This window comes from Pseudomonas sp. MAFF 730105, from assembly GCF_055380705.1.
In genome coordinates, this window is the sequence record NZ_AP018438.1 from 5,296,248 (window position 1) to 5,353,918 (window position 57,671).

Here is a 57,671-nt window from a genome sequence, read left to right on the forward strand (position 1 = left end):
GGACCAACGCCAGCAGGCCTTGGCGCAGGTGAGAAGGAAGCGGCTCCTGACGGGTCAGTTGATCTTCGATGAAGCTGCGCAGCACCCACGTTGCCAAGCCGTTGAGGCGTAAGGTGAGCGCCTGGGCATCTTCGGGGTCCAGCCCGTACTCGTTTGCCAGCCCGGATGCCCCTTTGCGTGCCAGGGCACACACCGAGCCGCCCGCCGCGAAATACTGCCCAAGGTCGGACAGAGGCTCGGACTGTCGTCCCGCCAAGAGCTGTTCGCAAAAACGACTGGCGATTTGCGCCGGAGAATCTTTCATCGCAGTGCTCCGTTTCAAGTATTGAAGACGAAGTGGCTACAGCTCCTGGGCCACGTCAAAACGCGGGCTTTCTCCCCAGTCCGACCCGGCTTGCCGCGCCTTCACCCAGTGCGGGCCAGGCGTCAATGGCTCCCGGGGCGAGCCCGCCCAAGTGCCGTCGGCCACCGCAAGGTCCGGGGCGATCACCTGCCGGGCATCGAACCAGTGCGACACCTCAACGCGCTTGCCGCTCTCACCGGTACCTTCGAAGAACGCCGTACCCGCGAACCACTGCCCCGCTTCCGGCGTCGTGAACGTCGGTGCCCGGGACAGCAACAGCACCTCATGGGGCGCACTCCACCCGGAGCTGTACCCGTCGCACTCCTGCTGCACGATCAATGAATGAGGACCGGCTGGACGCTCGATAGCCAGGGGCATCGACCAGGTCCGGTTCGCCTGCACCTGCACCCTTCCCAGCACCGTGTCGGGTGCATCGCTCCAGGCCACTTCGACCCAGTCGCCGGTGTAGCCATGCCCGGAAATCGTCACCGTTGCGCCGAGGTGCTGCTGCAGTGCCGGCGACTCGATGACCGGGATGGCCGGCACGGCGGTGAAGGCATGGTCGGGGCTGAAATCGGAGTCCTTGTCCTTGAAGAACTGCTTGGCCCGCAGCGTATAGGTGCCCACCGGCAGGTGCGCGTCATAGAACCAGTAGCCATCGTTGCCTCTGGCCCGGACCGTCGCCAACGGCTCGTCCGCCCCGTCGAGCCACAACTCGACGGTGGCCGTGTCCAGCCCGGACACTTTGCGGGCATAGCCATCAATGACCGAAACCCGGGCAATGGCATCGCCCGGCTGGGGATGGTCGATGGTGGGCGGAAACAGGATCACCTTGAAGCTGACGGGTTCGCTTTTCTCGGAAGGAAACTCGCCGTACTGCTGGACCGCGTAAACCTTGTGATCGTCAAACACAAGGTCCTCGGTAATGGGCACCGACCATGCGTTGCCGGTGACCTCGGCTTCGCCGAGAAGGGTTTCTGATACAAAATCAAACACGCGCATCAAAGCCCCAGGGATACCACCCGTGCCCTGGATGATCGGGTTGTGATCCACCTCTTCATCATTCACCGGTGAGGTGATGACCGGTCGCAACACGACAACCTCGAACGGTTGGGACACCTCATCCGAGGTCTGGCCGCCGAAGGACTGGGTCACCCTGGCGGTATAAATGCCGGGCATGAAAGGCTCCGTCCGGGTAAAACTCCAGGTGGCGCCGCTCACTTGCGCAGCATAGGGCGAATTTGGATCCCCATCGAACTGAAGCTGCACCTGCGCACCATTCAGGCAGGTGCCGGAGAAGCGTGGGGTCAGGCCGTCCTGGCGAACCTCCACGGTGGGGACCGGGGCGCGGATGACGAATTGCTTTGAAGTGGGCTCGGAGGAGAGGTTATTGAACAACTGCCGAGCTTCGACGGAGTAAGTCCCCGGATTCCAGGCTTCGGTCGCAGCGCTTGACCACCTGTTGTTGGCAACCTCGACAGTCGGCACGGCAGGCGTCGATTCGCCCACCCGCAGCACCTCGATCTGCGCCGCAGGTTGTCCCGTCCAACTGTGACCGATACCGGAAAACACCGGTTTGCGGTCCCCGCCAACCTGAACCTCCAAGGTCGGCGTCGGCACAGGTATCGTGACCGTGAGCCTGTCGCTCCAATCCGAATGAATCCAGGCGGAACCGTCGGGGAGTTTTTGTCGGATATCCACCGAGTAGCTTCCCGGCGGCTGATCGGACCATTCCACCGCCCACTGGCCGCCACTGACGCCAGTGCTGACCTGCGGGTCGTTAACGCCGGTTTTATGAACATCCACCGTGGCGCCGGCGTGGCCGGCGCCGGAAAATTTCGCCGTGCCGGGCCTGGGGTAGGTGACTTGGATATCAAACAATTTCGGCGGTTTTATCTTGAACGCTCTAGGAGAACTACGACCCGAGTCCTTCCCGTTCAATGTTTGCAAGGCAGCCAGCGAGGTAGGCCCCGCCGCCACGGTCACGTCTGCACTCCAACTACCATTATCCTGCGTGACCAGCGTGTGACCCACACTGGTTTCCGACGGATCGCGATAGACTGTCACCGTTGCACCTTTGAGTGCGTTGTTACCGCTGAGGTTAAAGGTTTGTGCCTGAATACTATTGGCGGCAGGACCTGTGATGGCCGGCGGGCGCAATACGGTATAGGTCACGGGTTCGGAAATAACGCTGGGGAAACCCGCCAACTCAAAGATTGCCACTACCGCGATAGAGCCTTCGGGGAGTACTGCATCAATAGCCGCTTCCCAAGTGTCGTTCGCAGTCACCGTCACTTCGGGCGTCAATTGAAAACCCTGATTGTCGCTCATGACCACTTTGACTTTACTTCCAGGGGCGCCAAAGCCCTTGAACTTGTCCCCAATACCTAGAACAGCATTGGCGGCGGGTGCGGTGATGTAAGCCAGATAGATGTCTTGACTGGCTGCACGTTCGGACTCTTTGAGGCTGCCGGCCATCTTCTGATAGGCGTCCAGCGTCATGTGCCGCCCGTCTGCCGAAAGGCTGACCAGAGCTTGCCAGGTTCCGTTTACCGTCGTTATCTGTGCAACGTGATGGACAGGGTCGATACTGGTTCGTACAAACACCGTCCCCCCGTTAAATATGCCCCCCGCCCCATAAACATAAAACCTTCGGGCGCTGACATTTCTGATTGGGGTTATAGAGGGCTTGGGAATGATATACTCTACTTCGGCTTGCGCCGTCATATTTTTGTCGGTCGTGTCAGCTCTGTCATATATAAAGTTGAAATGTATGATTGCATGATCGACATTCCCAGCCACGGAGCGACTATGCACAAAACTGTGCCATTGTCCGTTTTGGGTCGCCCTTTTTTCTAACTCATCCCAACCAGTGTCATCTGCTGAAACCAGCCCTAGTTTAATGTTCCCTGAAGTCCGACCGTTGTCAGCGGCTCTAAATCGTATGGTTTCTACAGTGAACGTTTTGCCATTCCCAGACCATATGGCGTTAAGTTCCAGTTCAGCCCAATAAGCCGCACCACTACTGGCCCTTAAGGTTCTCACTGCACGGGTTTCACCAGCGTCGGTGAGCCCGTCGGCAACGTTATCGTCGGGCTTCCCCGTGGACTCGCTCTGCTCGACACCGTCATCACTTTGCATGACTACTCGCTCAACTATAAGAAAGTTTCGGTTGGCAACATCGCCTAGGCGCTTGAGCCAGTAGATGACAGGCGTGCTCACGCCAGCGAGCTGTGCTCCCACAGAGATATCAGCCCCTCGCAGGCCGCATTGGATACCGCTCCTGGGCTACTTCAAAACGCGCCCCCAATCCGACTCTGCTGGCTTGCCATTTTCGACACAGCTATCACTGTGCATGACTGCTCCTCAGCAGACCCAGCGCGGTTGAATGCAATTCAAACCCTTAGGGAAAAGTCACACTCGCCTGTCCCGTCATATTAGGATCGGGGTACCCCTTGAGGTCATATATCCAATTAAAATGAATAATTGCGGACCTGGCGTTCCCCGACACAGTCTTTTGTTTGACAAAATCATGCCACTGACCGTCTTGCACCCCATCATCATTATTTAACTCTTCCCATCCAGTCTCCCCATTTGAAACGAGCTTCAATTTAATATTGCCCCCTGAGCGCCCGTTATTGTCTGCCTTGTAACGCTTGGTATTTACGTAAAACGTCTTGCCATCCGAACTCCACCCATACTCCACTTCTAGTTGTGCTGAATAACCATTTCTAGAGGCAGTTATTGTGACCAGTTTGCCACTCGTTTCAGCGCTCATGACCCACACCTCCATCCTGATGGGCGTTCCGGTTGGTGACGCCCCTAAGAGACTTCTCGAGTGCAGTAAACGATGAAGCCATCGACCCTAACACCTGTCGAACCTGACAGCTCCGACAGACGGCAGCACCTCTTGCGCAGGACGACCGGCTGACTACAGCACCTTGCGCAACGGACTACAGATCCGCCAGAATCCGCCGGCTTGTGCGCCTTGGCCTTGCCCCGTAACTTGATTCGCGTCGCTGATATCCAGCGGTCGGGTTTAGTCGCCCGGTGGTGTAGAACGATGTGCACAAGCTTCATCCAGTCGGGTTCCCCTATCCCCGCACTTGATGGTGGCTGTTCGCAGGGCGCCCTCGGGCGCGCCGGGCTTCGTTTTTCCACCGGTCGACTAACCTGCGTCCAGCCGCCACCCCCTCGTTTAGTCGCGAACAGGGGTGGCAGCCCCAATCATGGAAAAACGATTGTGATCAAACCAACACCCAATCCCCCACACACCGACCCACTGTCCCCCCACGAAACCCTCGACCCCGCCAGGCTCGACCAGGCCGCTCAACGAGCCCTGGACTACTACCTCAAGCCCGACAACGGCCAGCCCGACCCGAAAGCCGCCAAGCACCTGGATTACTTCATCGTCGCCCCCGACGCCGATCCCGAGGGCATGCTCGCGCACACCTACGAAACCTTCTGCTCGGTCAGCACGCTGATTCTGGATTTATCGGAAGATCTGGAAGGTGCCCCGCGCAACCTGGCCCTGGCGATTCACCAGATGGGCGAGATGGGGGTGTTGTTGCTGGAGAGGCTGCTGGACGGCGAAGAGAAGATCCAGCGCTGAAGAGACCGTGAGGTCGCGACGCTCGAATGCCCTGTGAAGCACAGGGTTGATGCAGAACCTGTGGGAGCGAGCCTGCTCGCGAAGACGACGGCATATTCAATATTAATGTGACTGGCCGACCGCTATCGCGAGCAGGCTCGCTCCCACAGCGGATCGGGCTCAGCCTGATCTTGTCCCTCTCCCGTCACTGGCTTGAAGTAAACCTGCAAAAAAAGTCAGGCGTCCTCAAGCCGAAGCCGGCAGTGAGTGGAAACTGAAATATTGCTGCAGCGCGCTGACCAGTTGTCCGTACTCCGGCGGCGCCCCATGGAGGCTGAAGCCAGCGTCGAAATGCTGTGGCGTCACGTCTTCATGGCACCACAGGCAGGTGGCCTTCAACTTGATATCCCTCTGCGGCCCTTCATCGGCGGGGATTTTCAGGTGCAGCTCAAAGTCTGCGCCGACCATCAACGGCAGCGTGCTGATCAGCATCAGACCATGTTCAGAAACGTTTCCCAGATAACCAATAAGCCTGTCGTTGACGCCGTTGAACACTTTCAAGAAGCACGGCAAATCCTGCCGATCAATTCGACGTTTTTTGTACATGTTTTGTATCGCTTTTCCCAGCCCTCAACGAGGACCTACCCAATGCTTCGGAACGAGCCCAAGCGAGCCCGCTCTCCCCGATCCCGGTGCCAGACGCTTGCAAGCGTCTTGAGCCTGTTCCTGCCGGTCACAGGTGTTGCCTCGACATTAGAGATCTTGCTCTAGCCACGAGTTGTACAAATATAGCTCAAGCTTGGACAGAAGCCAGTCCGCAACGATGCCGGCCATCCGCCGGGGAATATCCCTCGGCGGCTGTGCCGCGGTGGTGATCAGAATGCAGTCGGGCGGATCGCCGAGGCACTGCGGGTCGGGTAGTGCCCCAGGCTTTCGAGGGTTTCGAGCCGGGCACGGGCGCGGAAGGCATATTCGCTGGTGGGGTATTGCGCGATGATGAACTGGTAGGTCTGCGCTGCGTCGACGAACAGCTTCTGCCGCTCCAGGCACTGGCCCCGCAGCATCGAGACTTCCGGCTGCATATAGCGACGGGCCCGGCTGGCGCGGTCGACCTGGGACAGTTCGAGCATCACCTGGTCGCAATTGCCACGGTCATAGGCCTTGTAGGCCAGGTTCATGTGGTGGTTCATCGACCACCGGGTGCAGCCCGTGATGCTCAGGGCCAGGGCAATAAAAAGCACGAATCGCATGGGAAGGTTCTCCTGTCTTGAGCGCTGTATCGGCCTGCCCTTAGAAATCTTCAACCCTATATGACGCCGGGCTCGCTCTTGTGGCGAGGGGATTTATCCCCGCTGGGCTGCGAAGCAGACTCAACACCGGCGACTCAATCCGCCTGAGACACCGAGTAACAGGGCTTTGGGGCCGCTTCGCAGCCCAGCGGGGATAAATCCCCTCGCCACAGATGAATTCTCATGGCCACAAGAGTGATCCAGGCCAAAGAGGCGTGAAAATCTTCGGGAATGTTCACTTCGAAAAAGAAACGAATAAGTAGTGCATATGAACAATGACTACACCCAAAGACCATAGTAGCCTTCGCTGGCGCTTGAACTTGAGGAGTCTTGCATGTCCGTCCGTCGCACCAAAATCGTCGCTACCCTTGGCCCGGCCAGTAATTCGCCGGAAGTTCTCGAACAGCTGATTCTGGCTGGCCTGGACGTTGCCCGCCTGAACTTTTCCCACGGTACTCCCGATGAGCACAAGGCTCGTGCGAAGCTGGTGCGCGACCTCGCCGCCAAGCACGGCCGCTTCGTTGCCCTGTTGGGTGACCTGCAAGGCCCCAAGATCCGGATCGCCAAATTCGCCAACAAGCGCATCGAGTTGAAGATCGGTGACACCTTCACCTTCTCCACCAGCCATCCGCTGACCGAAGGCAACCAGCAGGTGGTCGGCATCGACTACCCGGACCTGGTCAAGGACTGCGGCGTGGGCGACGAGCTGCTGCTCGATGATGGTCGCGTGGTGATGCGCGTCGACACCGCCACCGCCACCGAACTGGTCTGCACCGTGACCATTGGCGGTCCGCTGTCGGACCATAAAGGCATCAACCGTCGCGGCGGCGGCCTGACGGCACCGGCCCTGACTGAAAAAGACAAGGCCGACATCAAGCTGGCCGCGGAAATGGAAGTCGACTACCTGGCCGTGTCCTTCCCCCGTGACGCCGCCGACATGGAATACGCCCGTCAACTGCGCGACGAAGCCGGCGGCACCGCCTGGCTGGTGGCGAAGATCGAACGCGCCGAAGCCGTGGCCGACGACGAAACCCTTGACGGCCTGATCAAGGCCTCCGACGCCGTGATGGTGGCCCGTGGCGACCTCGGTGTGGAAATCGGCGACGCTGAGCTGGTGGGCATCCAGAAGAAGATCATCCTGCACGCACGCCGTCACAACAAGGCAGTGATCGTGGCGACCCAGATGATGGAGTCGATGATCCAGAACCCGATGCCAACCCGCGCCGAAGTGTCCGACGTAGCCAACGCCGTGCTCGACTACACGGACGCCGTGATGCTTTCGGCCGAAAGCGCCGCCGGCCAATACCCCCTCGAAGCGGTGCAGGCCATGGCCCGTATCTGCCTGGGCGCCGAGAAGCACCCGACCGGCAAGACCTCCAGCCACCGCATCGGCAAGACCTTCGAACGCTGTGACGAGAGCATCGCCCTGGCGACGATGTACACCGCCAACCACTTCCCGGGCGTGAAGGCGATCATCGCCCTGACCGAAAGTGGCTACACACCGCTGATCATGTCGCGCATCCGTTCTTCGGTGCCGATCTACGCGTTCTCCCCGCACCGCGAAACCCAGGCCCGTGCCGCCATGTTCCGTGGCGTCTACACCGTGCCGTTCGACCCGGCCGCCCTGCAACCGGGCGAAGTCAGCCAGGCGGCGGTGGACGAGTTGGTCAAGCGCGGCGTGGTGCAGACCGGTGACTGGGTCATCCTGACCAAGGGCGACAGCTACCACACCATCGGCGGCACCAACGGGATGAAAATCCTGCACGTCGGCGACCCGATGGTCTGAGTGCCCTCGCTGAAAGACAAAAGCCCTGCCATATGAATGGCGGGGCTTTTTTTGCTTTGCCTGGACGGACGCCATCGCGAGCAGGCTCGCTCCCACAGTGGATCAGCGGTGTACGCAGCATTGGCATACACCACCAGACCCTGTGGGAGCGAGCCTGCTCGCGATGGCGGTGGCTCAGCCCCCGCCGCCCTCACGGGTAAGGAAGACATCCGCCAGCAACTGATTGCGCGGCAAGCCGGCCAGGTAGAGGCGTTTGGCGAAGGCTTCGACCCGCTCGGGGTGGCCGCAGGCCAGGGCCTGTGTGTGTCGGGAGGGCAGCCGCAGTTGCGCCAGCGCTGAAGGCGCCTCGACCGAGGTCAGCAGTTGGACGCTGAGTTGTGGGTACTTGGCGGCCAGCGCCGCCAGGGGTTTGCCCAGGTAATGCCCGCTGGCGTCATGGGCGACATGCACAAGATGAATCGGCCCTCGATGTTGCTGGCGCAGGGCTTCGCGCAGGATGCCGAACAACGGCCCCAGCCCGGTACCGGCGGCCAGCAGCCACAACGGTCTGTCGTGCCAGGCGGGATCGTAATGCAGCGCACCGCCGCGCAATTCACCCAGGCGGATGGGGTCCCCCACGTTCAGGGATCGAGCCCGGTCGATAAATTGCCCGGGCTGGCGGCAATCGAGGTGAAACTCCAGGAAGCGGTCTTCCTCCGGCAGGCTCGCCAGAGAATAGGGTCGGGCGACGTCGCCGAGCCACAGCACCAGGTGTTGCCCGGCCTGGTAACGCAGCCTCCGTTCAGGGGCGACGCGCAAACGCAGCACGTCGGGCCCCAACCAGTCCGCCGCCACGACCTGGGCCGCCTGACCGTCGCGTTGCGGATCGAACGTGTGGACCTGCACATCCTCGACCACCTGGCATTGGCAGGCCAGCCGCCAGCCCTGGTCGCGCTGTGTCGGGCTCAAGGCATCAGGCCGAGCATCGCGCACATCGCCACCGATGCATTGCACCAGGCAGGCATGGCAACTGCCGGCGCGGCAACTGTAGGGCACCGGCACCCCGGACTGATTCAGCGCGTCCAGCAGGTTACTGCCGGGCGCGACGGTCCATTGCCGGCCGGCGACCGTCAGTTCAGGCATCGACATTCTCCCAGGCGGCGGCACACCGATTACGGCCGTCTCGCTTGGCACGGTACAAGGCCTGGTCGGCACGTTGCAATGCGTTGTCCAGGTCGTCGTCCATTTCCAGCAGTGTCATGCCCGCCGACAGGCTCAGAGGCCCCACCCGCAGACCAGTCAACTCGACGGCGGCAAACGCCAGGCGCAGCCGTTCGCAACAAGCGGTCAGGCGCGCGGGGTCGCAGGCGGGCAGGAGCATGACGAACTCTTCGCCGCCATAGCGCGCCAGCACGTCGCCTTCGCGCAGGCAGGCCGTGGCAACGCTGGCGAAGGCCTGGAGCACCTGGTCGCCGGCAGCATGGCCGTGCAGGTCGTTGATGCGCTTGAAATGGTCAAGATCGATCAAGGCCAAGCCATGGGCCATGTCCGGCTTGAGGGTATTGAGTTCACGGGATGCCAGGCGCAGGAAATGCCGGCGATTGAACAGGCCGGTCAGTTCATCGGTGGCCACCAGATCTTCGAGCTGGCGCATCATGCCGCGCAGGGTGTCCTGGTGTGCCTGCAAGGCAAATCGCCGCTGACGCATGCGCTGGCGCGACGTCTGGACATAGCGGGCGTACAGCACCAGCCACACCAGCACGATAAACAGCACGCACACCTGCAAGCCGGCCAACGTCGGGTCGGAAAGCCGGAAGAACCAGGCGTCCCAGAGGGTAAGGCCGGTGAAGCTGAAGAACACCAGCATCGCGCAACGCACAAAAGCCCGACGGGACAGATGAAACAGTCCGAACAGCAGGATCAGTACGTAGAAGACCAGGAACAGGCCCCGGGCCTGGTCCAGGTGCCCCATCATCCAAGTCTGCCAACCCAGGCCGATCAGTACCTGCACTTCGGTGAGGCTGGGGTCGGCGAACCGCAGGTTGCGACCACTGAGGAACACTGCGAACAGCGCACCTTGGCACAGCACCACCAAGGCGCTGCCGATGATGACGCCGCGTAACGAGTCGAGGTAATGCCCACTGAAAAATGCCAGCCACAGCAACACCAGCGCCAGCGCGTAAGTCGCGGCCGCCAGGGCGAAGCGTTTGAGCAGGAGACGTTGAATGGCGTTATGGGTCAATCGTTGACTCACCATGGGAAAAGAAACTGACAGGAGGCGTCCTACGCTACAGGCCAGCCGCCACTTTAGTGGCGTGTAGGACAAATGACCATTCAATTCTGGAGCAGAAAAATGGCGTCAAAGCAATGGCCCATTTTGACGCAGTGTTCCTTGCTCGACGCACACCCACTTGTGCTGTGGGATTTACCTGTGGCGAGGGGATTTATCCCCGCTGGGCTGCGAAGCAGACCTAAAAGCTGCCGCTGCGGTGTGTCAGGTTAATGTGTACCTATCATTTAGGGCCGCTTCGCGCCCCAGCGGGGATAAATCTCCTCGCCACAGATGAATCCCCTAGCCACAGATAAAATCCCCTCAGCACAGATAAATCCTACTGCCACAGGGGCGGCTTGCTCCCACAGGATGCCCGCCTGCGATATACTGCCGCGCCTTTTTAGCGTCGCGCCAGCATGCCCGGCGTGTCTTAAGAGGTGCCGCCCGTCGACCGATCCACCCAAACGGGCGGTACCTTATTGAATGTTCCCGTCTTAGAGAGGAGCGCGACTCATGACCGTGATCAAGCAAGACGACCTGATTCAGAGCGTTGCCGACGCCCTGCAGTTCATTTCCTACTACCACCCCGTGGACTTCATCCAGGCGATGCACGAAGCCTACCTGCGCGAAGAATCGCCAGCGGCCCGTGACTCCATGGCGCAGATCCTGATCAACTCGCGCATGTGCGCCACCGGCCATCGGCCGATCTGCCAGGACACCGGCATCGTGACCGTGTTCGTACGGGTGGGCATGGACGTGCGCTGGGACGGCGCGACCATGAGCCTGGACGACATGATCAACGAGGGCGTGCGTCGCGCCTACAACCTGCCGGAAAACGTCCTGCGCGCCTCCATCCTCGCCGACCCGGCGGGTGCGCGCAAAAACACCAAGGACAACACCCCGGCGGTCATCCACTACTCCATCGTCCCGGGCAACACCGTGGAAGTGGACGTGGCGGCCAAGGGCGGCGGCTCCGAGAACAAGTCGAAAATGGCCATGCTCAACCCGTCCGACTCCATCGTCGACTGGGTGCTCAAGACCGTTCCGACCATGGGTGCCGGCTGGTGCCCACCGGGCATGCTCGGCATCGGCATCGGCGGCACCGCCGAGAAGGCCGCGGTCATGGCCAAGGAAGTGTTGATGGAATCCATCGACATCCACGAGCTGAAGGCCCGCGGTCCGCAGAACCGTATCGAAGAGATGCGCCTGGAGCTGTTCGAGAAGGTCAACCAACTGGGCATCGGTGCCCAGGGCCTGGGTGGCCTGACCACCGTGCTCGACGTGAAGATCATGGATTACCCGACCCACGCCGCCTCCCTGCCGGTGTGCATGATCCCCAACTGCGCCGCCACCCGTCACGCCCACTTCGTGCTGGACGGCACAGGCCCCGCAGAGCTGGAAGCGCCACCGCTGGATGCCTACCCGGAAATCGTCTGGGAAGCAGGCCCGTCGGCTCGTCGCGTAAACCTCGACACCCTGACCCCGGAAGAAGTGCAGAGCTGGAAGCCGGGCGAAACCGTGCTGCTCAACGGCAAGATGCTCACCGGTCGCGACGCGGCGCACAAGCGCATGGTCGAGATGCTGAACAAAGGTGAAACCCTGCCGGTGGACCTCAAGGGTCGCTTCATCTATTACGTCGGCCCGGTCGACCCGGTAGGCGACGAAGTGGTTGGCCCGGCCGGTCCGACCACCGCCACGCGGATGGACAAGTTCACCCGCCAGATCCTCGAACAGACTGGCCTGCTGGGCATGATCGGCAAATCCGAGCGTGGCCCGACCGCGATCGAAGCGATCAAGGACAACAAAGCCGTCTACCTGATGGCCGTTGGCGGCGCCGCGTACCTGGTGGCTCAAGCGATCCGCAAATCCAAGGTCCTGGCATTCGCCGAACTGGGCATGGAAGCGATCTACGAGTTCGAGGTCAAGGACATGCCGGTGACCGTTGCGGTCGACAGCCAGGGCGAGTCGGTGCACATCACCGGCCCGGCCATCTGGCAGAAAAAAATCAGTGACAGCCTGGCGGTAGAAGTGCAGTAACCCGCACCTTCGCACCGTAAAAAGGCCGGTGGGCGACAAGCCCACCGGCCTTTTTTGTTGCGTGCAGGAATGCCTACCACTTATCGGCCTGCTCGCGCACCTGTCGGATCTGACAGGTTACCCATCGTTCATCTCTTGGCATCCTCATGTTCAGCCGGGTATCCCCTGACATGGCCTAACAAGAAGATTCCCTCGATGGCAGAACAAACGCCCCTGCAGATTGTGACCCCCACCATCGCCAACAGCGCATCCATTGCCACGATGGGCAGCCGGATCGGCCCAGTCGGCACGCGAGGGGCGGCCTCTTTCGAATTGCCCCTGCCTCTTTCCAGCGCTCGCCACCTGACACCGGCGCTGGCACTGCACTACAACAGCCAGAGTGGCAACGGCACCTTCGGCATCGGCATGCAGTTGTCCCTCGCCAGCATCGCCCGCCGCACCAGCGAAGGCGTCCCGCACTACGGCGATGACGACGTGATGATCGATGCCGACGGGGTTGAGCGCTGGCCCGAGTTCAACGAAGGCATGCCAGTCATTCGCACATTGGCCGGGCCCGGTAGCCGGGCCTGTTCGGTGGTGCGCTATTACCCCAGGATCGAAAGTGCATTCGACGTTTATGAACTCTGGAGTCCCGACGATGGCCAGGCGCCGTTCTGGAGAGTCCAGGGCAGCAACGGCCATTTGTATTGCTACGGCAACAGCGAAGCGTCGCGCATCGCCGCCCCCGTTGCCGACACCGATCCACAGAGCCCGGTCCGCATCGCCGAATGGTTGTTGCTCGAAGAACTCGGCCCGTCGGGCGAGCACATCTTTTATGAATACGAAGCCGATCCCGGCCCGTTCGACGGTCCCCATGACTATCGCGCCCAGCGCTACCTGCGACGTGTGTGTTATGGCAACGCCACGGCCAGCGATAGTTTCTATTGCTTCGAAGAGACCGACCCAGCCAGCAGGCACTGGCATTTCCATCTGCTGTTCGACTATGGCCAGCGCGCCCTCGATCTTGTGCGCAAACCGGCTTGGTACGTCCCCAAAGGGGTACCATGGCAATTGCGCAGCGACCCGATCCATGCCTACCGGTACGGTTTCGAAGTCGGCACGCGCCACCTCTGCCAACAGGTACTGATGTTCCACCACTTCCCCGCCGAAGCGGGCAGCGAACCTGCGCTGGTTGCGCGGCTGCTGCTGGAATACAGCGCCACCGCACTGGGCTACAACCTGCTGACCGCCGCCCATTATCAGGACTGGGACGCCGAGGGCCGCGTCGATTACCGTCCCCCCGTCGAACTGCACTACAACGATTTCGAGCTCAACCTGGCACCCGAACCGTTCGTTGAGCTGCAGACGATGCCTGCCCTTGAAGATGGCAAGCGCTACCACTGCGTCGACCTGTACGGCGAGGGCGTTCCGGGGTTTCTGTGCCGCTATACCCATGGCTGGTATTACCGTGAACCGGAACGCGGCGAGAACGACGACACCATCGCCTATGGTCCGTGGTCGCGCCTTTCGAGCATGCCGGTGGCCACCGACAACCCGACGGTGTTGCAGGTGCTGACCGACCTGACGGGCAGGGGTCGCCTCAACTGGCTCATCGTCCAGCCCGGCATGAGCGGGTTCTACACCCTCAACCCGGACCGCAGTTGGTCCACCTTCACGGACTTCAAGCGCTTCCCGACAGAGTTACTGCACCCGTCCGCACAACTGGGCGACCTCAACGGTGACGGTTTGCGCTCCCTGGCCATGATCGGCCCCAAGAGCGTGCGGTTGTACGCCAACCGCCGCGAGGAAGGGTTTGCCCCCGGCGTGAATGTGCCCCATGAACCGGACAGCGCCCTGCCCTTGTTCAGTGACCTGCGCAATGAACTGGTGATGTTCGGCAACTTGCTGGGCAGCGACAGTACCGAGCTGTGCCGCATCCGCTGCAACGAGATCAAATGCTGGCCGAACCTGGGCCGTGGGCGTTTCGGCGAAGGCTTTGTCATGAGTGCCCTGCCCTTCAGCTACAGCCAGTTCGATGCCGATCGGGTCCGCATCGCCGACCTGGACGGGTCCGGGGCACCAGCACTGATCTACCTCAAGAGCGAGTGCTTCGAGATCTACCTCAACCGCGGCGGCAATGGTCTTGAACAAACGCCTGTGCAGGTGCCATGGCCCGAAGGCGTGCGGTACGACAATCTGTGCCAGGTCACCCTGGCCGACCTGCAAGGCCTGGGATGTGCCAGCCTGATCCTGAGCAAACCGCACGCGACGCCCGATATGAAGCCCGGACACTGGCGCTATGACTTTGTCGCGACCCGCCCTTATCTGCTCAACGCCATGAACAACAACATGGGTTGCAGCAGCACCCTGACCTATCGCAGCAGTGCGCAGTATTGGCTGGATGAAAAACAGCAACGCACGGCCAGCCGCGAACCACTGACCTGTTACCTGCCCCTGGCCCTGCCGCTGGTGGCGCGCCAACAACAACGGGACGAGATCACCGGTAATTGCCTGACCCAACGCTTCACTTACTTCGAAGGCGACTATGACAGCCACCATCGCGAGTTCCGAGGCTTCGGCCGGCTGTACCAGGTCGACAGCGAAGTGTCCGAAGGCGAGACGCCAACCGGTTTCACCGCGCCGGCACTGGTCAAGACCTGGTTCCACACCGGCCGCGCCGTCGACCAACCCCTCAAGGACTGCTTCGCTGGCGACACCGATGCAGTGCCGTTGGGCCCGACACTGCTGACCCGCTTTCATGAAAGCGACGAGGCCAACGAAATCATCAGTCCCGACCCGGACACCGCGCGGGAGATGGCCTACGCCCTGGGCGGTCGTGTGCTGCGCACCGAAACCCATCCCGCCGAACCGGCCGGCACGGCCGGGCCTTACACCGTGACTCAACAGCGCTATCTGTTGCGCCATCCTCATGTCCACCACAAGAGCCTGCTGGTGCTGGACCTGGAGGCGATCACCTATCAATACGACGGATTCATCGACGACCCGCAGATCCAGCATGGGCTCAACCTGAAGTGGAACCAGTTCGGCCAGCTTATCCACGGCTTCCTCGTCCACTACGCCCGGCGCCTCACCGCCCTCGACCCGCCGCCCTTCGAAGACGAGGTCGAGAATGGCTGGTGGCGTGACGCCCATGACGACCAGCAACAGGTGTTCCACATCGTCGAGAAACGCGCCGAGCACCTGCACCTGATCGATGACGACGGACTGCGCCAGCGGTTGAGCCTGCCGTGGCGCTCCAGGGCCAACGGGTTGCAACGTCCGAAAGGTGAACTGCCGCTGGGGCTCAACCCTCGGCAAGTCAGCTATGAAACCTTCATCGACCATCAGGACTCCCCGCAATGGGATGCCGCCCGGCATTTGATCGCGCTTCAGGAACAGAACTACCTGCTGGACGAGCACGATGACATTGCCTTCCAGGCCCTGCATGGCCCGCTGGAGATGGCCGAATTCGACAAGCATGCGCTGCAAGCCTACGACGAGTTGCCGCCGCCCTTCGACATCCGTGAGCAATTGGAAAGCATCGGCTTCGAGCCCATGAAGCTGTTCCTACCAGACGACCCGGATGAGGACGACCGCGAAAACCTCTGGTCCAGGAAAGTCGGGTTTGCGACCTATGCGCCCCTTGAGGGCTTTTTCCAGTTGACGACCCTGCAGGAGACCCAAAGCCACGGAGTGACTACCGTCGAGCACGATGCCTACCGCTTGATGACCACCGCCGTGACCCTGCCGGACGGCTGCACGACCCGGGTCGAGTACGATTACCACGCGTTGCTGCCGCGCAAGATCATCGATGCCAATGACAATATCCAGCAGGCACTCTATGGCCCGGGGGGCGCTCCGCTGGGCGTGACCTTTCATGGCACCGAGAACGGCGCTCCGGCAGGCTTCGACGATATCGCCACCTACCAACCGCCCGAAGACCTGACACCCGGCCATGCGATCGACCACCCGGAAGCCACCCTGGGCCGGATCGCCAGTGCCGTGCGCACCGACGCGCTCAGTTGGATGGGATCGCTCGATCTCACCCTGGTACTCCCCGCACAGCGCGACGCGTGGATCAGCGAGCGCTACCTGCTGCCCGACGGCCACATCCGCGCCTCGGCGCGCACGCGCTTGGCACAACTGAGCGAACGCAGCGCCGCCCAGGAACTCTTGCGGGTACTGATACACGCCGCGCCCCGGGAGCCGGTCCACAGCGTCGTGCTGAACGCCGATCGTTACCCGGACGATCCCTTGCAACAGATCCGCATCACTATCAATGCCGTCGACGGATTCGGCCGTGCCCTGCAAAGCAAACAGCGGGTGGAACCCGGGCAAGCCTATGCGGTGGCCGAAGACGGTTCGCTGGTGTTGCAGGACGGGCAGCCGCTCCAGCACCTGGCCGAACAGCGCTGGCGCGTGAGCGAACGGGTCGAGTACGAGAACAAAGGGCTGGTCACCCGGGTCTATCGGCCCTATTTCGCGGATGCCTGGCGCTACATCAACGACGCTTCGCTGCGCGTGCACGGTTATCACGACCAGCAGTTCTACGATCCGCCAGGACGCCTGGTCAAGGTCATCAACGCCAAGGGGCACGAAGCCTGGCATGTCTATCATCCCTGGTACCAATGCGACTTCGATTACAACGATACGGATCCTGGGGACTGAAACAGGGTCATCGGCCGACTAAGACAGACACAAACAGCGCTCCGATAGCCCGGGACGAGGCGCATTACGACATGCGGGCGGCATGCTATGGTGCCAGTCCCGTCGCCCCTTGAAGCGCTCACATGCTCGCAATGCCCCGCCCCTTGCGCCTGTCCCTTGCCATTGTGCTGATCCTCGCCGGCGCCGTTGGCGCCGCTGCCCTGGCCATACGCCACGCCGAACGCCAGGCGCTGGAGGAAGACGCCAGCCGTGCGAACCAGCAACTGGCGCTGTACGCCAACTCCTTGCATACCCTGATCGACCGCTACCGCGCCCTGCCCGCCGTGCTGGCGCTGGACCCGGAGTTGCGCTCGGCCCTGATGGGACCGGTCAGTGCGGCACAACAGGACGCGTTGAATCGCAAGCTGGAGAAAATCAACGACACCGCGCAGTCCTCGACCCTGGAGTTGCTCGACCGCACCGGCCTGGCCGTGGCGGCCAGCAACTGGCGCCTGCCCAGCAGTTACGTCGGCCACAACTATGGCTTCCGCCCCTATTTCCTCCAGACCCGTACCCAAGGCACCGGACGCTTCTACGCGGTGGGCGTGACCAGCGGCATTCCGGGTTACTTCCTGTCCAGCGCAGTAACCGGCGACAGAGGCGAGTTCCTCGGAGCGATGGTGGTGAAGCTCGAATTTCCGGAGCTTGAACGTGAATGGCGCCAGGGCAGCGACACCCTGCTGGTCAGCGACGCCCGGGGCATCGTGTTCATCGCCAACCGGCCGGGCTGGCGTTATCGCCATCTGCAGCCTCTGACCGACAGCGACCGTGCCGAGCTCAAGGCCACCCGCCAATACGACAAGCAACCCCTGCAACCATTGAACTACGAAGGGTTGCGGCGTTTTGACGACAACAGTCGGCTGACCCGGGTCGATGCTCCCGACGGCACGGCGGACTACCTGTGGGAATCCCTGCCGCTGACGGCCGAGGGGTGGACGCTGCATTTGCTGCGTCGCCCGCAGATCGCTTTCGAAGACCGCCGCAACGCCGGGCTCGCTGCCGCCGGATCGTGGTTGGCGTTGGTCTTTCTGCTGCTGTTTCTCAACCAACGCTGGCGCCTGGCGAAGCTGCGTCAACGCAGCCGAGCCGAGCTCGAACGCCTGGTGGAAGAGCGGACCCAGGAGTTGCGTACCGCCCAGGAAGGGCTGGTGCAGTCGGCCAAACTGGCGGCGCTGGGGCAGATGTCGGCGGCCCTGGCCCATGAAATCAACCAACCGCTGACGGCCCAGCGCATGCAATTGGCGACCCTGCGCCTGCTGCTGGATCACGGCCGGGTCGACGATGCCTACAAGGCACTCAAACCGGTGGATGACATGCTGACCCGCATGGCCGCCCTCACCGGTCACCTGAAAACGTTTGCCCGCAAGAGCCCCAGCGGCCTGCGCGAACGCCTGGACCTGGCGGCAGTGGTGGATCAGGCCCTGCAACTGCTCGATACCCGCCTGCGGGACGAACAGGTCAGCACCGTGCTGCATCTGACCCGTCCGGCGTGGGTGCGTGGCGATGCGATCCGCCTCGAACAGGTACTGATCAATCTGTTGCGCAACGCCCTCGACGCCATGGCCGACCAACCCTTGAAACGCCTGGAAGTGCGCCTGGAAGCCGATGAGCAACTGTGGCGCCTGACGGTCAGTGACAGCGGCACCGGGATTGCCGAGGAACACCTGGGCCAGGTCTTCGATCCGTTCTTTACCACCAAGGCGGTGGGTGATGGCCTGGGCCTGGGGCTAGCGGTATCGTTTGCCATCATCCATGAGTCCGGCGGGCGGCTGACGGCGGACAACCATGAAGGCGGCGCCGTATTCTGCGTGACGTTACCCATCGATCAGGAGGCCCGGTTACATGCTTGACTCTGTCATGGTCGTCGATGACGAAGGCAGTATCCGCAGCGCTGTCGAACAATGGCTGAGCCTGTCGGGTTTCCAGGTGCAGTTGTTCAGCCGCGCCGAGGAATGCCTCGCAACGCTGCCGGCGCATTTTCCGGGGGTGATCCTCAGCGACGTGCGCATGCCTGGGCTCAGCGGCCTGGATCTGCTGGCCGAAGTGCGCCGGCGCGACGCGGATCTGCCGGTTATCCTGCTGACCGGCCACGGCGACGTGCCGATGGCCGTGGAGGCCATGCGCGATGGGGCCTACGACTTCCTGGAGAAACCCTTCAGCCCCGAAGCCCTGCTGGGCAGCTTGCGCCGTGCCCTGGACAAGCGCTCCCTGGTGCTGGAGAACCGCCGCCTGCATGAGCAGGCTGACGCCAGGGCCCGACTCGACGGAACCTTGTTGGGGGTTTCCCGGGCGCTGCAAAACCTGCGACGCCAGGTGCTGGACCTGGCGACCCTGCCGGTCAATGTGTTGATCCGCGGCGAGACCGGCAGCGGCAAGGAGCTGGTTGCCCGCTGCTTGCACGACTTCGGCCCCCGGGCGGACAAACCGTTCGTGGCATTGAATTGCGCGGCCATCCCCGAATCGCTGTTCGAGGCGGAACTGTTCGGCCATGAAAGCGGGGCCTTCACCGGCGCCCAGGGCAAGCGCATCGGCAAGCTCGAGTACGCCCACGGCGGTACGCTGTTTCTCGATGAAATCGAGAGCATGCCCCTGGCCCAGCAGGTCAAGCTACTGCGGGTCTTGCAGGAACAGAAACTCGAACGCCTGGGCTCCAACCAGAGCATCGCCGTGGACCTGCGCATCATCGCCGCCACCAAACCCGACCTGCTGGATGAAGCCCGGGCCGGGCGCTTTCGCGAAGACCTGGCGTATCGCCTGAACATCGCCGAACTACGCCTGCCGCCGTTGCGTGAACGGCGCGAGGACATCCCCTTGCTGTTCGAGCACTTCACCCACAACGCCGCCGAACGCCTGGGCCGCCCGGCCGCCCCGTTGAGCGGCCCGCAGTTGAGTCATCTGCTGAGCCACGACTGGCCGGGCAACGTGCGCGAACTGGCGAACGTCGCCGAGCGCCAGTTGCTGGGGCTGGATCATTCCCATGCGCTGGAGACGGACCCCGGCCAATCCCTCGCCGCCCAGCAGGAAGCCTTCGAAGCCCAATGCCTGCGTGCCGCCCTGATGCGGCACAAAGGCGATGTGAAAGCCGTGCTCGAAGAACTGCAACTGCCACGCCGCACCTTCAACGAAAAGATGCAGCGGCATGGGTTGAGTCGGGAGATGTTTTTGCAGGGAGGCTGAGTGCTGTGCTGGCAGTACAGGCCCCATCGCGAGCAGGCTCGCTCCCACAGGAGATTGGGGCCGACCGCAGCCTGAGCTTCCACTGAAGACCCAGTGTGGGAGCGAGCCTGCTCGCGATGGCGGCTTCGCATTCACCATCACTCAAACTGACCCACCGCTTTCGCGAGCAAGCCCGCTCCCACAGGGGATTGGGGCCGACCGCAGCCTGAGCGTCCACTGAAGATCCAGTGTGGGAGCGAGCCTGCTCGCGATGGCGGCTTCGCATTCACCATCACTCAAACTGACCCACCGCCTTCGCGAACAAGCCCGCTCCCACAGGGGATTGGGGCCGACCGCAGCCTGAGCGTCCACTGAAGATCCCGTGTGGGAGCGAGCCTGCTCGCGATGGCGGCTTCGCATTCACCATCACTCAAACTGACCCACCGCCTTCGCGAACAAGCCCGCTCCCACAGGAGATTGGGGCCGACCGCAGCCTGAGCGTCCACTGAAGATCCAGTGTGGGAGCGAGCCTGCTCGCGATGGCGGCTTCGCACTCACCATCACTCAAACTGACCCACCGCCTTCGCGAACAAGCCCGCTCCCACAGGAGATTGGGGCCGACCGCAGCCTGAGCGTCCACTGAAGATCCCGTGTGGGAGCCGGGCTTGCCCGCGAAGAGGCCTGTCCAGGCACTGCCGAATCAGCGGATTCTCGCTCACCCTGCGTCCAGGATAGGCGGATTTCCGCTCACCCCATGAGCCAAACCCCTCTGGATCGGCCTTCCGCCATATGGCACAGCTCCTGCTATAGCCCTGTCAGGCTGCGTTCCTACGCGCTCCACAAAAACAATTAAACGAAGGATCCTTCAATGGATAACTCCAACACCCTGCCCCTCGGGTCGGCGGCCGTGCCCGCTCGTGAAAGAACCACCGCCAGCCGGATCAAATCGATCTTCAGCGGTTCGGTCGGCAACATGGTCGAGTGGTATGACTGGTATGTCTACGCCGCTTTCTCGTTGTACTTCGCCAAAGTCTTCTTCCCCAAGGGCGACACCACTGCCCAGTTGCTCAACACCGCCGCGATTTTCGCCGTGGGCTTCCTGATGCGTCCGATCGGCGGATGGTTGATGGGCCTCTACGCCGACCGCGCCGGTCGCAAGCGGGCGCTGATGGCCTCGGTCTACTTGATGTGCTTCGGCTCGCTGATCATCGCCCTGAGCCCCGGTTATGAAACCATCGGCGTCGGCGCTCCGATCCTGCTGGTCTTTGCCCGTTTGCTCCAGGGCTTGTCGGTGGGTGGCGAATACGGCACGTCGGCAACCTACCTGAGCGAAATGGCGACCAAGGAACGTCGCGGCTTTTTCTCCAGCTTCCAGTACGTGACCCTGATCTCCGGCCAGCTCATCGCCCTCGGCGTGCTGATCGTGTTGCAGCAGTTCCTCACCAGCGATCAGCTGTACGCCTGGGGCTGGCGCATTCCGTTCGCCATCGGTGCCTTGTGTGCGATCGTGGCGCTGTACCTGCGTCGTGGCATGGAAGAAACCGAGTCCTTCACCAAGAAGGAAAAGGCCAAGGAAAGCGCCATGCGCACCTTGCTGCGTCATCCGAAGGAATTGATGACCGTGGTCGGCCTGACCATGGGCGGCACCCTGGCGTTCTACACCTACACCACCTACATGCAGAAATACCTGGTGAACACCGTCGGCATGAACATCTCCGACTCCACCACGATTTCCGCCGCCACGCTGTTCCTGTTCATGTGCCTCCAACCGGTGATCGGCGGACTGTCGGACAAGATCGGGCGTCGGCCGATCCTGATTGCCTTCGGCATCCTGGGGACGCTGTGCACCGTGCCGATCCTTACCACCCTGCACACCATCCAGACCTGGTGGGGCGCGTTTTTCCTGATCATGGCTGCGCTGATCATCGTCAGCGGCTACACCTCGATCAACGCCGTGGTGAAAGCCGAGTTGTTTCCCACCGAAATCCGCGCCTTGGGTGTCGGCCTGCCGTATGCGCTGACCGTGTCGATCTTCGGCGGCACGGCTGAATACATCGCACTGTGGTTCAAGAGCATTGGCATGGAGACGGGCTACTACTGGTACGTGACGGCGTGCATCGCGGTCTCGTTGCTGGTGTACATCACCATGAAAGACACCCGCAAACACTCGCGGATCGTGACGGACTGATGGGGGTTCGGCAGTCACTGCTTGGGTGACTGTCATGGCCCTTTCGCGAGCAAGCCCGCTCCCACAGGATCTGCGCTGCACCTGTGGGAGCGAGCCTGCTCGCGATAGGGACAACTCGGTATCAACCCAACTCGGCAGCGCCCTGCTTGCCATAACGATTCTGCGCATACGCCGCCCCGGCGATCATTACCACCAGAATCCCCGCCAGCACCGCCGACGAACCGATGGTGCCGAAGTCCAGGCCGCCCTTTTCATGGGACTTGGTCATCAGGTCACCCAGGGTCGCTCCCAGGGGACGCGTCAGCACGAATGCAATCCAGAACAACACCACTGTCGAGATCCTGGTGAAGTACTTGAGCAGCACGACCAGGGCAATGGTCGATCCGATCAGCAACGCACCGCCACCAAACCCCAGGCCCGAATCATCCGCCAGGTAGTCGCCAAGGGCGGTGCCCAGGGTGTTGGAAAACAGGATCGCCATCCAATAGAACATCTCGCCACGGAAAGTCTGCACCTTGGTGACGTTGAGCGAATCGCCGCTCAGGCGCCAGGCCGCGAAGATCGCCAGCAGAATCGCAATCAGGATCATCGACCCGGTGGCGTAACCCAGTTCGAGGGTGCGATCCATGAAGTCGGACATGGTGGTGCCCGCGGTGCTGGTGGACAGAATCACGATCCAGTACAGCAGCGGCTTGTAGGTCTTGGCCATCAACTGCGTCACCAGCGTCAGGACGAACACGCTGATCAGGATCAGCGAGCTGAGGGCATAGCCGACATTGAGGGTCATCGACAGCAGGTCCCCTGCGGTTTCGCCCAGGGTCGTCGCGCAGATTTTCATGACCCAGAAGGCCAGGGTGATTTGAGGCAGTTTATTCATCGCAGGGAAAGCTCCAGTGTGAGGCGACCGGCCTTGATTACAGGCCCGGGGAAGACTGGCGTTGCGGCGGTGAAAAACAGGTCGGGAATACCTGAAAAATCTGTCACATCCCGTCCGACACGGAATTAATCGCCGATTAATGTTGGCCGGGCATCCTCATCTCACTTGAATCGATACGTTCACGCCCTGCTGCCAAGGTTTGTAAAGCCGTGGAATGCACAGGCCTTAGTATCGATTTAATCGATTATTTTTAGCATTATTTTGCGCTTTTTAATCAAATTTGCATGCGTAGAATTAAACCCATGCAAGACACCTCCTCTCAACGATTTTGGAGCTACGACGATGAAAACCAAACTGATCCTTGCCTTGACCCTGTCCGTACTGGCTGCCAACACCTTCGCCGCCGACGGTTTCGACCGTACCGGTTCAGCTATTGCCGCTGATGGTTACGATCGCACCGGCGCTGCCACCGTTGCTGCAGATGGCTTCGACCGTACCAACGGCGCCACTGTCGCTGAAGATGGCTTCGACCGTACCAACGGCGCCACCGTTGCTGCAGATGGCTTCGACCGTACCAACGGCGCCACTGTCGCTGAAGATGGCTTCGACCGTACCAACGGCGCCACTGTCGCTGAAGATGGCTTCGACCGTACCAACGGCGCCACTGTCGCTGAAGATGGCTTCGACCGTACCAACGGCGCCACCGTTGCTGAAGATGGCTTCGACCGTACCAATGGCGCCACTGTCGCTGAAGATGGCTTCGACCGTACCAACGGCGCCACTGTTGCTGAAGATGGCTTCGACCGTACCAACGGCGCCACTGTTGCTGAAGATGGCTTCGATCGTACCGGTGGTGCCTTCATCGGCTGATCCCCAAAGGCATCCTCACAGCCCGGCTTCGGCCGGGCTTAGTCATTAAAGCCCCCTGGCAATCGCCATCTCTGTGCAAAAGACCTCCTTCTAAGCCCTGCGGTACTGACAAAACCGATACAGCTCGGCACTATTCTTCGAGTCCCACCCAAACTCAGGATTTGAGCACTTCCATGCCCGACGATATCTACTATTACGAACCCGCCAACGGCCATGGCCTGCCTCACGATCCATTCAACGCCATTGTCGGCCCACGTCCTATCGGCTGGATCTCTTCCCAGGACGCCGAAGGCCGCCTGAACCTGGCACCCTACAGTTTCTTCAATGCTTTCAATTACATCCCGCCGATCATCGGTTTTTCCAGTGTCGGGCGCAAAGACAGCCTGAACAACATCGAACAGACTGGCGAATTTGCCTGGAACCTGGCCACACGCCCGCTGGCCGAACAGATGAACCAGAGCTGCGCGATGGTCGCGCCCGAGGTCAACGAATTCGAACTGGCGGGCTTGACGCCAGCGCCGTCACAGGTGATCCAGGTACCACGGGTGGCCGAAAGCCCAGTGTCCTTCGAATGCAAGGTCACCCAGATCATTCAGTTGCAACGAGCGGACAAGGGGTTGGTGCCGAGCTGGCTGATCCTCGGCGAAGTGGTTGCGGTGCATATTGCCAAGTGGCTATTGAAGGACGGGGTCTACGACACAGCCGCCGCCGAACCGATCTTGCGCGGTGGCGGACCGGCGGATTACTTCCAGTTGGGGCCTGAGGCACTGTTCAAGATGCATCGCCCAAAGTAAGCATGTGCACAAGCTCCTGTGGTGAGGGGATTTATCCCCTCGCCACAGAAAAGCTCTATTGGTTGAGGGTCACCAGAGCAACCCACCCTCCTCGTCGACGCCCTTGAGATGGGTCAGCTGCACAGCGGCAGCTTCATCCGCCTTGGTAGCCGTCTCGAAACGCTGCTTCTCAAGTACCTTGTTGAAACGCGGCGCACCCGAGCCGCCGATGGCTTTAGTGGCGATAGCCGCATGATAACCGCCACCCTCCCGGGGCATGACGGCGGAAACAGCTTCAAAGGGTCCAAAGACTTTACGTGCCATATTGCGCATCCTGGCAATGAGAAATGGCAGCCATTAAACCTTCATCCGGCCAGTTTGTGTACCGTTGCCAGAGTCGCCTGGGGGGCGGACACATCCCTGAAGGTATGAAAATCCAGGCTGCTCACCACCAGATCCTGCACCAGCTCAGCGAAAATCCCCATGGCCGGGGAGTTGAAGTACGCATCCATCGCCTGCTGATCGACCCAGAGCCCGGACATCAACCACAAGTCGGCATCGCATTGCGATTGCTGCAGCGCGAAGTGCACGCAGCCGGGGGCTTGGCGCGAAGGCGCGATGAGTTTACTCAGGCGCGCGCCCAATGATTTGGAGCTTCCGGCGCGGGCCCGCACAAAAGCCATGTGACTGACGGGGATCTGTGTAGACATGTTCAACCCTCCCAGGTCATCCATTGTGCAGCCGGGGACAGCTGCGACAGGGTTGAAGGTTAAGCGCCGCGACGCCAGGTCCGTTAGTCGATTTCTGCCGACGCCTTGCACAATCCTGCGTAAAAGAGGGTGGCAACACTGCGACGCCCCGGCAGGAACCGGCTAATTTGAGACGAAAGATTTCAAGCAAGTTTCGACGGCATTGCAACGTTCTGGCGCGGCAGCCATGCAGGATCAGGCAAGCTTTCAACAGGATGTGACTACCACCGTGCCTTGCACAAACATAAGCTTTGTCCATCGCTCCTATTTCCGAGGATCCTGGCATGTCGCCGCTCGACCACGCCCACGTCCCCCTGGACCCACATCTGGAACAACAACGCGCCGAACTGGCGTCGATCATCGACCGTAATACCCGCGAAGACGGCAGTTACGTCACGGCCATCGGCTCATTGAATCTATCTCGCCACAGCAAGCCCCATAAATTTGCCCCGGTGCTGGCGCAACCGGCGCTGTGCATCATGGCCCAGGGCAGCAAACAGGTGCGGCTGGCGGACGAACTGTTCAACTACGACCCACTCCATTACCTGGTGGTCTCGGTGTCGATGCCGTTGAGCGGGTGCATCGCCAACGTTTCGCCCGAACACCCGATCCTGGCCCTGCGCCTGGACATCGACCCTGCGGAAATCACCGCGCTGATCGCCGATGCCGGCCCGCTGGGCGTGCCGACACGCCCCGCCGGTCGTGGCCTGTATGTCGAACGCCTGGACACGTCGATGCTCGACGCGGTGCTGCGCCTGGTGCGCCTGCTGGACCACCCCAAGGACATCGCCATGCTCGCGCCCCTGGTGCGACGGGAGATTCTGTACCGCCTGCTGCGCAGTCCCCAGGGCTACCGGCTATACGAAATCGCCGTCGCCAACAGCCAGAGCCATCGCATCGGCCAGGCGATCAAATGGCTCAACTGTCATTTCGAACAGCCCTTGCGCATCGACGACCTGGCCCGGGAAGTGAACCTCAGCGTCTCGACCCTGCATCACCGTTTCAAAGCCATGACCGCCATGAGCCCGCTGCAATATCAGAAACAATTGCGCTTGCAGGAAGCCCGGCGGCTGATGCTGGCCGAAGGGCTGGAAGCTTCGGCGGCGGGGTATCGGGTGGGTTATGAAAGCCCTTCGCAGTTCAGCCGCGAGTACAGCCGGCTGTTTGGCGCACCGCCGTTGCGGGATCTGGCGCGGTTGCGGCTGACGGTTTGATTGGCCTTTTGCGTTGGCTGTGCCGGCCTCATCGCGAGCAGGCTCGCTCCCACAGGGTGGACGCATTCCAATGTGGGAGCGAGCCTGCTCGCGATGGGGCCAGACCAAGCCCCCACTTTTCCAGATCAAGCCCCCAGCAACCGACACGCCTCCGCCGGCAGGGTCACCGACACCGCGTGCCCGATGCCCAGGTCCATTCCCTGGCAAGGCGTACTCAGCGCAGTGAATGAAACCCCGGAACACTCCACCGTGGTCTCGATGGTCGCGCCAATGTCACGCACGAATGTCACCTTGCCCAGCAAGCGGTTACCCGCCGTGGCCTGGGGGGTAGACAGCTGCACGTCTTCCGGGCGCACCAGCAACTTGATCTTCTCGCCAACAATCGGGCTACGGCTGGCCGGTACGTCCAGCACATCCCCGCCCGGCAGACCGACACGCCCGCTGCCCAGCGTGGTCGCAGGGAAAATATTACCCGAGCCGATGAAGTCGGCGACGAACTCATTGGCTGGATGCCGATAGATCTCGATCGGCGTCCCCACCTGCTGCACCCGGTGCTCGCCCAGCACCACCACGATATCGGCCATGGTCATGGCCTCGCGCTGGTCGTGGGTCACCAGGATGGTGGTGATGTTCAGCCGCTGTTGCAGCTGGCGGATTTCCACCTGCATCGACTCACGCAGCTTGGCGTCGAGGGCAGACAGCGGTTCGTCCAACAGCAGGATTTTTGGCCGTGCGGCAATCGCCCGGGCAATTGCCACGCGCTGACGCTGGCCGCCAGACAGTTTCGCCACGGGCCGGTCGATCATGGCCTGGAGCTGAATCAGCTCCAGCAACTCCACCACCCGCGCCTGCTGCTCGGCCTTGCCCACGCCGCGCAGTTTCAGTGGATAGGCAATGTTCTCGCCGACGGTCATGTGGGGAAACAACGCCAGCGATTGAAAGACCATGCCGAAGTTGCGCAGGTGCGCCGGGGTATGACCGATGTCATCGCCATCCAGGCGGATCTCACCGCCGCTAAGGCTTTCCAGGCCGGCGATCATCCGCAGCAGCGTGGTCTTGCCGCAGCCCGAAGGCCCGAGAAAACAGACCAGCTTGCCTTCCGGCAAATGCAGGTTCACATCCTTTACCGCGCAAGCCGAGCCGTAATGTTTCTCGACGTTTTCCAGTATCAGTCCAGTCATGTCTTCACCTCGAAATCAAAAGGAAACGCCGCCCTCGCCCACCAGCTTCTCCAACGCCCAGATCAGCACGAAGTCGATCAGCACGATGAGCACGGCAAACGAAAAAACGGTGGGGTCAAGCGACGACACGGTGCGGCTGTACATCCAGATCGGCACGGTCATGACGTCGACGGTGTAGAGAAAATAGGTCACGGTGAATTCGTTGAACGAGACAATGAATGCCAGAAGCATTCCGGCGAGGATGCCCGACTTCATCAACGGCACCACCACATCGACGATGGCCCGCTGCGGTGAGGCCCCGAGCATCCGCGCGGCTTCCTCGACTTCGCTGCCGATGCCGAGCATGGCGGCGGTGCAGTTCTTCACCACGAACGGCAAGGCAAGGATGACGTGGGCAATGACCAGCCTTGAGGTGGTCATCTGAAACGGCAGGCTGTCGAACACCAACAGCAAAGCCAGACCCAGCACCACCATGGGGAACACCAACGGCAGCGACATCAATTGCAGCGCCACGGCCTTGCCCCGGAACTCACAACGGGTCAGTGCATAGGCCGCCGGCACCGCGATCAGCGTGGCGAAGATCATGGTCAGGCACGCCACCAGCAAGCTGGTGCCCATGGCCTGGCCCAGGCTCAGTACATCGCTGGTATCCGGGGAGACGAAGGTCTGCCAGGCGGCCCGATACCATTGCAGGCTGTAGCTGCTTGGCGGGAAGTCCAGGTTCGCCGCGCCGCTGAAGGACATGACGATCATGGTCAGGATCGGCAATACCGCCAGCAACAGAATGAGACCCGACAGCAGCCCCGCGATCCGACCGGTTTCACCGGGCAACAGCGACTGGCGTTTTTTACTCAACGCGCTCATTGAGAAGCCTCCAGCATCCGCCGACGGCGGCCGGTGAAATATTCGGACAGGGTCATGATCAGCAGCGTGGTGACGATCAACACCACCCCCGCGGCGGACGCGGCCGGCCAGTTCATCAACGGGGCAATCTGGTCATGGACCATCACTGCCAGCATCGGCACTCGTCTCCCGCCCAACAACAGCGGTACGACGAAGCTGCTGGCGTTGTAGGCGAACACCAGGGTCGCGCCGGTGATGATGCCGGGCAGGCTCATGGGCAACACCACTTGGCGAAACACCTGGAAGCGGCTGGCGCCGAGGGTGGCGGCCGCCTCCTCATAGCTGCGGGCCACCCCGCGCATGGCGCTGGCGATGGGCAACACGGCCAGGGGGAATGCGGTCTGGACCAAGCCCATCAGCACGCCGTTCTGGTTGTACAGCAACATGATCGGTCGCTTGATCAGGCCCAGGCCCATGAGCGCCTGGTTGAGCATGCCGGCCGGGCCGAGGATCACCAGCCAGCCGTAGCTTTGCAGCAGCAGGTTGACCAGCAGCGGCAACAGCACCGCCGCCAGGAACACCCGCCGCAGCAATGGCGAGGTCAGGCGCGACATGGTGTAAGCCACAGGGATCGCCAACAGCACGGCGATCACCGCGCTGATCAGTGCCAGGCGTAAGGTCAGCAACAGGGACTTGAGGTAATAGGGCTCCAGCAATTGCCCATAACTGGCAAGGCTGAACCCACTCCACTCCGCGCCCTTGGTGCCGACGCTCATGCGCAGTACCAACAGACTGGCGGCAATCAACACGCCCAGAAACAGCATCGACGGCGACAGGAAAAACCACGCCCGCGTCGTGGGCGAAATACTCCGGCTGGAATGCATTGGCGCAACGCTCTGCGGATGAGTTAACGGTTGGTGTTCCATGGCAAGGTCTCGTCAGTGGAAAACGACAGCACAAACACAACTTTTCGGTGGGAGCGGGCCTGCTCGCGAAGATGCTTGCACAGCGAGCATCTCCTTCAACTGACCCACCGCTATCGCGAGCAGGCTCGCTCCCACACTGGATCGCGGGTAGCCCACAGATCCCCGCATCACCCCTATTCCTCTGTGGGAGCGAGCCTGCTCGCGATGACGCCGGCACAGCCCACATCTCCCTCAACTGACCCTCCGCTATCGCGAGCAGGCTCGCTCCCACACTGGATCGCGGGTAGCCCACAGATCCCCGCACCCCCCTATTCCCCTGTGGGAGCGAGCCTGCTCGCGATGACGCCGGCACAGCCCACATCTCCCTCAACTGACCCTCCGCTATCGCGAGCAGGCTCGCTCCCACACTTGGATATCGAGCGGGCCCGGCATCCAGTTCAGGAAGAGAAAATTTCCGTGTACCGGCGGATCCACTGGTCGTGCACCGTCGCCAGGAAGGCGTTGTCGTGCATGATCGCTTTGTCGGCGATTTGCTCCGGGGTGAGGATGTACGGGCTCTTGCGCGCTTCGGCGGAGATGATGGTCTTGGCGTTGACCGGGCCGTTGAAGATGTCTTCGGCCATCTTGCCCTGCACCAGCGGGTCGAGGGAGTGGTCGATGAAGGCGTAGGCCAGGTCGGTGTCGCCCGGGCGGTTCTTGGGCATGACCGAGAGCATCAGGTCGGTGTAGAAGCCTTCCTTCATACCGAACGTTGCTCCCAGACCATAGGCCGGGTCGCGGATCTGCTTGGGGAAAAACGCCGGCGCATACAAACCGCCCATGTCCAGGGAACCGGTACGGAACAGTTCGGCGATCTGGTTCGGGTTTTCGCCCAGGGTCACCACCCGTTCCTTGAGCTCGGCGAGTTTCTTGAAGCCCGGTTCGATGTTGTGTTCGTCACCGCCGGCCAGCTTGGCGGCGATGATGATCAGGTCCATGGCCTCGGTCCAGTTCGGCGGCGGCAAGAAGATATTCGGCGCCAGGTCCGCGTCCCAAAGCGCGGCGTAACTGTCCGGTGCCTGTTGCAAGGTGCGGGTGCTGTAGACCAGGCTGTTGCACCACAACAGATAGCCGATGCCATGACCACCGGCACCGGTGCGGTAATGCTCCGGCACGTCCACCAGGTTGGGGATGCGGTTCAGGTCCGGCTTTTCCAACAGGCCCGCCGCAGCCAGTCCCTCGGCGCCGACGCCGGCCAGGGTGATGATGTCGTACTGCGGCCGGTCGCCACCGGCCTTGAGCTTGGCGACCATTTCCGAGGTGCTGCCGGTGCGGTCGGCGATGACCTTGGCCCCGGTCTTGGCCTCGAAGGTCGCGGCGATGTTACGCAGCGCCGCCAGCCCGGTGTCGTCGGACCAGGTCAGCAGACGCAGGGTCTTGCCGACGAACCGCGTATCGCTGGCCCGGGCGCTGATGAAGGGCACGCTCATGGCGGCGGCCGCGACCGACACTACGCTGGCGGTCTTGATGAATTGACGTCTGTTCAGATCATGCTTGCCCATGGAGGACTCCCTTTGTTCTTCTAGGTATGAGGTGGCTGTAACCATTGCGCCCTAGCCGTTCGAGATCGACCAAAGCCCCGTGCCGCAAGGACTTTGTCGTCGTCGAAGGCCATCCTGGGGTTGCACAAAATCCCTGACTATCGAAAAAAACTCATTGAAGCCATGTCCCTGGCGCATGCCTTTTTTCGAGGCATGCGCGACCCGATAACGTGCTGTCAGACCGCCCGGATCACATGCTTGATTTCCTGGAATGCCGCCAATCCCCAGGGTCCCAACTCGCGGCCCAGACTGCTCTGCTTGTAGCCACCCCACGCCGCCTGGGGAAAGATCACCTGGGGCGCGTTGATCCACACCAGGCCCGCCTGCAAAGCGTTGGCGACCTGCTCGGCAGCGTCGAGATCACGGCTGACCACGCTGGCCACCAGGCCGAAACGGCTGTCATTGGCAAGCGCAATCGCCTGTTCCACGCCGCTGAAGCGGCGCACGCACAACACCGGTCCAAAAATCTCCTCGCACCACAGCGCACTGTCTGGGGGCACGTCGGTGAAGATCGTCGGCTGAAGAAAAAAGCCTCGCGACAGATGCGTCGGGCGCTGGCCGCCGCACACCAGCGTCGCACCCGCGCTCACGCCCCGGTCGATATGCCCCAGCACCCGTTGGTATTGCGCCTGATTGACCAACGCGCCCATTTCCACGTCCGGATCGAACGGATCGGCCACGCGAATCGCCTCGGCGCGGATCCTGAGCCGCTGCAGGAATTCATCGGCCAGCTCATCAGCGACCAGCACCCGGCTGGTGGCCGAGCACATCTGTCCTGCATTGAAGAAGCCGCCACCACAGGCCAACTCCACGGCCAGTTCCAGATCAGCATCGGCCAACACCAGCAGAGACGATTTGCCGCCCAGCTCCAGGCTCACGCCCTTCACCGTTTCCGCCGCCCGTTGCATCACCTGCACACCCACCGCGTTGCTGCCGGTGAAGGAAATCTTCGCCACCCGCGGATCGGCGGCCAACGGCGCCCCCACGGCCAGGCCAGTCCCACAGATCAGGTTGAAGACCCCATCGGGCAAGCCGCAGTCAGCGATGATCGAGGCCAGCTCCAGCTCCGGCAACGGCGTGACCTCAGAGGGTTTGAGCACCACGCAGCAGCCGGCGGCCAGGGCCGGTGCGAGTTTCCAGGCGGTGGTGACCATCGGGAAATTCCACGGCACGATCAAGCCGACCACACCGCAAGGTTCGCGACGCAGGCGCGCGCTGAAATCATCGCTGGGCAAGGCCAGCGAACTGTCCTGCCGGATGTCCAAGCCTTCGGCCAGCTCGGCGTAATATTCGAAGGTCGCCACCACATCATCGACATCGATGGCTGCCTCGAACAGCGGCTTGCCGTTGTTGCGCGATTGCAATTGCATCAACTGCGCGCGACCGGCCTGCACGCCAGCGGCGATACGACGCAGGATCGCGCCGCGCTCGGCCCCCGTGGTTTTCGACCATGGGCCAAAGGCCTGGGTCGCGGCGTCCAGGGCTTGATCGACCGCGCGTTCATCACCGCCATGAACAGTGGTCAGCAATGCCTCGGTCGCCGGGTTGATCACTCGTAAATACTGCTCACCGCGAAACCACTGGCCGTTGATGTACAGCCCTTCCAATGCTGTGGGAAGAGTCATTGCGCCACCCCGCTCATCCAACGCGCCTGATCGATTTCGATCAGCGTCGGACCTTGTCGGTCGCTGGCCGCGAGCAGTGCGGTATGCAGTTGCGCCACATCATCGACGGCTTCGGCAGCGCAGCCCAAGGCCTTGGCGACACCGATGAAGTCCGGGGTATAGATGTCCACCCCCACCGGTTCGATGGCGCGGTTGACCATGTATTTCTTGATCTCTTCGTAGCCTTGGTTATTCCACAGCAGCACAATCACCGGCACCCGCGCTTCCACGGCGCTGGCCAGCTCCGGCAGGGTGAATTGCAGGCCACCGTCACCGATCAGGCACACCACCGGGGGGCGACCATGGCCCTGGTTCTTGCCGCCAAGCCAGGCGCCAATCGCCGCCGGCAACGCATAGCCGAGGGTGCCGTAGCCGGTGGACGAGTTGAACCAGCGCCGCGGACGCTCCGGGTTGAACGTCAGGTTGCCGGTGTACACCGGTTGGGTGGAGTCGCCGACGAAGACCGCCTCAGGCAGCGTTTGCAGAACGCTGTCGATAAAAGCGCTCTGGGCGCGGACCGCAGCGTCCCAACTGCCTTCCAGCTCCGCACGCAACCGGGTAGCACGAACAGCGCCCCAATCGTTGCTGCGCTCGGCCAAAGGTTGCCGGTTCAACTCGTCGAGCAAGGCCCGGGCGGCGGTGCGGGCATCGGCCACCAGCGCCAGGCGCGGCGGATAGTTGCGCACGGTCTGGTCCGGGTCGATGTCGATGCGCAGCAGCGCACCAGGGAGCTCGAAGCCCCCGGCAAAAGTGATGTCGTAGTCGGTTTCGGCCAGTTCGGTGCCGATGGCCAGCACCACATCCGCTTCGGCCACCAATGTGCGGGTGGCCACCAGGCTCTGGGTAGAGCCGATCAACAAGGGATGACGGGACGGCAGCAAGCCCTTGGCATTGATGGTCAACGCCACCGGTGCGCCCAGGCGTTCGGCCAGTTCGGTCAATTCGGCGGCGGCGTCGATGGCGCCACCGCCGGCCAGGATCAGTGGCCGTCTGGCCGAGGCCAGCATCGCCGTCATCTGTTTCACCGCGCCCGGCGCGGCGCCGGCGCGATCGACGCTCACGGGCATACTGGCGAGCAAGGCATCGGCGTCTTCGACCAGCACGTCCAAGGGGATTTCGATGTGCACCGGCCGCGGCCGCCCGGCCTGGAACACGGCGAAGGCCCGGGCCAATACGCTGGGCAATTCAGCCGCGGACATCAGCGTGTGGGAAAACGCCGCGACCCCGCCCACCAGCGCAGCCTGATTCGGCAACTCATGCAACTTGCCGCGCCCGCCACCCAGCTGGCTGCGCGACTGGACGCTGGAGATCACCAGCATCGGGATCGAATCGGCGTAGGCCTGGCCCATGGCAGTGGTGATATTGGTCATGCCAGGGCCGGTGATGATGAAACACACGCCGGGTTTGCCGCTGACGCGGGCGTAACCGTCGGCCATGAAGCCTGCGCCCTGTTCATGGCGCGGCGTCACGTGGCGAATGCTTGACCGGGCCAGCCCGCGATACAGCTCGACGGTGTGCACGCCGGGAATGCCGAACACCTGCTCCACGCCATAGCCTTCGAGTAACTTGACCAATACTTCGCCGCACGTTGCCATTGCCACTGCCCTTCTTTCTTGTCTTGGAATGGGCTCATTGAACGGTCAGGCCATAGCGGCAACAATGGATAAAAAGTCATACTAGCCATGTCCTCACGTCATGGCTTGGATCCAAATGAAACGACTCCCTCCGCTTCCAGCGCTGCACACGTTTCTGATCACGGCCCAATGCTGCAACTTCACCCGGGCCGCCGAACAGTTGCACATTACCCAGGGCGCGGTGAGTCGGCAGATCGCTGGACTGGAGGATCATCTGGGCTACGCGCTGTTCCAGCGCCAGGCCCGCGGCCTGACCCTCACACCTGAAGGGACGGCGTGGTTGCCCCGGGTGCAGCAGGTGTTCCGCTTGATCGGCGATGCGGTGGAGCAGATTGGCGAGAAGCGCCAGACCCTGCAACTCAAGGCGCCGACCTGTGTGATGCGCTGGCTGCTGCCACGCTTATTGCAATGGCAGAAGGAACGGCCGGATGTGCCGGTGGAGCTGACGACCACCGTCAGGCACGGTGTGGACTTCCAGCGCGAGGGCTTCGACGCGGCCGTGGTCTATGGCCCGCCACCCGACACCTCACTGGCGTGCCTGCATCTGTTCGATGAGCAACTGACGCCCGTCTGCTCCCGCCCGGTGCTGGACGGCCCCGTGCCGCTGCGTGAACCTGCCGACCTGCAGCAACACCTGCTGTTGCACCCGACCCGCGACGAGCGCGATTGGACGGCCTGGCTGGATGCCGCCGATGTGCACTTGAGCAATGTCAGCAAGGGCCAGCATTTCGAAACCCTGGATCTGGCGATGTCCATGGCCTCACAGGGCACGGGCGTGGCGATAGGTGACTGGTCGCTGATCGGCGATGACCTGAGCGCCGGGCGGCTGGTGATGCCGTTCGAACTGAAGGTCAGAACCGGGTTGGGTTATCACCTGGTGTTCCCGCGCAAGACCCAGGCGTCGGGGCCGTTGCAGGAGTTGATGGGGTGGTTGGTGGAGCAGGCCCGGGCCCGGTGAAGTCCTGCAGATACTCCTTTGTGGCGAGGGGATTTATCCCCGCTGGGGCGCGAAGCGGCCCCAAGGCAGTCGACTCAATCTATCTGATGCACCGAGTCGCTTGGCTTTAGGGCTGCTTCGCAGCCCAGCGGAGATAAATCCCCTCGCCACAGGGATCTCTACAACCTTCGACCTCTATCAGAGCAGATTCGGCGCCTGCGTCGGTTCGACCTGCGCCCAATGCGAGGTGTCTTCGCGATGCTGTTGCAAATAGGGCAGCACCGCCCCCAGCAACGGCTCCTTGAACGCCTCCTGGAAACGATGGGCCAGGCCCGGGATCAATTTCAACTGGCTGCCGCGGATATGCGCCGCCAGATGGACGCCGTGCATCACTGGCAATAACGGGTCGGCGGTGCCATGGACCACCAGGGTCGGCACTTGCAATTGATTGAGCAGTTCGACCCGGCTCGGCTCGGCCATGATCGCCATGATCTGGCGTTTCACACCTTCGGGGTTGAACGCCCGATCATAGGCGACAGCAGCCTGATGCAGCAGCGCCTGGCGATCATCGATCACCAGGGGACTGCCCAGGGCAGCCAGCAGGTCAGCCTGCTGTTCCAGCGCCACCTCGCGATTCGGCGCACTGCGGCGTGACAGCAATCGCACCAGCGTTTCGCTGGGCGCCGGCAAGCCGGCCGCACTGGAGCTGGTCATGATCAGGGTCAGGCTTTCGACCCGCTGCGGCGCCATGGCGGCCATGTGCTGGGCAATCATGCCCCCATGCTCGCTCCCAGCAGGTGAAAGTGCTGCACGCGCAACGCATCCATCAGTCCCAGCCCGTCATTGGCCATGTCAGTGAGGGTATAGGGCGCGTCGACCGTCAAGCCCAGTTTGTAGCGAAGCGCTTCAAAAGTCAGGTTGGCGCTACCCGGTGCCTGCCGCCAGGTGGATAAGCCCACGTCCCGGTTGTCGTAGCGGATCACCCGAAAGCCTTGCTCGCACAGGGCAACCACCACTTCATCCGGCCAATGGATCAATTGCCCGCCCAGCCCCATCACCAGCAACAAGGCCGGATCGGAGGCACGGCCAATGCTCTGGTACGCCAGGCTTACCTGATCCAGATCGACCCGTTGGGTCGGGACGTTGACATCACAACGAGACGCCGCAATCGACGGCAGGCCGAACAACAGGACGGCCAGGAAAATGAACACACGCATGAAGAAACACCAAAACGCAGAACCCCAGTAGAGCGCGAGTCTGATGAAATTCGTTCAAGCGCGCTGCCACAGTTGCGTGACAGTTTGATGAAGATTGCCGAGTGGTTGTCCGAAAGGCGAACACTCCGCCTGTGGCGAGGGGATTCATCCCCGCTGGGCTGCGCAGCAGCCCCAAGGCAGTCGACTCAATCTGCCTGATGCACCGAGTGGCCTGGCTTTAGGGCCGCTTCGCAGCCCAGCGGGGATGAATCCCCTCGCCACAAAGGTGTTCACCTACAAGTATTTTGTCACGCCAACTGCCCACGCAACTGTCGCGCCGCCGCCACCATGTTCACCAGCGCCGCTTCGGTTTCCGGCCATGCCCGGGTCTTCAGGCCGCAGTCGGGGTTGATCCACAGGTGCCCGGCGGGAATCCGCTTCAGGGCCTTGCTCATCAACCCGACGATCTCGGCCGTGTCCGGCACCCGCGGCGAGTGGATGTCGTAGACGCCCGGGCCGATGTCGTTCGGGTAGTCGAACGCTTCGAAAGCCTCCAGCAGTTCCATGTCCGAGCGTGAGGTTTCAACGGTGATGACGTCGGCATCCATGGCTGCGATGGCCTGGATCACGTCATTGAATTCGCTGTAGCACATGTGGGTATGGATCTGGGTTTCGTCACGCACACCCGACGCACTCAAGCGGAAGGCTTCCACCGCCCAGTCCAGGTACTCCTGCCATTGCCCGCGTCGCAGCGGCAGGCCTTCGCGGAAGGCGGCCTCGTCGATCTGTACGATGCTGATCCCGGCCGCTTCCAGATCCACCACTTCGTCACGCAGGGCCAGGGCCAGTTGCTGTGCCTGGACCCGACGCGGCAGGTCTTCGCGGGGGAACGACCACATCAGCATGGTCACAGGGCCGGTGAGCATGCCCTTCATGGTCTTGTCGGTCAGGTTTTGCGCGTAGCGGATCCAGTCGACGGTCATGGGCTTCGGCCGGCTGATGTCGCCGTAGATGATTGCCGGTTTCACGCATCGCGAACCGTAGCTCTGCACCCAGCCGAAACGGCTGAAGGCATAGCCGTCCAGTTGCTCGGCGAAGTATTCCACCATGTCGTTGCGCTCGGCTTCGCCATGGACCAGTACATCCAGCCCCAGGCGCTCCTGGATCTGCACGGCGTGGCGAATTTCGGTGTGCATGGCGTCCTGATAGTCGTTGGCCGACAGCTTGCCCTGCTTGTAGGCCTGACGCGCCAGGCGAATCGCCGGGGTCTGCGGGAAAGAGCCGATGGTGGTCGTGGGAAAGGCCGGCAACTTCAGACGGGCCCGCTGCTGTTCGATGCGCTGGGCAAACGGCGAACGCCGCTGGCTGTCCTGGGGCTTGATGGCCGCCAGACGGGCCTGGACATCGGGCTTGTGAATACGCGTCGAGGCCGCGCGGCTCGCCTGCACCTCGCGGCTGGCGGCCAGCGCCTGTTGCACACCGGGGGCTTGCGGATCGTTCAATGCGTCACGCAGCACCGCCACTTCACCGCACTTCTGCACCGCGAAGGCCAGCCAGTGCTTGAGCTCGGGGTCGAGCCGGTCTTCACGCTCCAGGTCCACCGGGCTGTGCAGCAACGAGCACGACGTGCTGACCCAGAGGTTTTCGCCAAAGCGCTCCTGGGCCGGTTGCAACTGCGCCAGAGCCTGTTCCAGCTCGCAACGCCAGACGTTACGGCCATTGACCAGGCCCACCGAGAGAATCTTGTAGGTCGGCAAGCGGTCCAACACCTGGCCCAGTTGCTCCGGCGCGCGTACCGCGTCGATGTGCAAACCGTCCACCGGCAGGCTCACGGCCAGGCCGAGGTTGTCTTCCAGGCCACTGAAATAAGTCGCCACCAGTTTCTTCAGCGGCGAATACTGGAGGATGTGGTAGGCCCGCTCGAAGGCGCTCCGCCAGGCCAGGGGCAGGTCAAGGGTGAGGATCGGCTCGTCGATCTGCACCCACTCCACGCCCTGGGCCTTCAGGCGATTGAGGATTTCACCGTAGACCGGCAGCAGGCGTTCCAACAGGTCGAGCTTGTCGAAATCCTGCCCTTTGGCCTTGCCCAGCCACAGATAAGTCAGCGGGCCGATGATCACCGGTTTGACCCGATGCCCCAAGGCATGGGCCTCGTCCACTTCATCGAACAGTTGCTCCCAGCTCAGGGCAAAAGTCTGGTCGACGGAAAACTCCGGGACCAGGTAGTGGTAGTTGGTGTCGAACCACTTGGTCAGTTCCTGGGCATGTTGTGTCTGGCCGTGGTTGGCATCGCAGCAGGCCGGCGTGGCGCCACGAGCCATGGCGAACAGGGTGTCGAGGGTCGGCCGGCCCTGCGGGTTCAACGTGTTGCGGAATCGCGCCGGAACCGCGCCCAGGGTCAGGGTGTGGCCAAGCACCTGGTCGTACCAGGCGAAGTCCCCCACCGGCAGCAGGTCGATCCCGGCGTCTTTCTGCAATTGCCAGTGCCGGGCCCGCAGTTCACGACCGACGCTCTGCAAGGCGGCCGGCGCCAGGTCGCCCTTCCAGTAGGCTTCGAGGGCTTTCTTCAGTTCGCGGTCGGCGCCGATGCGGGGAAAACCGAGGGTGTGGGCCAGGGCCATGGTAAGAGTCCTCCTGTAAAAGATGACGCCATTGTCGACAGCCGACCCTGCATGAGACAAACTCAACCTTTTCGTGTTGATCACAAGTTTTACTCATGGAGCAATTCCGGTGCTTGAACTCCGCCACCTCAAGACCCTGCACGCCCTGCGCGAAGCCGATAGCCTGGTAGAAGCCGCCGAACGCCTGCACCTGACCCAGTCCGCCCTCTCCCACCAATTCAAGGAGCTGGAAGAACGTCTGGGGATGCAGTTGTTCGTGCGCAAGACCAAACCGGTGCGGTTCACCAGCGCTGGCCTGCGCTTGCTGCAGCTGGCCGACGCCACCCTGCCATTGCTGCGCAGCGCCGAGCGGGACATCGCGCGGCTGGCAGGAGGGACCGCCGGGCGCTTGCACATGGCAATCGAATGCCACAGCTGTTTCCAGTGGCTGATGCCGACCATCGACCAGTTCCGCGACGCCTGGCCGGAAGTCGAACTGGACCTGGCTTCGGGCTTCGCCTTCGCCCCGCTGCCAGCCCTGGCCCGTGGCGACCTGGATCTGGTGGTGACGTCCGACCCACTGGAACTGGCGGGCATCACCTACGTGCCGCTGTTCACCTACGAAGCGATGCTCGCCGTGGCCAACCAGCATCGATTGGCAAGCAAACCCTATATCGTGCCCGAAGACCTGCTCAGCGAAACCCTGATCACCTACCCCGTGGAACGGGATCGACTGGACATCTTCACCCGCTTCCTCGAACCGGCCGACATCGAACCGGCCCAGGTCCGCACGTCCGAACTGACGGTGATGATGATGCAGTTGGTAGCCAGCGGCCGTGGCGTCTGCGGCATGCCCCACTGGGCCCTGCATGAATACAGCTCACGGGGTTATGTGAAAGCCAAGCGGCTGGGGGAGAAAGGCCTGTTCGCCACGCTGTACGCGGCGGTTCGCACCGACATGCTCGATGCACCGTACATGCGCGACTTCCTGTTGACGGCCAAGGACACTTCGTTTTCCACGTTGGATGGGGTCAGTGCCGTTCGGTGATACCGGGGCACCGCTATCGCGAGCAGGCTCGCTCCCACAGGGGCTGCGTTGGCCTCACTGTCTGTATGCACACACATCCAAATGTGGGAGCGAGCCTGCTCGCGATGGCGCCTTAGAGCTCGCGCCACATGTGGATCTTGTCGAGATACTCGTCGTCCACCCGTATCGCCATCGGCTCCAGGCCGTAGAGCACGAAACCGCAGCGTTGATAGAGCTTGAGCGCCGGATCGTTGCCCGCGGTGACGGTCAGTTGCACCAGGCGCAGGAAGGTATGGCGACGGGCTTCGTCAAGCGCGGCCTCCAGCAGTTGCTGGCCAAGCCCCTGGTGACGATGGGTATCGACGACGTACATGCCAAACAGCGTCGCCTTGTGCCGGGCTTTCTGTCGGGCCTCCAGGGACAGGCCGACGATACCGGCCAGTTCCCCGTCGACGAACGCCCCCAGCACCACGTCAAGCCGGTTGGTCAGGCGAGACTCCCACCAATTCATGGGCATCGTCGCCCGCTCGCTGACGCTGGAGGTGAAGGCCTGCGGATGCAGCCCGTAGGCCTGGAGCATCAGCTCGCGATAGGCCGGTGCATCGCCGGCCCGCAGCCGTCGGATGCTCACGCGGCTCGCCGTTGCTCAAGCATCAGCCGCAGCGCCAGCGCACCCAGCACAAAGCCCATGAAATAACGCTGCACCGCCAGCCAGGTGGGGTTGTGGACAAACCACGAGGCAATGCCCGCAGCGAACAGGGCGATCAGCAGGTTGACGCTGAAACTGACGCTGATCTGGACCAGCCCGAGGATCAGGCTCTGTGTGAACAGCGACCCATGTTCCGGGCTGATGAACTGGGGAAATACCGACAGGTAGAACACCGCGATTTTCGGATTCAGGGCACTGGTGAGAAAGCCCATGGTGATCAGCTTGCGCGTCGAGTCCGCAGGCAACTGCTGTGCCTGGAACGGCGAACGCGCGCCAGGCTTCACGGCTTGCCAGGCCAGCCACAACAGGTACAACGCACCGGCCCATTTCAGGATTTCATAGGCCATGGGCACGGCCAGGAATACCGCCGTCAGCCCCACCGCCGCCGCAAACACATGCACGAAGAACCCCGCCACCACCCCCAGCAAGGAGGTGACCCCGGCCTTGCGGCCCTGGCAGATCGAACGAGAAATCAGGTAGATCATGTTCGGGCCGGGCGTGAGTACCATCAACAACGCGGCGGCGGCAAAAACCAGCAGGTCCGGCAGGGGAATCATGTGTCAATCCTTGAGGCGTGGGATCGAAAGGTCTGTAGTCCGATAGAACGGCAGGATCACCTCGCCTGTCAACGGGGCCAGCGACAATCCGCCATCGCCGGCCGGGTCGATCCAGCGAACTTCTTCAATTTCGGCAGCGGGCGAAACCGCAGCATCGATGTTCAGCAGGTACACCTGGGCCTGGACGACAAAACCCGGCTCGTTGGCGGCCGGCGCGCTGAACGGGCCCAGGTAGCGGGCCTGTGCCGGATCGATTGCCAGCCCCAGCTCTTCTTCCAGCTCCCGGGCCAGGGCCTGAATCGGTTGCTCATGGGGCTCGATCTTGCCGCCCGGCTGCATGAAGGCCCGGGTACCGCGCTTGCGCACCAGCAGGGTTCGACCATCCGGCCCGATCAGCAGGGCGGCGGCGATGTGGATGAGGGGAGTGGTCATGGATGATCGGCCTTGGCGGAAAAATGCCGGGGGAGATTACAGACCACAGAGGCTGGAGCAAAGCCTGCCCCACGTGCACAGGCAACACCAATCCCTGTGGGAGCGAGCCTGCTCGCGAAGGCGGTGTGTCAGTCAACTGCTCAACAGCTGATACGCCGCTTTCGCGAGCAGGCTCGCTCCCACAGGGGGATTCGAGTCGCCAGTCAGGCTTGGATCACCCCAACATCGGCTTCGGCGCCGAAGGATCCAGTTCTTCCTCGGGGATCTTGACGAACACGCTGTACCGGGCCCCTTCCATCGCTTCGAAGGCGATGAGCTTATCCACCAACGGTGCACTCAACACTTTGCCGGCATTGAGCAACAGCATGCCGTTGTCGGCGTTGAGGTTGCGGGCCAGGACCATGCCGGCCGCAAGTTCGCGGGTGGTCATGACCTTCACCGTCGGGTCGGACAGGGTCACGTCCTCCAGGTATTCGGCACAGGCCTTGATGAAGTCCTCCACCATGTCCGGATCGTACAGCTTGCCGGCGTATTTGCGGATGTAGACCAGCGCCTCGTCGCTGTTCATCTGCCGTTCGAGAATCAGCCCGCGCTGCAGTTCGATGAAATCCACCGCCAGTTTCAACAGCCTGGAACCGAACGGAATCGCCTCGCCCTTGAGGTGATCCGGGAAGCCGCTGCCGTCCCAGCGCTCCTGGTGATGGAGGATGATGCGCGCCGCGTCCTTCATCGGGTCCAGGGTCATCAGCAGCGATTCGCTCTGTTTCGGATAGGAGCGATACAGATCCAATTCGTTGTGATGCAGCAGGTCAGCCGGCGTGACCATCATGTTATCGGTCCAGCTCAGCTTGCCGATGTTGTAGAGCGCGGCGGCCATGGTCAGGTCGCGATCGGTGGACTCGTCGAGAAAGTGCAGCCGACTGTAGACCCGGATCAGTTCGATGATCTGCCGGTTGGTCTGCTTGGCCTTGGGCAGGCGCAAGTTGGCGATCAGCGAGAACACCTCGGTGCCGGTCACATAGCTGCGCTTGAGCTCTTCATAGGCCAGGTCGAGCATGTCGGCGGTCTGCTGCAGCTCGGCGGTGCGTGACGCCACGCGCTTTTCCAGGGTGGCGTTGAGGGTCTTGAGTTGCTGGTTCTGCTCGCGGTTCAGCGCTTCGAGGCGCTGGCGTTCGTTTTCGGAATGCTGATGGGCCAGGGCCTGGCGCAGGGCCTGCACCAGTTCATCGTCGTTCCAGGGCTTGCTGAGGTAGCGATACAGCCCCCCCTCGTTGATGGCCTTGGTCATCATGTCCACATCGGCGTAGCCGGTGAGCAGGATGCGCAGGGTCGACGGATAGAGCTTGCGGATCTGGGCCAGCAGCGTCGCACCGTCCATGTTGGGCATGCGCGCATCGGTCATCACCAGGTCGACTGGCCGTTCCTTGAGGATTTCCAGGGCCTTGGCGCCGCTGTCGGCCAGCAGGATCTCATAGGGCTGGCTGCGCAGTAACCGGCGCAGGCTATTGAGAATCGACTCTTCGTCATCAACCAACAGCACCGTCGGCTTCGTGACCGGAACGTCCGGCGATTGATCTTCCATTGCTACCCCCCTCCTAGTAAGACGACAACCGTTCTACCTTACCCCCAAAAGACAGGCTAGTAGATTGCGTAAATTTAGGCACGATTTGCCATCACTGACCAAGCGCATCCCGATCAGACGACTATGCTGTACCCCATGAAGGGCCAAGTACAGGCCAGAATACTCATGCCAGTGAAAGGGATATCAGATGTACCCACGGTTCTGTAGTCAGCATCACCTCGGTGCACGGCCATGAGCCTGCCCCTGGAAAGAGCCAATCGGCGGATCCTGATCGTCGACGATACCCTGACGATCCATGAGGACTTTCGAAAGATCCTCAGTCCCCAGGCACCCGCCGAAGACAACCTGAGCAGTGCCGAAGAGGCCCTGTTCGGCGCGCCGGTCGCGGTCGTCAGCCAGAGTTTCGTGCTTGATTCGGCCTTCCAGGGCATGGAAGCCCTGAACAAGGTCGAGACCGCACTGGCCCAGGGGCAGCCCTATGCCATGGCGTTCATCGACATGCGCATGCCCCCTGGCTGGGATGGCCTGGAAACCATCGAAAGGCTATGGCGCGCCGATCCCAAGCTGCAAGTCGCGCTATGCACCGCTTATTCGGACTATTCCTGGGAAGACATCGCCGAGCGTCTGGAACTGGGCGACCGCCTGCTTATCTTGAAAAAACCCTTCGACGCCATCGAAATTCGCCAGATGGCCAGTACCCTGACCGTCAAATGGCAGATGACCGAAGACGCGGCGCTGAAGATGGACATGCTCGAACACGCGGTGGAGGAACGCACCCGGGAACTGGCCGACGCCAACATCATCGTGCAGAACAGCCCGACCATCCTCTATCGCTTGCGGGGCGAACCGCCGTTCCCGTTGATGTACATCTCCCACAACATCACCAAGTTCGGTCATGTCGCCGGGCAACTGGTCGGCTCACCGGACTGGGCACAGGTGCTGATCCATCCCGACGACCAGTCCAAGGTCGACGACGCCATGGTTCGCGTGCTGGATCGCGATACGGCGGGTGCGTCCATCGAGTTCCGCATGCGCACCGGCGACGATACGTACCGCTGGGTGGAGAACCGCTACATCCCGGTGCGCAACGAGCAAGGCCTGTTGCTGGAGGTGGAAGGCATCATCCTGGATATCACCGAACGCAAGCTGGCCGAGGAAAAAATCGCCCTGCTGGCCCGTACCGATGGCCTGACCGGGCTGGCGAACCGCGCCACGGTGATAGAACGGCTGCACCAGGCATTCGCCGCCGCGCGCCGGGGGGCACCGGCGTTCGCGATGTTCTACCTGGACCTGGACCACTTCAAGCGGATCAACGACACCCTGGGCCATCCCATCGGCGACCTGCTGTTGCAGGAAGTCGCCAGGCGCATCAAGGACTGCACCCGGGAAAACGACGTGGTCGCACGCCTGGGCGGTGACGAGTTCGCCATCCTGCAACTAGATGTCCACGAACCCACCCACTGCGCCGCGCTGGCGGCCAAGATCCGCGATACCCTGGTGGCGCCCTACTCCCTGGACGGCAACGACGTACGGATCTCCGTGAGCATCGGTATCGCCCTGTACACGCCGCAGACCCTGAGTGCCGACAGCCTGATGGCCCAGTCCGACATGGCCCTGTACCGCTCCAAGGAAAAAGGCCGCAACCAGTACCACTTCCATAACGAGGAGATCAACCAGGAGGTGACGGACCGGGTCGCCCTGACCAACGACCTGCGCCAGGCCATCGAAAACCAGGAGTTGCACCTGCATTATCTGCCGGAAGTCGACCTCGGCACCGGCAAAATCCTGGGCATGGGCGTGCAGGTACGCTGGAAGCACCCGGAACGTGGCTGGCTGGAACCATCGGCGTTCATGCCGGCGGCGGAAAAAACCGGGCTCATCATTGCCCTTGGGCATTGGGTGCTGGATCAGGCCTGCCAGCAGATGCGCCAATGGCGTGATCAGGGCATGGCCCCTCCGGTCATTGCCATCGACCTGTCCCTGACCCAGCTCAAGACCGGGCCGGAACTGATCTACGATGTCCTGCGGACCACCGCCCGCTGGGAGCTGGCCCCCTGGGACCTGCGCTTCGATGTCACCGAAGCCACCCTCGCCCAGACCAAATGGACCCACAACGACGTATTGCCGCGCCTGTGTGAACTGGGGGTACAGGTGGCCATCGATGATTTCGGTACCGAGTATTCCTCGTTCGATTACCTCAAGACCTATCGGGTCAATCACCTGAAACTCGCCCAACGCTTGCTCGACAGCGCCAACGACGACCCGGGCAACGCCATGACCCTGCGGGCGATCATCAACTTTGCCCGGGACGTGGGCATCGGCATCATTGCCGAGGGCGTCGAGACCCAGGAGCAACGCACCACACTGATGTCCACCGGCGGAGCGATGCAAGCCCAGGGGCACTATTTCAGCACGGCGGTGGACAGCGGCCAGGCCGCCGAACTGCTCAAGGCCGGCACCATCGTTCCCGTGGTGGATCACTGGACCCGGCCGGCGAGCCAGCTATCGGAGAGCAACCCATGAACCCCATGTCGGTACCTGCCAACCGGCGGATCCTGGTGGTGGACGATACGCCGGCCATCCATCAGGACTTCCGCAAGATCCTCAGCCCCGGCAACGGCAGCGATGATTCGCTGGACGACACCGAGAGCCTGTTGTTCGGAACGCCCCAGGTCAACCGACTGCAATTTCAGATCGACTCGGCCTATCAGGGCGAAGAAGCCCTGGAGCTGGTCAAGCGCGCCCAGGCCGAAGGCCAGCCCTATGCGCTGGTGTTCGCCGACATGCGCATGCCGCCGGGCTGGGACGGCCTGCAGACCATCGAGCGGTTGTGGCAAGCCGACCCGCGGCTGCAAATCGCCCTGTGCACGGCCTTCTCGGATTACACCTGGGAAACCATGGCCGAACGCATCGAGTTCGATGATCAACTGCTGATCCTGAAAAAACCTTTCGACACCCTGGAAATCCGCCAGATGGCCAGCGCCATGACCTGGAAATGGCAACTGGCCCAGGATGCGGCGAGAAAGATGCGCAGCCTGGAACGCACGATCGAGGAACGGGTCCAGGAATTGCTCAAGGTGTCTCACCTGCTGCAATACGACGTGCTCACCGAATTGCCCAACAGCATGTTGCTCGGTGATCGCCTGACCCAGGCCATGGCCCAGTGCCGGCGCCATGACCGGCAACTGGCGGTGATGTTCATCGGCCTGGATCGCTTCAAGCGCATCAACAATGCCCTCGGCCATCCGGTGGGCGATGAGATGCTCAAGCGCGTGGCTCGCGCGCTGTCGACGGTGGTGCGTGAATCCGACTCGGTGTTTCGCTACGGTTCCGATGAGTTCGTGGTGGTGCTGGGGGACATCGCCGATCCGCAACAGATCAAGGGCGTGGCGGAAAAGCTGTTGGCGGCCGTCAACTCGCCCCAGCCCATCGAGGGGCATGACCTGAGCGTCACCGCGAGCCTGGGGGTCAGCGTGTATCCGGCCGACGGTTTCGACGCCGTGGCGCTGATCAAGAAAGCCGAGACAGCGATGCGCAACGTCAAGGAAACCGGTCCCAACGACTACCGTTTTTTCACCGAAGACATGAACCGCCGGGCCCGACAGCAACAGACCATCGAGTCCGGTTTGCGACTGGCCCTGCAACGCAAGGAGTTCGTGCTGCATTACCAGCCCAAGCTGGACCTGCGTAGTGGCAAGGTGGTCGGCGTCGAGGCACTGGTGCGTTGGGACCGACCAGGCCATGGGCTGGTCCCGCCATCGGATTTCATCCCGGTGGCCGAGGACAGCGGGCTGATCGTGCCACTCAGCCAATGGGTACTCCAGGAAGCCTGCCAGCAGGCCTGCACCTGGCAAGCCCAAGGCATGCGGCCGCTGTACCTGTCGGTCAACGTCTCGGCCATCGATTTTCGTCAACGGGGTTTCGTCGAAGGCATCGCCCGCACCCTCAAGGAAACGGGACTGGACCCGACACAGTTAGAACTGGAGATCACCGAAAGCGTGTTGATGCAGAACATCGATACCACCGTCGCCATCCTCAAGGCCATCAAGCAACAGGGGATCCGGCTGGCCATCGACGACTTCGGTACCGGCTATTCGAGCTTGAGCTACCTGCAGAAATTTCCAGTGGATGTGCTGAAGATCGACCAATCGTTCGTCGGTGACCTGAGCATCGACAGCAACGACGCCAAGCTGGTGAGCACCATCATCAACCTCGGCAAGGGCCTGAACCTGCACATCATCGCCGAAGGTGTGGAAACCCGCGAGCAGTTGGAGTTTCTCAAGGTCCACCAGTGCGAAGAGGCCCAGGGGTATTACTTCAGCAAGGCGGTGGAGCCGCTAGCCTTTGTCCAGTGGATGGCCCAGTGGGAACGGCGTCCGAATCCGTTTTCGTGAAACACCCATCAACCAAAAGATTCAAGGAAGCATCCGATGGCGTCATCTGGACTGTTACTCGCTCTCGGCCTGCTCATGGGCTTGGGCGTGACTGCTTACGCCGCACCACTGGACGAGCCGCTCAAACCGCTACCCCCTGTTCCGACCCTGGACCCCAAGCGTGTCCAACTGGGACAGCGACTGTTCTTCGATCCTCGGCTCTCGGTCAACAACACTCTCTCCTGCGCCAGTTGCCATCATCTTGACAAGGGCGGCGCCGACGACAAGCGGCTTTCCCTGGGGTTCGATGGCAAGCCGGTGGAGGTCAATACGCCTACCGTGTTCAATGCCAGCCTGAACTTCCATCAGTTCTGGGACGGCCGCGTCGATACCCTGGAAGACCAGGTCCACGCCGTGGTGACCAGCCCCACGGAAATGGGCAATACCTGGGAAGCGGTGGTCAAGCGCATCGCCGATGACCCGGGTTATGCCAAGGACTTCGCCAGTGCCTATCCCGACGGTGTCACCAAGCCCAATATCCAGGGCGCGCTGGCCGATTTCGAGCGCACCCTGCTGACACCCAACTCGCGCTTCGACCAATATCTGCTGGGCAACACCGACATTCTCACCCCCCGGGAAAAGTTCGGTTACCAGCGCTTCAAGGAATACGGCTGCATCGCTTGCCACCAAGGTGTGAACATCGGCGGCAACATGTTCCAGAAGTTCGGCGTCATGGGTGACTACATCGCGGACCGGGGCAACCCCACCCGGGTCGATGAGGGACGTTTCAACGTCACCGGCGATGACTCCGACCGTCAGGTCTTCAAGGTCCCCAGCCTGCGTAACGTGGCCGTTACCGCACCGTATTTCCACGACGGATCCGCACCGACCCTCGAGCGTGCGGTGGAAGTGATGTTCAAATACCAGTTGGGCCGTGAACCGTTGAAGAACGACACGGAACTGATCGTCGAATTCCTCAAGACCCTGACCGGTGAACACGAGGGCAAGCCACTATGAAGGCCCTTCGTCGCTTCGGCCTGTTCTTCATCGGCGCCCTGCTCGCCTCGGTCCTGCTGTTCATGTACGTCAATTCCAGTGCGCAACAGGCTGCCTCGTACATTGAGTCCCGGGACCTGATCCGCCTGCTCAAGCAGCAGGACGCCATCTGGGACAACGAGGTCCTCAAATCCCGGGTCGCCCTGAGCCATAACTACGACCCGCTGGTGTCCCCACTGCACGAAATGACGCGCCTGTGGCAACGCCTCGACACCATTGAATCGGAGCCCGGTCGCCATGCGCCCTCGCTCTGGGAGAACCAGCGCGACGAGTATCTCAAGGCCGTCAAGGAAAAAACCCGCCTGGTGGAACAGTTCAAGTCCCACAACGCGGTGCTGCGCAACTCCCTGGCCTTCCTGCCCACCGCCGAAGACGACATTCAGGCCGAGTTCGCCCAACTGTCCGACGAGGACAAGCTGCAGTTGCAAAGTGTCGCCATCGACACCTACGACCTGCTACTCAGCAGTATGGAGTTCTCTCTGCTCACCACCCGCGAAATAGCCGCCGAGGTGCTGCTGGGCCTGAACCGTCTCGATGTCAACAAGGAGCGCCTGCCGGTGGGCTTGCATGACTCCATCGACATCCTGAGCCGGCACATCGCTCTGATCCTGCGCGAACAACCACGGGTCAACGAGTTGCTGGAGAACATCGATGCCGTTCCTGTCTCCGATCATCTGGACAGCATTACCCGCCTGATCGAGAAGGATCAGGAAATAGCTGCCGACAAGTACCAGCGCAACCACGTGTACCTGCTGGTGTTCGCCACCCTGCTGGTATTGATATTGATCTGGCTGGCCATTCGGCTGGTACGCAGCTTTGCCGAGATCAAGCACGTCAACCAAGCCCTGAAAACCGCCAACGACGAACTGGAGCAGCGGGTCGAAGAGCGCACCCGCCAACTCAAGGATACCCAAAGCGAATTGATGGACACCGCCCGCCAGGCCGGCATGGCGGAGATCGCCACCAATGTGCTGCATAACGTCGGCAACGTGCTCAACAGCGTGAACATCTCCGCCGACCTGGTCAGCCGCAAGTTGCGCGGCAGCAAGGCCCAGGGGCTGGGCAAGGCAATGACCCTGATCAACGAGCACGGCCACGACCTCGGGCACTTCCTCAGCGAAGACGAAAAAGGCAAGCTGCTACCCGGTTATCTCAACCAATTGGCGGACGCGATTGCGGTCGAACAGCAAAGCCTGATCGATGAATTGGCCCAGTTGAGCAAGAGCGTGGACCACATCAAGGACATCGTCTCCACGCAGCAATCCTATGCCGGTGCCAACAGCCTGGTGGAACCGCTGGTGGTCAGCGAACTGTTGGAAGACGCCCTGCGCATGAACTCCGGCGCCCTGACCCGGCACCATGTAACTGTGATCAAGGAGTACGGCAACTTGCCGCGGATCATGGGTGACAAGCACCGTTTGTTGCTGATTCTGATCAACCTGATCAGCAACGCCAAATACGCCATGGCCGGAGTCTCGAATCATGCGCGGAACATGACCCTGCGTGCGGAGGTCGTAAATGACGAGACGTTGCAGATCAGTGTCAAGGACGAAGGCGAAGGTATTCCGGAAGAAAACATGACCCGCATCTTTGCCCACGGTTTTACCACGCGCAAGGAAGGCCACGGGTTCGGCCTGCACAGCTGTGCAACGGCCGCCATCGAAATGAACGGCCGTCTCACTGCCCACAGTGAGGGACCCGGCAAGGGAGCGACGTTTGTGCTGCACGTACCCCTGAAACTCGCGGAAGACGATTCATGAACAGTTTAAGTAACCGGCGCATCCTCTTGATCGACGATACGCCCGCCATTCATGAGGATTTTCGCAAGATTCTCACCCCCGAGGACGACAGCAACGCCGACCTGCAAGACATGGAGAGCGCGCTGTTTGGCGATGCACCGAAGCCGGTCGGTACGGTGTTCGAGCTCGACTCGGCCTATGGCGGCCAGGAAGGCCTGAGCAAATTGCAGGCGGCGCTGGCAAAAGACCGCCCGTATGCCCTGGCTTTCGTCGACATGCGCATGCCAGAGGGGTGGGACGGTGCCAAGACCATCGAGGAACTGTGGAAATGCGACCCGCAGTTGCAGGTGGTGGTGTGCACGGCCTATTCGGATTATTCCTGGGATGAATTGCTGGATCGACTGAACGGTCACGACCGCCTGCTGATCCTGAAAAAGCCCTTTGATAACATCGAAGTCCAGCAGATGGCCAACACCCTCACCACCAAGTGGGAGATGACCTCCCGCGCGCAACTGAAAATGAACAAACTCGAAGAACTGGTGCAGCAACGCACCCAGGCCTTCAAACAGGCCAGCACCTTGCTGCAGATGGAAATCGACGAACGCAAGATGCTCGAAACCCAGTTGGTGCAATCGGAAAAACTCGCCTCGCTGGGCCAGTTGGCAGCCGGGGTGGCTCATGAAATCAACAACCCCATCGGTTTCATTTCTTCCAACCTGGGCGCGCTGGACGGCTACTTCAACAAACTGGAGGAAATGCTCCTGGCCTATGGCAATGCCGAAGAAGCCATCGCTTCGCCGGAACTGGTGATGTACCTGACCAAGCTGCGCGAGCAGGTGGAGTTGGACTTCCTCGTCGAAGACATCCCGTTGCTGATCAAGGAATCCAAGGACGGCATTGCCCGGGTCGGACAGATCGTCAAGGACCTGAAGGACTTCTCCCGCGTCGACTCCAACCAGGAATGGCAGATGGCGAACCTGCAGCAGGGCATGGATTCGACGCTGAACATCGTGGCCAACGAAATCAAGTACAAAGCCGATGTGGTCAAGGAGTACAGCCCGCTGCCAGAGGTCGAATGCCTGCCGTCGCAAATCAATCAGGTGATCATGAACCTGATCGTCAACGCCGCCCAGGCCATCGGTCCCGAACGCGGCACCATCACCTTGCGCAACGGCGTCGACGGCGACACCGTGTGGATCGAAGTCGCCGACAACGGCTCGGGCATCGAACCGGAAACCCTGCAAAAAATCTTCGACCCGTTCTTTACCACCAAACCCATCGGCCAGGGCACGGGGCTTGGACTGTCGTTGTCCTATGGCATCGTGAAGAAGCACAACGGCGAGATCACCGTGCGCAGCGAAGTGGGGGTGGGGACGACGTTCCGGGTCGAGTTGCCGGTGCGGCAGATGAAGTTGGTGGGGTGACATTGATTAAACATGATTTATCTGTGGAAGGATGACCTGTGGCGAGGGGATTTATCCCCGCTGGGCTGCGCAGCAGCCCTAAAACCAGTCGACTCGGTACATCAGGCAGATTGAGTCGATTGTATTGGGGCTGCTATGCAGCCCAGCGGGGATAAATCCCCTCGCCACAGATAAATCCCTCGGCACATGAAATCCTCTCATCACCAGTTGCCCAGCGTTTCGCCACCAGCGCAGAATGGCCCTTCGCCCCTACCCCAAGGAAACCGCATGAGCCTGTCGCTACTGAGCCGTTACGCCTTCTTCGCTGGCTGTGTACTGTTCACCCTCGCCAGCCTGCCGTTCCTTGCGCATGACTGGCTCTGGCCGTTCGCGCTGGTGACAGGCCTGCTGAGCCTGCTGGGGCTGTTCGACCTGCTTCAAAGCCGCCACGCCGTGCGGCGCAACTATCCGATCCTGGGCAATATCCGCTACCTGGTCGAAGGCATTCGCCCGGAGATCCGCCAGTACCTGCTCGAATCCGACAGCGACGCCCTGCCCTTCTCCCGCGCCCAGCGCTCATTGGTGTATTCCCGGGCCAAGAACGAAAGCGCCGACAAACCCTTCGGCACGCTGATCGACGTTTACCAGGCCGGTTTCGAATTCATTGGCCATTCCATGCGTCCAGCCCCGTTGAGCGACCCCAGCGGTTTTCGCGTAACAGTCGGCGGCCCGCAGTGCACCCAGCCGTACTCGGCCTCGGTGTTCAACATCTCCGCCATGAGCTTCGGTTCCCTGAGCGCCAACGCCATCCGGGCCTTGAACCAAGGGGCGAAGCTCGGCAACTTCGCCCACGACACCGGCGAAGGCAGCATCAGCCCTTATCACCGTGAACATGGCGGCGACCTGACCTGGGAGCTGGGCAGCGGCTACTTCGGCTGCCGCACCCCGGACGGCCACTTCGACCCGGAGCGTTTTGCCGCCCAGGCCCGGAACCCACAGGTGCGGATGATTGAAATCAAGATGAGTCAGGGCGCCAAACCCGGCCACGGCGGGATTCTGCCCAAGCACAAGGTCACCCGGGAGATCGCCGAAACCCGCGGCATCCGCATGGGCGAGGATTGCGTTTCACCGTCCTGCCACAGCGCTTTTTCCACCCCCATCGAGTTGATGCAGTTCGTACAGCAGTTGCGTGAGTTGTCCGGTGGAAAACCGGTGGGCTTCAAGTTCTGCCTGGGTCATCCCTGGGAGTTCATGGGGATCGCCAAGGCCATGCTGGAGACCGGCATCCTGCCCGACTTTATCGTGGTGGACGGCAAGGAAGGCGGCACGGGCGCCGCACCGGTCGAGTTCACCGACCACATCGGCGCACCGCTGCGCGAGGGCCTGCTGTTCGTTCACAACACCCTGGTGGGCCTGAACCTGCGGGACAAGATCAAGCTCGGCGCCAGCGGCAAGATCGTCAGCGCCTTCGACATCGCCAGCGTACTGGCCATCGGCGCCGACTGGGCCAACGCCGCCCGGGGCTTCATGTTCGCCATCGGCTGCATCCAGTCGCAAAGCTGCCACACCAACAAATGCCCCACCGGCGTCGCCACCCAGGACACCTTGCGCCAGCGCGCCCTGGTCGTCCCGGACAAGGCCCAGCGGGTCTACAGCTTTCACCGCAACACCCTCAAGGCCCTGGCAGAAATGCTCGCCGCCGCAGGCCTCGAACACCCGTCGCAGTTGCAACCCAAGCACCTGGTTCGGCGGATGTCCGCGACCGAGATCAAGCTGTTTTCCCAATTGCATGTGTTTCTCAAGCCCGGGGAGTTGCTGACGGGCGAGGTCAATGGCGCGTTTTATTCGCGGATGTGGCAGATGGCGCGGGCGGACAGTTTTGAGCCTTTGGAAGTGGGGGCTGCGTAACGGCGGGTTGATTACCAGCCTCGGTTGAGGCTGGTGTCGCTTTGAGAGTGAATAGAGAAGCAGCCATCCCACCCTCCTTGAGAGTCAGCGTGAGCTCCCAATCTGTTTCCAACAGTAATTGGTCCTCTGGGAGTATTTCTACCGCTACCCACCAAACCCTATGCCCCAGGCATTTTAATACCTGCAGATTATTGAAATAGACCCAACCAAGATTTCCGGAAATCGTGGCATAACCGCCACGTTCGATGAGTTTCAGAATAGTAGTGGCGGGCAAGCGGAGATACAACCTCGGTTGAATATCTGTCTTATTGTAATAATCGAATGGCAGATACCAGATTAAAGACTCGAGCACAATTTCATCACCTGGCCGAACCGCTTCTTTGATCTTTGCCGCCAGCACATCCAGCCGGAAATCTCGACGTAAATCCGTTCCATTCAAACCGTCCGCTTGTCGATAGACCGATTGCAACCCTTGCATTTCTGCCGTGACCATAACCACCAGCGCCAAGACCAGAACTCCAGTTCGTCGCGCCAGACTATCCAAAGCGACAGCAACAATGAGCGGTAATCCCACCGCAGCAAATGTCAAATAACGAGGCACAAAAACCGGGACAATGATGGCGACCAGAGCAAGCACGACAGCAGGAATAAAAAAATAGCCAATCAATAAGCCATGGAAACGATATGGGGCATTTTTTTTCCAAACCAGCACGATCGCGCAGGTAACAATCAATGCCAACGGCACTGCACGAATCAACAACGACTGTGCTCCCACACCATTCATAACAGTGAACTGCCAAACAAGGCTCAACACGGCCTGGCCTGTGATCGGCGGTATCCAACCAAACTCATCCCAGCCTGCCAGTTGCTCGATAAAATGAGGCAGCCAAGGCACGAACAACACCACTATCGCGCCATTAGCCAGAATCCAGGCACGCGCAGATATAGAATGAGCGATATCCGAACGTCCCCACCACCAATGAAACCAATGAACAAGCACACACAACGCCGCGAAGTAGTGGGTGTAGAAAGCTGCCGTCATCAACACCACATAGATACAGGCAAAACGTTTCTTCCTATACCCCTCAGTCCAGCACACCAAGGCAACGGTTGCCCCCATCAGCCAAAACCCGAGCAACGTATACATCCGCGCTTCCTGGCTATAGCGAACCGATATAGGCAGCAACACCAATAACAATGCAGCAATCCAAGTTGCCCTGCGCGTGGAAACCAGACTCATCAGTTTTACGCTCAACAAGACAGTGCCGATATCCATCATGGCACTGAGTGACCTCACGGCGACGACTCCATCACCAAACAACGTCATCCAGTAATGCAGCAGCAGATAATAAAGAGGCGGATGAATGTCCCGTGCCGTAATGGACCAGATCTGCCAAGGCTCATGTCTGGCAAGCAGCACGCTGAAAGCTTCGTCATACCAGATGGCGGGCACCGAGATTCCGTGAAATCTCACAACCAGTGCGAGAGCCACCAGTGTCGCCAAAGCCACACGGTCGACCAACCGACTTGCCGGCTTTTTCAGATAAACAGAAATATCTCTCATCAATCATGATGCCTTGGAATCAGGATTGCGTGGATCGCTACTAATCACTTCGCCATGACATGCTGGTTTATCCCGCGTCCTCACCCCTCCTCGGATCATCTCCTTGATCACATACCGAGGTCGGTGTTTGGTTTCCAGATAGATCCGCCCGATGTACTCACCCAGTACGCCGATGCCAATCAGTTGCACGCCACCTAAAAATAGAATCGCGGTCATCAACGAAGGATAGCCAGGCATATCATTTCCAAAGATCAGCTTGTCCAGCACCATGTACGCCGCATAGACCAACGAAACCAGTGAGATGCAACCGCCGAGATACGTCCACAACCGTAACGGCACGGTACTGAACGAGGTAATGCCCTCAAGCGCCAGATTCCACAACTTCCAGCCATTGAACTTGCTCTGGCCGGCGGCTCGGCTGGCGCGGTCGTATTCGATGACCACGGTGTTGAAGCCAGCCCACGACAACACGCCTTTCATGAACAACTGGTATTCGGGGAGAGTCTTGATTACCTCCACGACCTTGCGGTCCATGAGGCGAAAATCCCCCACGTTCTGTTCAATGTGAGGGTAGGCAATGTGATCGAGCAGGCGGTAGAACAGGTTCGCGCCACGGCGCTTGAGGTAGCTGTCGGAGGAGCGGTCACGACGCTTGGCCAATACCACTTCGGCACCTTTTTCCCATTCGGCAATCAGCCGGGGAATGACGTCGATGGGGTCTTGCAGATCGACGTCCATCGGGATCACCACATCGCCGCCAGCGTATTCGAGCCCGGCAAACAGGGCCGGCTCCTTGCCGAAATTACGCGAGAACTCAATCAACAACACCAGATTGTCCGCCAGTGCAAAGCTACGGGCCAGGGAGCCGGTCCGGTCGTCACTCCCATCGTTGATGAACACAATCTCCACGGCATGACCCTTCAATGCCGGATGTCGACGAACATTCTCGTAAAACATACCGACGGTCTGCTCTTCATTGAACACCGGAACGATCAGCGAAATGTTCATGTGCAGCGCCTGCGAAATACCACAAACCGGGAGAACAGAAATCCGAACACCAGACTCAGCAGCGAAAACACTGTAACGGTCAGAAGACTGTGGACATGCCAGCGATCCCCCAGATCACCCACGATGAAACTGAGCGCGCCCATGAAACATAAGAAAAGAACATAGCCTACCGCCGAAGGCTTGGCCTCGAAGGTGTAAAGCGCATTGATATAAAAGGAAAACGAGGCCGCTACGCAAAAGGCCAGGAAATTACTGATCGACTGGTCAAGGCCGGCCGCTACACGCAGCACGAAAAATATCTGCCAATGGATCAACGTATTGGCAAGCCCAACCAATGCGTAGCTGAAAAAAACTTTCCAGATCGCTCTCATAGATGCCCCGGACTGTGTCGGTGCCTCAGGCGATATTTAATCTAGGGGGCTATCGGAGCGCGGTCTACTGTAAGAAATAACAGGTCACTCAAGTTTGCTCCCGCCAGGTCGCGTAGCAAGCCCTTTTTGGGTGCTTCGCCCCGAAGCGGGAGCAGGTTCCCTCGCCACCATGGTCCGAGCAAAACTCAAGTGAACAGCGACATCGCTATTGGCCTATGAAACCGAACTCACCGAGCCCTCTGCCTCACCCGTCGGCTGCAATTTGAAGGTGTAGAACAGCACCGTCAGCAGCACCAGAAACGCCGGCCCCACATACAGCGCCACCCGTGTATCCGGGAAGTACGCCATCAGCCCCACCACCAGCACCAGGAACGCCAACGCCAGGTACGAGCTGACCGGATACAGCCACATGCGGTATTTCAGGGCGGCACGCTCGGAAGCGCTCAGGCCTTTGCGGAACTTGAGCTGGGCCAGCAGGATCATCACCCAGGTCCAGATCGCCCCGAAGGTGGCGATGGAGGTCACCCAGACGAAGACTTTTTCCGGCACCAGGTAATTGAGCAGCACGCCC

At 61.3% G+C, this 57,671-nt stretch carries 43 protein-coding genes and 1 pseudogene (2 of these 44 cut by a window edge); 18 read left to right on the plus strand and 26 right to left on the minus strand.

The window, feature by feature from the left end; genetic code table 11:
* The 3 genes from PCOSP_RS23160 to PCOSP_RS23170 all read right to left on the minus strand — a co-directional run.
* Positions 1 to 304, minus strand: partial view of a Tc toxin subunit A gene (locus PCOSP_RS23160; protein WP_464709585.1) — the start only. 3,272 nt of this gene lie to the left of the window's left edge; 304 of the gene's 3,576 nt are visible here — the first part of the coding sequence; its start codon is at positions 302 to 304; its stop codon lies off the left edge, out of view.
* A gap of 36 nt (positions 305 to 340) precedes the next feature.
* The gene (locus PCOSP_RS23165; protein ID WP_464709586.1) at positions 341 to 3,484 is read right to left on the minus strand and encodes an Ig-like domain-containing protein; all 3,144 of its coding nucleotides are present in this window, start codon (positions 3,482 to 3,484) and stop codon (positions 341 to 343) included.
* Between the two features lie 262 nt (positions 3,485 to 3,746).
* Positions 3,747 to 4,121, minus strand: a complete 375-nt coding sequence (locus tag PCOSP_RS23170) for a hypothetical protein (RefSeq protein ID WP_464709587.1) — start codon at positions 4,119 to 4,121, stop codon at positions 3,747 to 3,749.
* A 465-nt stretch (positions 4,122 to 4,586) separates the two neighbouring features.
* Here PCOSP_RS23170 and PCOSP_RS23175 point away from each other — a divergent pair, with 465 nt between their 5' ends.
* Complete coding sequence (locus tag PCOSP_RS23175) at positions 4,587 to 4,955, plus strand: DUF6124 family protein (RefSeq protein ID WP_041020476.1); 369 nt, start codon at positions 4,587 to 4,589, stop codon at positions 4,953 to 4,955.
* A gap of 225 nt (positions 4,956 to 5,180) precedes the next feature.
* Here PCOSP_RS23175 and PCOSP_RS23180 read toward each other — a convergent pair whose 3' ends face one another.
* Together PCOSP_RS23180 and PCOSP_RS23185 are read right to left on the minus strand one after the other, a co-directional pair.
* Complete coding sequence (locus tag PCOSP_RS23180; protein ID WP_047701232.1) at positions 5,181 to 5,540, minus strand: PilZ domain-containing protein; 360 nt, start codon at positions 5,538 to 5,540, stop codon at positions 5,181 to 5,183.
* A 269-nt stretch (positions 5,541 to 5,809) separates the two neighbouring features.
* Complete coding sequence (locus PCOSP_RS23185; RefSeq protein ID WP_024781023.1) at positions 5,810 to 6,184, minus strand: tetratricopeptide repeat protein; 375 nt, start codon at positions 6,182 to 6,184, stop codon at positions 5,810 to 5,812.
* 373 nt (positions 6,185 to 6,557) lie between these two features.
* Here PCOSP_RS23185 and pyk point away from each other — a divergent pair, with 373 nt between their 5' ends.
* Positions 6,558 to 8,009 (plus strand): pyruvate kinase, encoded by a 1,452-nt coding sequence (gene pyk, locus PCOSP_RS23190; protein WP_175363021.1) that lies wholly within the window; start codon positions 6,558 to 6,560, stop codon positions 8,007 to 8,009.
* A gap of 174 nt (positions 8,010 to 8,183) precedes the next feature.
* Here the strand turns inward: pyk and PCOSP_RS23195 are convergent, their stop codons facing one another.
* Both PCOSP_RS23195 and PCOSP_RS23200 read right to left on the minus strand, forming a co-directional pair.
* Complete coding sequence (locus PCOSP_RS23195; RefSeq protein ID WP_175384665.1) at positions 8,184 to 9,131, minus strand: iron-sulfur-binding ferredoxin reductase; 948 nt, start codon at positions 9,129 to 9,131, stop codon at positions 8,184 to 8,186.
* Positions 9,124 to 10,230, minus strand: a complete 1,107-nt coding sequence (locus PCOSP_RS23200) for a GGDEF domain-containing protein (RefSeq protein ID WP_139645168.1) — start codon at positions 10,228 to 10,230, stop codon at positions 9,124 to 9,126. Before PCOSP_RS23200 ends, PCOSP_RS23195 begins: the two co-directional genes overlap by 8 nt.
* A gap of 543 nt (positions 10,231 to 10,773) precedes the next feature.
* Between PCOSP_RS23200 and PCOSP_RS23205 the strand changes: the two genes are divergently transcribed.
* From PCOSP_RS23205 to PCOSP_RS23225, 5 genes are all read left to right on the plus strand, one after another.
* A complete protein-coding gene (locus tag PCOSP_RS23205; protein ID WP_041020308.1) occupies positions 10,774 to 12,297 on the plus strand; it encodes a fumarate hydratase in 1,524 nt (507 codons plus the stop codon).
* A gap of 195 nt (positions 12,298 to 12,492) precedes the next feature.
* Entirely contained in the window at positions 12,493 to 16,944 is a 4,452-nt protein-coding gene (locus tag PCOSP_RS23210) for a SpvB/TcaC N-terminal domain-containing protein (RefSeq protein WP_464709589.1), read from the plus strand.
* Positions 16,945 to 17,066: 122 nt separating this feature from the next.
* Positions 17,067 to 18,833 (plus strand): sensor histidine kinase, encoded by a 1,767-nt coding sequence (locus PCOSP_RS23215; RefSeq protein WP_464709590.1) that lies wholly within the window; start codon positions 17,067 to 17,069, stop codon positions 18,831 to 18,833.
* Positions 18,826 to 20,160, plus strand: coding sequence for a sigma-54-dependent transcriptional regulator (locus PCOSP_RS23220; protein WP_175363015.1), 1,335 nt, complete (start codon positions 18,826 to 18,828; stop codon positions 20,158 to 20,160). Before PCOSP_RS23215 ends, PCOSP_RS23220 begins: the two co-directional genes overlap by 8 nt.
* Before the next feature lie 847 nt (positions 20,161 to 21,007).
* Complete coding sequence (locus PCOSP_RS23225) at positions 21,008 to 22,327, plus strand: MFS transporter (RefSeq protein ID WP_175363014.1); 1,320 nt, start codon at positions 21,008 to 21,010, stop codon at positions 22,325 to 22,327.
* Between the two features lie 121 nt (positions 22,328 to 22,448).
* On the opposite strand, the gene PCOSP_RS23230 is transcribed toward PCOSP_RS23225, so the two are convergent.
* Complete coding sequence (locus tag PCOSP_RS23230; protein WP_139645159.1) at positions 22,449 to 23,204, minus strand: COG4705 family protein; 756 nt, start codon at positions 23,202 to 23,204, stop codon at positions 22,449 to 22,451.
* A gap of 342 nt (positions 23,205 to 23,546) precedes the next feature.
* On the opposite strand from PCOSP_RS23230, the gene PCOSP_RS23235 reads away from it, so the two are divergent.
* Together PCOSP_RS23235 and PCOSP_RS23240 are read left to right on the plus strand one after the other, a co-directional pair.
* Positions 23,547 to 24,074, plus strand: coding sequence for a heme utilization protein (locus tag PCOSP_RS23235; RefSeq protein ID WP_464709592.1), 528 nt, complete (start codon positions 23,547 to 23,549; stop codon positions 24,072 to 24,074).
* A 173-nt stretch (positions 24,075 to 24,247) separates the two neighbouring features.
* Positions 24,248 to 24,868, plus strand: coding sequence for a flavin reductase family protein (locus tag PCOSP_RS23240; protein WP_139645156.1), 621 nt, complete (start codon positions 24,248 to 24,250; stop codon positions 24,866 to 24,868).
* A gap of 69 nt (positions 24,869 to 24,937) precedes the next feature.
* Here the strand turns inward: PCOSP_RS23240 and PCOSP_RS23245 are convergent, their stop codons facing one another.
* Both PCOSP_RS23245 and PCOSP_RS23250 read right to left on the minus strand, forming a co-directional pair.
* Positions 24,938 to 25,171, minus strand: a complete 234-nt coding sequence (locus PCOSP_RS23245; RefSeq protein ID WP_139645153.1) for a hypothetical protein — start codon at positions 25,169 to 25,171, stop codon at positions 24,938 to 24,940.
* A 41-nt stretch (positions 25,172 to 25,212) separates the two neighbouring features.
* Entirely contained in the window at positions 25,213 to 25,557 is a 345-nt protein-coding gene (locus PCOSP_RS23250) for a putative quinol monooxygenase (protein WP_139645151.1), read from the minus strand.
* 323 nt (positions 25,558 to 25,880) lie between these two features.
* On the opposite strand from PCOSP_RS23250, the gene PCOSP_RS23255 reads away from it, so the two are divergent.
* Entirely contained in the window at positions 25,881 to 26,810 is a 930-nt protein-coding gene (locus PCOSP_RS23255; protein ID WP_175384660.1) for an AraC family transcriptional regulator, read from the plus strand.
* A gap of 125 nt (positions 26,811 to 26,935) precedes the next feature.
* Here the strand turns inward: PCOSP_RS23255 and PCOSP_RS23260 are convergent, their stop codons facing one another.
* The 6 genes from PCOSP_RS23260 to PCOSP_RS23285 all read right to left on the minus strand — a co-directional run bounded on the left by PCOSP_RS23260 (position 26,936) and on the right by PCOSP_RS23285 (position 34,599).
* Positions 26,936 to 27,991 carry an ABC transporter ATP-binding protein gene (locus tag PCOSP_RS23260; RefSeq protein ID WP_464709593.1) on the minus strand — a complete coding sequence of 352 codons (1,056 nt, stop codon included), beginning with the start codon at positions 27,989 to 27,991 and terminating at the stop codon, positions 26,936 to 26,938.
* A 15-nt stretch (positions 27,992 to 28,006) separates the two neighbouring features.
* Complete coding sequence (locus PCOSP_RS23265) at positions 28,007 to 28,855, minus strand: ABC transporter permease (RefSeq protein WP_024780938.1); 849 nt, start codon at positions 28,853 to 28,855, stop codon at positions 28,007 to 28,009.
* Positions 28,852 to 29,760 carry an ABC transporter permease gene (locus tag PCOSP_RS23270; protein WP_464709594.1) on the minus strand — a complete coding sequence of 303 codons (909 nt, stop codon included), beginning with the start codon at positions 29,758 to 29,760 and terminating at the stop codon, positions 28,852 to 28,854. The genes PCOSP_RS23265 and PCOSP_RS23270 overlap by 4 nt, the downstream gene beginning before the upstream one ends.
* Positions 29,761 to 30,197: 437 nt before the next feature.
* Positions 30,198 to 31,301 (minus strand): ABC transporter substrate-binding protein, encoded by a 1,104-nt coding sequence (locus PCOSP_RS23275; protein WP_464709595.1) that lies wholly within the window; start codon positions 31,299 to 31,301, stop codon positions 30,198 to 30,200.
* A gap of 215 nt (positions 31,302 to 31,516) precedes the next feature.
* Complete coding sequence (locus tag PCOSP_RS23280; RefSeq protein WP_175384657.1) at positions 31,517 to 32,965, minus strand: aldehyde dehydrogenase family protein; 1,449 nt, start codon at positions 32,963 to 32,965, stop codon at positions 31,517 to 31,519.
* Positions 32,962 to 34,599 carry a 5-guanidino-2-oxopentanoate decarboxylase gene (locus PCOSP_RS23285; RefSeq protein WP_464709596.1) on the minus strand — a complete coding sequence of 546 codons (1,638 nt, stop codon included), beginning with the start codon at positions 34,597 to 34,599 and terminating at the stop codon, positions 32,962 to 32,964. The genes PCOSP_RS23280 and PCOSP_RS23285 overlap by 4 nt, the downstream gene beginning before the upstream one ends.
* A gap of 115 nt (positions 34,600 to 34,714) precedes the next feature.
* Between PCOSP_RS23285 and PCOSP_RS23290 the strand changes: the two genes are divergently transcribed.
* Positions 34,715 to 35,596, plus strand: coding sequence for a LysR substrate-binding domain-containing protein (locus tag PCOSP_RS23290; protein WP_139645137.1), 882 nt, complete (start codon positions 34,715 to 34,717; stop codon positions 35,594 to 35,596).
* Positions 35,597 to 35,773: 177 nt separating this feature from the next.
* Here PCOSP_RS23290 and PCOSP_RS23295 read toward each other — a convergent pair.
* Positions 35,774 to 36,792, minus strand: a pseudogene (locus PCOSP_RS23295) (alpha/beta fold hydrolase).
* Between the two features lie 287 nt (positions 36,793 to 37,079).
* On the minus strand, positions 37,080 to 39,392 hold the full coding sequence (gene metE, locus PCOSP_RS23300; RefSeq protein ID WP_464709598.1) for a 5-methyltetrahydropteroyltriglutamate--homocysteine S-methyltransferase: 2,313 nt from the start codon (positions 39,390 to 39,392) through the stop codon (positions 37,080 to 37,082).
* A 109-nt stretch (positions 39,393 to 39,501) separates the two neighbouring features.
* Between metE and metR the strand changes: the two genes are divergently transcribed.
* Positions 39,502 to 40,419 carry a transcriptional regulator MetR gene (metR, locus tag PCOSP_RS23305; protein ID WP_139645131.1) on the plus strand — a complete coding sequence of 306 codons (918 nt, stop codon included), beginning with the start codon at positions 39,502 to 39,504 and terminating at the stop codon, positions 40,417 to 40,419.
* Between the two features lie 112 nt (positions 40,420 to 40,531).
* Here metR and PCOSP_RS23310 read toward each other — a convergent pair whose 3' ends face one another.
* From PCOSP_RS23310 to nosR, 4 genes are all read right to left on the minus strand, one after another.
* Complete coding sequence (locus tag PCOSP_RS23310; protein ID WP_175363003.1) at positions 40,532 to 41,029, minus strand: GNAT family N-acetyltransferase; 498 nt, start codon at positions 41,027 to 41,029, stop codon at positions 40,532 to 40,534.
* The gene (locus tag PCOSP_RS23315) at positions 41,026 to 41,664 is read right to left on the minus strand and encodes a LysE family translocator (RefSeq protein ID WP_139645127.1); all 639 of its coding nucleotides are present in this window, start codon (positions 41,662 to 41,664) and stop codon (positions 41,026 to 41,028) included. The genes PCOSP_RS23310 and PCOSP_RS23315 overlap by 4 nt, the downstream gene beginning before the upstream one ends.
* Positions 41,665 to 41,667: 3 nt before the next feature.
* Entirely contained in the window at positions 41,668 to 42,096 is a 429-nt protein-coding gene (locus tag PCOSP_RS23320; protein WP_464709599.1) for an NUDIX hydrolase, read from the minus strand.
* A gap of 214 nt (positions 42,097 to 42,310) precedes the next feature.
* Positions 42,311 to 43,678: a response regulator c-di-GMP phosphodiesterase, NosR family gene (gene nosR, locus PCOSP_RS23325; protein ID WP_139645123.1), complete on the minus strand. Its 1,368-nt coding sequence runs from the start codon at positions 43,676 to 43,678 to the stop codon at positions 42,311 to 42,313.
* Positions 43,679 to 43,909: 231 nt separating this feature from the next.
* On the opposite strand from nosR, the gene PCOSP_RS23330 reads away from it, so the two are divergent.
* From PCOSP_RS23330 to PCOSP_RS23355, 6 genes are all read left to right on the plus strand, one after another.
* Positions 43,910 to 46,201, plus strand: coding sequence for a GGDEF/EAL domain-containing response regulator (locus PCOSP_RS23330; protein ID WP_464709600.1), 2,292 nt, complete (start codon positions 43,910 to 43,912; stop codon positions 46,199 to 46,201).
* Positions 46,198 to 48,072, plus strand: a complete 1,875-nt coding sequence (locus PCOSP_RS23335) for an EAL domain-containing response regulator (protein ID WP_464709601.1) — start codon at positions 46,198 to 46,200, stop codon at positions 48,070 to 48,072. The genes PCOSP_RS23330 and PCOSP_RS23335 overlap by 4 nt, the downstream gene beginning before the upstream one ends.
* A 36-nt stretch (positions 48,073 to 48,108) precedes the next feature.
* Positions 48,109 to 49,068, plus strand: a complete 960-nt coding sequence (locus PCOSP_RS23340; RefSeq protein WP_464709602.1) for a cytochrome-c peroxidase — start codon at positions 48,109 to 48,111, stop codon at positions 49,066 to 49,068.
* A complete protein-coding gene (locus PCOSP_RS23345) occupies positions 49,065 to 50,867 on the plus strand; it encodes a DAHL domain-containing protein (RefSeq protein ID WP_464709603.1) in 1,803 nt (600 codons plus the stop codon). Before PCOSP_RS23340 ends, PCOSP_RS23345 begins: the two co-directional genes overlap by 4 nt.
* Positions 50,864 to 52,270, plus strand: a complete 1,407-nt coding sequence (locus PCOSP_RS23350; protein WP_139645113.1) for an ATP-binding protein — start codon at positions 50,864 to 50,866, stop codon at positions 52,268 to 52,270. The genes PCOSP_RS23345 and PCOSP_RS23350 overlap by 4 nt, the downstream gene beginning before the upstream one ends.
* A 267-nt stretch (positions 52,271 to 52,537) precedes the next feature.
* Positions 52,538 to 54,157 (plus strand): FMN-binding glutamate synthase family protein, encoded by a 1,620-nt coding sequence (locus PCOSP_RS23355; protein WP_464709604.1) that lies wholly within the window; start codon positions 52,538 to 52,540, stop codon positions 54,155 to 54,157.
* On the opposite strand, the gene PCOSP_RS23360 is transcribed toward PCOSP_RS23355, so the two are convergent.
* The 4 genes from PCOSP_RS23360 to PCOSP_RS23375 form a co-directional block, all read right to left on the minus strand.
* Positions 54,078 to 55,721, minus strand: a complete 1,644-nt coding sequence (locus PCOSP_RS23360) for a glycosyltransferase family 39 protein (protein WP_175362994.1) — start codon at positions 55,719 to 55,721, stop codon at positions 54,078 to 54,080. The genes PCOSP_RS23355 and PCOSP_RS23360 overlap by 80 nt on opposite strands.
* Before the next feature lie 3 nt (positions 55,722 to 55,724).
* Positions 55,725 to 56,729: a glycosyltransferase family 2 protein gene (locus PCOSP_RS23365; RefSeq protein WP_175362993.1), complete on the minus strand. Its 1,005-nt coding sequence runs from the start codon at positions 56,727 to 56,729 to the stop codon at positions 55,725 to 55,727.
* On the minus strand, positions 56,726 to 57,100 hold the full coding sequence (locus tag PCOSP_RS23370) for a GtrA family protein (protein WP_175362992.1): 375 nt from the start codon (positions 57,098 to 57,100) through the stop codon (positions 56,726 to 56,728). The genes PCOSP_RS23365 and PCOSP_RS23370 overlap by 4 nt, the downstream gene beginning before the upstream one ends.
* Before the next feature lie 213 nt (positions 57,101 to 57,313).
* Positions 57,314 to 57,671, minus strand: partial view of an amino acid permease gene (locus PCOSP_RS23375; RefSeq protein ID WP_464709607.1) — the final stretch only. Its footprint extends 1,064 nt past the window's final position; 358 of the gene's 1,422 nt are visible here — the last part of the coding sequence; the start codon falls outside the window, past its right edge; its stop codon occupies positions 57,314 to 57,316.

What these genes read in the sequence shown, in the direction of transcription:
- PCOSP_RS23165 (WP_464709586.1), bottom strand. Translation starts at nt 3,484, where the DNA reads ATGCAAAGTGATGACGGTGTCGAGCAGAGCGAGTCCACGGGGAAGCCC.
- PCOSP_RS23170 (WP_464709587.1), bottom strand. Translation starts at nt 4,121, where the DNA reads ATGAGCGCTGAAACGAGTGGCAAACTGGTCACAATAACTGCCTCTAGA.
- PCOSP_RS23180 (WP_047701232.1), bottom strand. Translation starts at nt 5,540, where the DNA reads ATGTACAAAAAACGTCGAATTGATCGGCAGGATTTGCCGTGCTTCTTG.
- PCOSP_RS23185 (WP_024781023.1), bottom strand. Translation starts at nt 6,184, where the DNA reads ATGCGATTCGTGCTTTTTATTGCCCTGGCCCTGAGCATCACGGGCTGC.
- pyk (WP_175363021.1), top strand. Translation starts at nt 6,558, where the DNA reads ATGTCCGTCCGTCGCACCAAAATCGTCGCTACCCTTGGCCCGGCCAGT.
- PCOSP_RS23195 (WP_175384665.1), bottom strand. Translation starts at nt 9,131, where the DNA reads ATGCCTGAACTGACGGTCGCCGGCCGGCAATGGACCGTCGCGCCCGGC.
- PCOSP_RS23205 (WP_041020308.1), top strand. Translation starts at nt 10,774, where the DNA reads ATGACCGTGATCAAGCAAGACGACCTGATTCAGAGCGTTGCCGACGCC.
- PCOSP_RS23210 (WP_464709589.1), top strand. Translation starts at nt 12,493, where the DNA reads ATGGCAGAACAAACGCCCCTGCAGATTGTGACCCCCACCATCGCCAAC.
- PCOSP_RS23215 (WP_464709590.1), top strand. Translation starts at nt 17,067, where the DNA reads ATGCTCGCAATGCCCCGCCCCTTGCGCCTGTCCCTTGCCATTGTGCTG.
- PCOSP_RS23220 (WP_175363015.1), top strand. Translation starts at nt 18,826, where the DNA reads ATGCTTGACTCTGTCATGGTCGTCGATGACGAAGGCAGTATCCGCAGC.
- PCOSP_RS23225 (WP_175363014.1), top strand. Translation starts at nt 21,008, where the DNA reads ATGGATAACTCCAACACCCTGCCCCTCGGGTCGGCGGCCGTGCCCGCT.
- PCOSP_RS23230 (WP_139645159.1), bottom strand. Translation starts at nt 23,204, where the DNA reads ATGAATAAACTGCCTCAAATCACCCTGGCCTTCTGGGTCATGAAAATC.
- PCOSP_RS23235 (WP_464709592.1), top strand. Translation starts at nt 23,547, where the DNA reads ATGAAAACCAAACTGATCCTTGCCTTGACCCTGTCCGTACTGGCTGCC.
- PCOSP_RS23240 (WP_139645156.1), top strand. Translation starts at nt 24,248, where the DNA reads ATGCCCGACGATATCTACTATTACGAACCCGCCAACGGCCATGGCCTG.
- PCOSP_RS23245 (WP_139645153.1), bottom strand. Translation starts at nt 25,171, where the DNA reads ATGGCACGTAAAGTCTTTGGACCCTTTGAAGCTGTTTCCGCCGTCATG.
- PCOSP_RS23250 (WP_139645151.1), bottom strand. Translation starts at nt 25,557, where the DNA reads ATGTCTACACAGATCCCCGTCAGTCACATGGCTTTTGTGCGGGCCCGC.
- PCOSP_RS23255 (WP_175384660.1), top strand. Translation starts at nt 25,881, where the DNA reads ATGTCGCCGCTCGACCACGCCCACGTCCCCCTGGACCCACATCTGGAA.
- PCOSP_RS23260 (WP_464709593.1), bottom strand. Translation starts at nt 27,991, where the DNA reads ATGACTGGACTGATACTGGAAAACGTCGAGAAACATTACGGCTCGGCT.
- PCOSP_RS23265 (WP_024780938.1), bottom strand. Translation starts at nt 28,855, where the DNA reads ATGAGCGCGTTGAGTAAAAAACGCCAGTCGCTGTTGCCCGGTGAAACC.
- PCOSP_RS23270 (WP_464709594.1), bottom strand. Translation starts at nt 29,760, where the DNA reads ATGGAACACCAACCGTTAACTCATCCGCAGAGCGTTGCGCCAATGCAT.
- PCOSP_RS23275 (WP_464709595.1), bottom strand. Translation starts at nt 31,301, where the DNA reads ATGGGCAAGCATGATCTGAACAGACGTCAATTCATCAAGACCGCCAGC.
- PCOSP_RS23280 (WP_175384657.1), bottom strand. Translation starts at nt 32,965, where the DNA reads ATGACTCTTCCCACAGCATTGGAAGGGCTGTACATCAACGGCCAGTGG.
- PCOSP_RS23285 (WP_464709596.1), bottom strand. Translation starts at nt 34,599, where the DNA reads ATGGCAACGTGCGGCGAAGTATTGGTCAAGTTACTCGAAGGCTATGGC.
- PCOSP_RS23290 (WP_139645137.1), top strand. Translation starts at nt 34,715, where the DNA reads ATGAAACGACTCCCTCCGCTTCCAGCGCTGCACACGTTTCTGATCACG.
- metE (WP_464709598.1), bottom strand. Translation starts at nt 39,392, where the DNA reads ATGGCCCTGGCCCACACCCTCGGTTTTCCCCGCATCGGCGCCGACCGC.
- PCOSP_RS23315 (WP_139645127.1), bottom strand. Translation starts at nt 41,664, where the DNA reads ATGATTCCCCTGCCGGACCTGCTGGTTTTTGCCGCCGCCGCGTTGTTG.
- PCOSP_RS23320 (WP_464709599.1), bottom strand. Translation starts at nt 42,096, where the DNA reads ATGACCACTCCCCTCATCCACATCGCCGCCGCCCTGCTGATCGGGCCG.
- nosR (WP_139645123.1), bottom strand. Translation starts at nt 43,678, where the DNA reads ATGGAAGATCAATCGCCGGACGTTCCGGTCACGAAGCCGACGGTGCTG.
- PCOSP_RS23330 (WP_464709600.1), top strand. Translation starts at nt 43,910, where the DNA reads ATGAGCCTGCCCCTGGAAAGAGCCAATCGGCGGATCCTGATCGTCGAC.
- PCOSP_RS23335 (WP_464709601.1), top strand. Translation starts at nt 46,198, where the DNA reads ATGAACCCCATGTCGGTACCTGCCAACCGGCGGATCCTGGTGGTGGAC.
- PCOSP_RS23340 (WP_464709602.1), top strand. Translation starts at nt 48,109, where the DNA reads ATGGCGTCATCTGGACTGTTACTCGCTCTCGGCCTGCTCATGGGCTTG.
- PCOSP_RS23345 (WP_464709603.1), top strand. Translation starts at nt 49,065, where the DNA reads ATGAAGGCCCTTCGTCGCTTCGGCCTGTTCTTCATCGGCGCCCTGCTC.
- PCOSP_RS23350 (WP_139645113.1), top strand. Translation starts at nt 50,864, where the DNA reads ATGAACAGTTTAAGTAACCGGCGCATCCTCTTGATCGACGATACGCCC.
- PCOSP_RS23355 (WP_464709604.1), top strand. Translation starts at nt 52,538, where the DNA reads ATGAGCCTGTCGCTACTGAGCCGTTACGCCTTCTTCGCTGGCTGTGTA.
- PCOSP_RS23360 (WP_175362994.1), bottom strand. Translation starts at nt 55,721, where the DNA reads ATGAGAGATATTTCTGTTTATCTGAAAAAGCCGGCAAGTCGGTTGGTC.
- PCOSP_RS23365 (WP_175362993.1), bottom strand. Translation starts at nt 56,729, where the DNA reads ATGAACATTTCGCTGATCGTTCCGGTGTTCAATGAAGAGCAGACCGTC.
- PCOSP_RS23370 (WP_175362992.1), bottom strand. Translation starts at nt 57,100, where the DNA reads ATGAGAGCGATCTGGAAAGTTTTTTTCAGCTACGCATTGGTTGGGCTT.